The sequence below is a fragment of the Sphingobacterium corticibacter genome, from assembly GCF_003076635.1.
GTDB classification, from domain to species: Bacteria; Bacteroidota; Bacteroidia; order Sphingobacteriales; family Sphingobacteriaceae; genus Sphingobacterium; species Sphingobacterium corticibacter.
This window is the reverse complement of sequence record NZ_QDKG01000001.1, coordinates 865074-922744: the sequence shown is the minus strand read 5'-3', so window position 1 is coordinate 922744 and position 57671 is coordinate 865074. Positions and strand designations below refer to the sequence as shown.

The following is a 57671-nucleotide window of genomic DNA, read 5'->3' as shown; positions in this document are numbered from 1 at the left end:
CTCAACCTCGATTACGGTATCGGGATGGGTACGCTGATCAATGGCCAAATTTATTATGGTCAATCCGGCTTTGCCGGTGAATTTGGTCATATTCCATTATTCGACAATGAAATCATTTGCCATTGTGGTAAGAAAGGTTGTTTAGAGACGGAAGCTTCCGGACGCGCTTTGACGGATTTATTTATTCAAAAAGTACGGGAAGGATACGCCACAACCTTAACGCAGACGGTCGAAGTCGATGATATCAACCTCAGTCATATCATTTCCGCCATTCATGCAGATGATGTGCTAGCGATCGAATTGCTAGCTACCATTGCTGAAAAGCTGGGTCGTGCCATTGCAATCCTCATCAATCTCTACAATCCTGAATTAATTATACTGGGTGGATCATTAGCACAGACTAACGATTACATCCTACTTCCTATCAAGAGCGCCATCAATAAGTTTTCGCTAAATCTCGTTAGTACAGACACGAAGATTAAGCTGTCGCAACTGCAAGAAAAGGCGGGCGTGATTGGGGCTTGCTTGTTGGTACGGGATCGGTTGTTGGATATTAATCAGTAAGGTTATAGGATGTTGAAAGAGGGGCGGGATTGGTTCAGCCCCACATTCCCCAAAACACAACCCTGAACCTGCTACGGATCGAACCCTGCGGGTACTCATCCCGAACTCCTCAAAAACACAAAGCCCATCTTTGCAGATGGGCTTTTGTTGTTTTTCGCGGAGAGGGCGGGATTCGAACCCGCGGTACCGTTTCCAGTACGACAGTTTAGCAAACTGTTCCTTTCGGCCACTCAGGCACCTCTCCGTTATTGACAGTGCAAACATAACGCAAAAATTTCATTCTGCAAAGCAATTTTTCACTTGCAGATGCAATGGTTTGACAGTCAAAAAGTTTTTTTAATCTTCCGCTGGTTTCTTCTTCAACAAATCGTAATCAATACGCACATGATGAATACTTTTTAGCATGGATTTAAAGATAGCGGCCACCTGCGAAATCTCCTTCATCGTGATATTTGCGTTCATAAATTGCTTTTGCATCAACTTATGATCCACAATTTTGTCTACCAAATTGTGGATCGATTGTTCGGTATATTCTTTCATGGCGCGCGATGCAGCTTCGACCGAATCGGCAATCATCAGCACCGCTGACTCTTTCGAAAATGGAATTGGCCCTGGATAACGGAACAATTCTTCATCTACTAATTTATCCGGATTGTTCTTCACCGAAAGATTATAGAAATAATCCACCTTCGTGGTACCGTGGTGCGTACGAATGAAATCGACAACCACTTCTGGCAATTGATTTTTACGGGCAATCTCCACTCCTTTCAGCACGTGCGAGATAATGATTTGCGCGCTTTGCTCCGGCGTAAGCTCTTCATGCGGATTATTACCCGTCTTTTGGTTTTCAATAAAATACAAAGGATTGGACATTTTACCGATATCGTGATAGAGCGCACCAGCACGAATCAGCAAGGGATTCCCCCCTATTCGATACACCGCAGCTTCCGCCAAGTTAGCTACCTGCAACGAGTGCTGGAATGTTCCTGGCGCTCTGATTGACAATTCGCGAAGTAGTTTGGAATTACTATTCGTCAATTCCATCAAGGTCAGATCAGAGACAATACCAAAAAGCTTTTCAAACGCATAGATTAATGGATACGCCAACAAGGTAAGTCCGACACTGATGACAAATGGCAGGATATCATTCCAATAAATACTATCGAACGTACCGTTCCGTGTAAGCACCAAACCGGTATACGAAATAATATACGAAGCCAAAATCAACAAACTTGACAGCAAAAATTGCTCGCGCTTCACCATGGTACGTATACTGTAGATCGCCACAATACCGGTCACCAGCTGTAAGAATACAAAATCGAAACTATTCGGCACAAACAAGGCCGCCATCAATACCATTAAGAGATGGATATTGAGTGCTACGCGCGTATCAAATAGAATTCGGAAGATAATGGGTACAATACAATACGGAATGTAGTACAAGCTCGGAATCTTGATATTGATCGCCCAACTCAGCACACCCAACATCGTGATGATGACCGCGAAAATGATCATCAACAAGCGGTTGTTATTGTAAATATCTAACCGGAAGAAAAACAAAAACATCATCAACAAGACCATGATGAGCAATACCATCAAGAAATTGCCAAACAGCACCAACCCCTGCTTTCCGCCCATCTGCGCCTCATTCTCATAGACTCGACGCAAAGATTCAAGTTTTTGCAGGATCTCATTATTGATCACCTTCCCTTGCTCCACGATCAGTTCATCCCGTTGCACAATACCGCGCGTGGTCGATATATTCGCTAAAGCCGTCTGCTCGGCTTTTTCGGTCTGTCCTTCATTGAACACCAAATTCACCGCAACATAATTCTTCAACAAGTCAGCAAGCCATTTTTTCTGCTGTACAAAACGATTGCGATCTACGATGCGTTCAATATACGTATACGCACTTTCAATAGTAAAACTATTTGCCGTATTGCGCTGCTGCGCCACATTATCCTGCACCAATATAAAATTATACTCCGCTTCCGATCCCGTTGCCGAAGTGCTGCCTTTCAATTGATATCGGCTATTGAGCGAGATGACGCCGCGATCGTACACATATTCTAGAATAGCAGCTCCTACCCCACGATAGCGCTCAATATCCTGTGAAGGCAGGGTGTCCAGTTGCGCAGCTTGCCATTTTTCGCCCAAATCGATATTAAATTGATCGAGCTGCTCTTTGCTAACGACTTCGCTGACATTATAAATCGGATGAACCGTCTTTAGAATCTGCTGCCGATCGCGATCCAGCTCCTCTTGTGTTTTGAGGATGGCAAAATCATGCGGTGAAACTAAGTTTTCGTGATTCCAAGGCTTTCCCTTTTGGTAATCATAGCGAAAACGGGGTTGCTTCGGCATAAATAAGCACACCAAAAAAATGGTGACCACGACCATGATATATTTCAATATGGGCGAATTATACTGAAGCTTCTCTTTGTTATAGTTGATTTTTAGTTTTGCCACGTGCTGTTTCGTTCTAATGCGTAGTAACCTCAGGTTTTGTGAATTATCCCGTAAGGCCTTCTCACAAAAATAGGAAAAGAATCGTGGTCTTTCATTTTATTGTCGTAGATTAGCCAAGTACTTTAGGGGTGTCTGCGTAGTTTGCAGGCTGAGATTTTACCCTTTGAACCTGATCTGGATCATACCAGCGTAGGGAAAAGTGAATCGTCATCTTTCGGTGCCTTCGCACTATAGCTGTCATTCCCTAAAGTGTATATATGTACATAAATGAATAGGAATGACACTCAACATCAATCAACAGACACGTTTTTTTGAAGATCCACCACAGGATGTGGCCGCGTTGGTCGCGCTCGAGATGCAAGGCAAAACAAAAGGCATTGCGGTAGCGATCAATCAACAAGTGATTCCCAAAGATCGCTGGGCCGATACCCCTTTGCACGAGCAAGATCAAATCCTCATCATCTCCGCCACGCAAGGAGGTTAAATTCCCATTTCATATCCAGAAAAAGCCAACACTATGATAAAGCACACGATTTCCAACTCCCCTTTCCCCAATTCCCAAAAGGTATACATGAAAGGTTCGCTATTCCCGATCAAGGTAGCGATGCGCGAGATTACACTCAGCCCAACCAAAATGAGCAATGGTAGAGTCGAACACAATCCGCCGGTCACCATTTACGATACCTCTGGACCGTACACCGATGAAAATGCCAACATTGACATCCGAAAAGGTCTTCCGCGCTTGCGCGAATCATGGATTATGGATCGGAATGATGTGGATATGCTCGACGAGATCAGTTCGGATTATGGCAAAACAAGATTAGCCGACACCAAGTTGGATGATCTTCGCTTCGAATATAGTCACCGACCGCTCGCTGCTAAACCGGGTCATAATGTATCACAGTTATATTATGCGAAGCAAGGCATCATCACGCCCGAAATGGAGTATGTAGCCATTCGCGAAAATCAACGCATCGAACAGTTGCAGGGCGCGACCAACCGTATGGATCACCAGCATGCTGGCAATAGCTTTGGCGCTAATACACCACAGCAACGCATTACGCCAGAATTTGTAAGAAATGAAATTGCGTGCGGACGCGCTATCATTCCCAACAATATCAACCATCCGGAAAGTGAGCCCATGATTATTGGCCGGAACTTTCTGGTAAAAATCAATGCCAATATTGGTAATAGCGCCGTCACATCGAGTATAGAAGAAGAAGTAGAAAAAGCCGTGTGGGCATGCCGCTGGGGAGCGGATACGATCATGGATCTGTCGACTGGAAAGAATATTCATGAAACCCGCGAATGGATTATTCGCAATTCGCCCGTGCCCATTGGCACCGTGCCGATTTATCAAGCCCTAGAAAAGGTGAATGGCGTGGCAGAAGATTTGACTTGGGAAATCTTTCGGGATACCTTGATCGAGCAAGCCGAGCAAGGCGTTTCCTACTTCACGATCCACGCTGGTGTACTCTTGAGATACATCCATCTCACGGCACAACGCGTAACTGGAATTGTATCTCGGGGTGGTTCGATCATGGCCAAATGGTGCTTGTTTCATCATCAAGAAAACTTCTTGTACACGCACTTTGAGGACATCTGCGAAATTATGAAACGCTACGATGTCGCTTTTTCACTAGGCGATGGATTGCGCCCTGGCGCAATCGCTGACGCAAATGATGCCGCGCAGTTTGCGGAACTAGAAACCTTAGGTGAATTGACTAAAGTGGCGTGGAAACATGATGTACAAGTGATGATCGAAGGGCCTGGACACGTGCCAATGCACTTGATCAAAGAAAACATGGAAAAACAATTGGCCGAATGCGACGAAGCGCCATTCTACACGCTTGGGCCACTCACCACCGATATTGCGCCCGGCTATGATCATATCACTTCGGCGATTGGCGCAGCGATGATTGGCTGGTACGGCTGTGCGATGCTTTGCTACGTGACGCCGAAAGAACATTTGGGCTTGCCTAATAAAAAGGATGTGAAAGATGGTGTGATCACCTACAAGCTCGCAGCGCATGCGGCGGATTTGGCCAAAGGCCACCCCGGAGCACAATACCGAGATAATGCCTTGAGCAAAGCACGTTTTGAATTCCGCTGGGAAGATCAATTTAACCTTTCGCTGGATCCAGATACGGCGCGTGAATTTCACGACGAAACCCTACCTGCTGATGGCGCTAAGGTGGCACATTTCTGTTCGATGTGCGGACCGAAATTCTGCTCGATGAAGATCACGCAGGAGATCAGAGATAGCGCCGAACAAGGCATGTTCGAAAAGTCACAGGAATTCATCGATCAAGGAAAACAGTTGTATTTATGATCATCTTACTCACACCGGAATATGCTGCCGATCAGGAATTAAAAACCGTTATCCAATTGTTGGATGCTGGTCTTGATCGCTTGCATATTCGCAAATATGAGTATACAGCAAAGGAAACTGCGGCATATATACGTAGCATACCAGCACATCATCACGCAAAATTGGTCTTGCATACGCATCATGAGCTTGCCGAAGAATTTGATATTAAACGCATCCATTATAGCGAAAGAGATCGACTGGAATTACAACACATGCCTGTATTGCAAGGTGTACAATTGTCGACTTCAGTGCATAATATAGATACGTTCAATGAATTGGAAGAATGTTGGGATTATGCTTTTTTGAGTCCGTTCTATCCAAGCATATCGAAACCCGGCTATGGTGCGACATCTACGATACATGAGCAATTGGCAGCAAGGAACAATCAGGCCGTTAAACTTATCGCTTTAGGCGGAATAGCTGCTACCAACATAGCAAAAACTTTATCGCTTAAAGTAGATGGCGTAGCGCTGCTCGGCGCCATCTGGGAAAGCACGAATCCGATCAAAGCATTCGATGATTGTCGCGATGCCCTTGCCAATACAAACAACATAAAACAATGATAAAAGCATCAACCTACCCAAAAATACAATACATCTCGCAAGGAGATACTCTCGCAGAACAATTGCAAAATATTCGACAAGCGCTTGATGCGGGTGCTGACTGGATTCAGATTCGTTGGAAACAACCTAAAGATGTTGCTTTCCTAAAGTTTTGCACTGCCGTAAAAAATCACTGCGCATCTTACCAAGCGATCTGTCTGCTCAACGATCACGTGGATACTGCACGCGCTACGGATGTAGATGGTGTACATCTTGGACTGACCGATATGCCTGTGGACGATGCGCGTGCGCTGCTTGGCGCGGATAAAATAATTGGCGGAACGGCCAATACTGTCGCCGATATACTGCAGCGAATAGAGGAGCGTTGCGACTACATTGGCTTAGGGCCGTGGCGCTTTACCAGCACCAAACAGAAGCTCAGTCCGATTTTGGGACTGGAAGGTTTCACGCAGATTATGCAATACTTGCAACAGTTAGCCAAAGACGTCCCACCGATTTATGCGATTGGCGGCATTCAATTGGAAGACATTCCGACTTTACACGGTCTGGGCATACACGGCGTAGCCGTTTCGACCCTCATTACCGAACAACCGCAACACATCACATCCATTAAATCCATATTACAATGAACGATTTAAAGATTGCAGATAGAACTTTTACTTCCCGTCTATTTTTAGGAACGGGCAAATTTGGCGATTTACAACGCATGCGCGAAGCCATGATCGCCGCCTCCACCGAATTGGTGACGATGGCGCTAAAACGCGTAGATCACGAATCGGCATCCGATCAACTATTACATGCCTTGGATATTCCGCAGCTGCATCTCTTGCCCAATACATCGGGCGCGAGAAACGCGAAAGAAGCGGTTTTGGCCGCGATGCTGGCGCGAGAAGCGCTAGAAACGAATTGGGTGAAACTGGAAATACATCCCGATCCGCGCTACCTCCTGCCCGATCCGATCGAAACGTTGGCCGCTACCGAGGAATTGGCCAAAGCGGGCTTCGTGGTCATGCCATACATCCACGCGGATCCGGTTTTATGCAAACGGTTGGAAGAAGTCGGCACCGCGGTAGTCATGCCTTTAGGTGCGCCCATTGGTACAAACAAAGGATTACGCACGATTGATTTTCTAGAAATCATCATCGAGCAAAGTCAAGTTCCGGTCGTAGTAGATGCAGGAATCGGCAGTCCGTCGGATGCCGCCAAAGCCATGGAAATTGGTGCCGATGCTGTTTTAGTCAATACAGCCATTGCGGCAGCAAAAGATCCAGTACGCATGGCCGAAGCATTCAAAGAAGCGGTAATCGCAGGTCGCAAAGCATATGAAGCAGGTTTGGGCGCGCAAAGCACGAGCAGCATCGCTTCCAGTCCGCTCACTTCCTTTCTCACCGATTAAAACGCGTAATATGTCCACATTCAAAGAAACATTCGCTGCTCACGATTGGAATAGCATCCAAGAAAAGATTTATGCCAGCACGAAGGAAGATGTGAAACGTGTATTGCAAAAAGATCGGCATCAGTTAGAGGATTTTCTCGTATTGCTTTCGCCCGCGGCGGAAGCTTCGCTAGAGCAGATGGCACAGCTAGCACGGTCGATCACGCAGCGTCGCTTCGGCAAAACCATACAGTTGTACGCGCCGCTATATCTGAGTAACGAATGTCAGAATATCTGTACCTACTGTGGCTTTAGCATGGACAATAAGCTCAAACGCAAGACGCTCTCAGATAGTGAATTGATGATGGAAGCTATGGCGCTCAAAGCGATGGGATTACAGCACGTATTGCTGGTGAGCGGCGAAGCTAATAAAATAGTGGGTGTCGACTATTTTCAAAATGCCATTCGCCTGCTGAAACCTCATTTTTCGCAAATATCCATCGAGGTACAACCATTAGAACAAGATGAGTATGAGCTAATGCAACAAGCAGGTGTGCATACGGTATTGGTCTATCAGGAAACGTACCATCAGGAAGTATACAAAGCGTATCATCCCAAAGGGAAGAAATCGAATTTCGAGTATCGACTGGACACGCCCGATCGTATTGGCAAAGCCGGAATACATAAAATTGGCTTGGGCGTTTTGTTGGGCTTGGAAGATTGGCGTACAGATAGTTTTTTCAATGCATCGCACATCAATTATCTACAAAAAAAGTATTGGCGCACAAAATACAGCGTATCATTTCCACGCCTGCGCCCTGCCGAAGGGATCATCGAGCCCAACTTTGTGATGGAAGATCGGCATCTGCTGCAATTGATCTGTGCGTATCGTATTTGGAATCCCGATCTGGAGATATCAATTTCTACACGAGAAAGCGAACATTTCCGGAATAATATTATTCCGATCGGCGTGACGACGATGAGTGCGGCTTCCAAAACAAATCCTGGCGGTTATGTAGTAGATCCGCAATCGCTTGAGCAATTTGAGATCAGTGATGAGCGCAGCATGGAAACGATCATTGATCTGATCAGAAGCTCGGGATACGATCCGATTATGAAAGATTGGGATGGCGCGTATAGTGGCCTTCAGAATAGTTAAGTCATGGAAAAAAAAACAACCGCATTCTCCCGGTATAGCCGACAGATATTTATAGAAGAAATCGGCGTAGCGGGCCAGCGCAAAATCATGCAAAGTAAAATTTTGGTGGTTGGTGCTGGCGGCTTAGGCAGTCCGGTTATACAGTATCTTGCCGCTGCCGGAGTAGGCACATTAGGCATTGTAGATTTTGATGTACTCGAAGAGCATAATCTCAATCGGCAAATCATACACCGCACCAGCGATATTGGTGGTCGCAAAATAGACAGTGCAGCGCGATTTGTAAAAGCACTTAATCCATTGATTCAAGTCGTCATACACGATTTCAAACTAGAGCAGAGCAATGCCACACATTTGATCCAAGAATATGATCTGATTATCGACGGATCGGATAATTTTACCACGCGCTATCTAGTCAATGATGTGTGCGTAGCAAGGCAAAAAACGTTGGTATATGGCAGTATCTTTGGTTTCGAAGGGCAACTAGCGGTGTTCAATCATCTCGGCAGCAAAAACTTGCGTGATCTATTTCCTGAGCCGCCAACAGCGAATGATATTCCAGATTGCGATAGCAATGGCGTTCTAGGGGCATTGCCTGGCATTATCGGCAGCATGATGGCGATGCAGGCTCTCAAGATCCTGACGGGATTACCTGTAGATAGCAATCAATTAACGATTGTGGATACAAAGCATTGGAATTTTACCAAGATCAACTTTTAAAAACACCACCATAGAAAGAGAAAAGCCTGTTGAACACACGTCCAACAGGCCTATCTTATGATTTAACTTAGCGTGTTTAAATAAACGAAGCCCAGTCTGATTTCTCTTGGTATTCTACGATTGGAGCCGCATCGTTGAAGTCGATGAAGTCCGACAATAAAGCTTTCACATCCATTTCTACATGTTTGGCCGCCTGTTCGAATAGATCAGTGCGGAATCCTTTAGAAACCATGTGATCTACATACTGCAAACATACCAAACGAGCAATCGCTTTACCAAAAACCACCAATTGACGTTGCACTAAATTGGTTGCGGATAGAGAAATGTCAAAGTGCTTTTTGAATCTGTCTAGCACACGTTTTGTTTGCTCAAATCCAGCCAAGAAAGTACCAATATGTGATTCTTTGGCTTTCTTCATCTGCTTCACCACGATCTCCGCGATCTGTGTGTACAACATTTCATTCGATCCTTCAAAAATCTGGAACGGACGGCTATCTACAATACCACGACCTGCGACATGGTCCAATTTATAACCACTGGAGCCCGATAACTGCACCGCGATCTGCGCAGATTCTTGCATCAGGTCAGTAACTAAAGCTTTCATCGCATTGGCTTCTAAACCTTCGGTCGCTAGATCAAATTCTATTCCGCTTACGCTAGAACTCCAAGCGCACATACCCGAACATAAGGTATAAGCCGTTTGAATACGAGATAATTGATATTGCACAGAATCTATATGATATAAAGATTGCGCTCCAACCTTGCGCTTTAAACAATGCGCCAAGGAATCATCCAGCATACGCTGAATAAAGCCCATGCCCATTCCTGGGAATTGCATGCGACTACGGTGCAAGATATCCAACATCATTTTGATACCGGTACTATATTGCTGCAGCTTGTGAGTATGCGGAACGTTTAAGTCAATTTTATTCAAACCATAAGGGATCATATATAATCCCAAGTTATTGAAGTACTCTTCAACTGGAATATGCTGTTCTGCTTTGCTATTATCGGTCACGAAAAATTCGACATCGCGAGCAAGGTCACCAGCTTGATTTTTCTTACGAGCAGCTACGATCCAAAAATCGGCCATGCCTGTCAGACCTTGCCAATGCTTCTGTCCTTCCAATTTAAAACCAGCTTCCGACTCCACATAGCTTGTACGCATATTCAAGGCATCACTACCAAAGTCTGGCTCTGTGATCATCAATCCGCCCATAGCACGCTCCTTCAAAAAACGATCAAATATGCCCTGCTGAATGTCAGCATGACCATATTTTGCCAAAGGCTCCAAAAACAAAGCGATATTAATACCGAAAGTCAATGACAATGACAATGACTCATAAGAAGCTGCCGAAAGGATTCCCAAACATTCACGGACATTGGCACCACGGCCACCAAATTGATCTGGAATAGCTACTGAGAGTGGATTTTGTTCCATAATTCCGCGCCACACTTCATCTGGCAAACCTCTTTCAAGGCTCAAATTATTAATATTGTGTTCGCTATGAAAAATCTCATGTAGACGTTTCTGGAATCTCTCTATAAATACAGCGTATTGTTCTTTCATCCTTTTCTTTACGTACTTTTAAGTAGCAGCGTTTATCTCGTTTTTTTTATTATGACGGTGCAAACCCCTATTATTTAGAATGCACAAATATAATCGTTTGTGTACGATAAAGAGAATGACGGAGATCATTCGAAAAAATAATTACCGTTTTATTTTGATATTTTCCTACTTATTAAGATTTTCTAACTGATCAAATTGTTCTTTACCGCAATTTTGATCAGTGCTGCGGAGTTCTTTACGCCCATCTTATCAATTAGGTTTTGGCGATGTCCCTCGACAGTACGTTTGCTGATGAATAGTTTGTCAGCGATTTCCATATTAGTGTAGCCTTCGCCAATAAGTTGTAATATCTCACTTTCGCGTTCGCTAATATCGACTTGAATACGTGCCTCTGCATTAGTTTCTTCGATCGCTGTAGCCGAACGGATTTTATCTAATAATGTCATTGTGAGTTCTGCACAAATGAAGGTTCCGCCTTTCGAAACTTGTTGAATAGCAAATAATACTTCATCGTACGCTGAGTTTTTGACTAAATAACCGTCTACTCCTAAATCAAAGGCTTCGATGACATAAGGTATGTCTGCTAACATGGATAGAATGATGATCTTTACCGTTGGATGCGCTTTTTTGAGACGTCTGATCAGTTCCATACCACCAATACCTTCCATCGTCAGATCTGTTATCACAAGATTCACTTCTCCACCATCGTCCACAAGTCGAATTACTTCTTCGCCACTATTAGCCTCGCCAACTACCTGTAAACCCTCTTGAGAATCCAAAAGTAATTTGATCCCATTTCGAACAACCAAATGATCCTCGGCAAGAATTATTTTAATCATAAATGTTTTTCTAAAGTATGTTTTATATGCTTGAGGCCATGTCGTCTTGTATAATCACGCTCATCCAAGGGACAGCCTAAGTTTAAACAGCAAGACGAATTTTTTGTTTGTAGCTAAACAACTACGCGATGTTTTTTTCTCACGCTTATCGCATAAGGAATATTCGACAAAAGAAATCACAACCTTTTAACCCGAGCATTGCTTTATTATTACAAATCAACCCCTTGTACAAATTTAAAATTTTCTTTACATTAGGATACTACATAAGCAAGATTCATGTTAGAATTCACAAACGATCGCCAAACTCTAATACAATCTTACGGTGCACTAATCTGTACAGATAGATTCGACCACATTGTGGGCATTAGCGGTGCTATTGACGAAATCACTGATCGCCCTGCAACTGATTACCTCGGCCGAGATATTCGTGATTTTCTAGCCGACCGCTTTTATTCTCAATCAAAAAAAATCCTCAATACCGTACGAGGAATCAAACAGCAGGAGATTGCCAATAAAGTACTAGAATTAAATAATGGTGAAAAAGCTTACATGCTATATCTTTCACAGGTGAACAATCACATCCACTGGGAATGGGAACTGAACACCGTTAGCAAACCCGCAGCATTTCATATGCACGACATTGCCCACGTATTAGAATCTAGCCAATTAACACTTTGGCATAAGCTTTCTGAAAAAATAGCTCAAATAGTAGGATTCGATCGAGTATATGTATACCAAATTCACGAGAATAATTCTAGTGAAGTTATCGCGGAGCATACTAAAGACCCTACTCAGTCTTTATTATATAGCAGGTTCTCTGCTGATTTTTTCCAACCGGAAGATTTGGAGAACTATATGGCTACAACTTATCGTTATGTACCAGATTTATTTGCTCCTCTAGCTTCTTTTCACGAATTGAAAGAAGAGCTAGTAAATGCAAAAAAATCACATCTGTATCCGCTCCCCCTACTCCATGCAGACTTTGCAAGGAGCTTGGGCACAAAAAGCGTTATTGCGTATCCACTAGTTGCCAATGGCCGACTGTGGGGCATATTAATGGCACACAGTGTGACAGCAAGCACCATCGATTTATCCAAAAGGCAACTTTGCCAGCTACTCTGTATTTACGCAGCTAAGAAACAAGAATCTAACATAAAAAATAACTTACTTGAATTTCAAGAGAATATTCATGATACTTTGTTGAGACTTCGGACAGACCTCATGAGCGAACCAGACCTATTCACGACAATGGTCAGCCATTTAGAAAAAATTCAACAGATTGTACCAGCAGAAGGTCTTGCTATTTGCATAGGAGATCAAGTACATGTTTCAGGTGTAGCGCCCTCAAACAAGCAAATTCAGCAAATCGAGAATCTCATACAAACGATAAAAGACAAGCCAATTTTTCTGGACAGTAACTTTCGACTTCGGCATGCCGACAAGATTGAAGGTGCCTTAAATTTTGCGGGGATCATGGCGCTGCGATTAGGTAAAGGTTCTGAAATTAAAATCATGTGGTTTAGGCAGGAAGAAATTGATACGGTATACCATACAACTCCATTACGACAGCACCTTCATATGGACGAACATGGTGTAGAAGACACCATCTATACTCATGAAACCTGGCAGCGGGCTATGTTAGACACTGCAAAATCATGGGATACTAATGATTTGTATTTCGCACAACATTTGCGAAATCTTTTACACGATATCATGCTAGCTAAATCAGAAGAAAAGGATCGCATCAACCAGAAATTAATATCGCTCAACAATGAATTGGAGATGCTCACATTTACACTTTCGCACGACCTCAAAAACCCACTCTCTGTCGTAAAAATGAGTTCACAGATGCTATCTCGCAAATTGACAGATGCCAATGATAGACGATGGATAGATATGCTGCTGGATGGTGTTGAAGACATAGAAATTATGGTTGACAGCGTGCTATCTGTGGGGAAAAGTAAAGTTTATCTATTTGAACTCGTAGAAATACCGATGATACAGATGATCAGAAAAATTGTATCGCATAGTAAACTGGTTTTAAATAGTTTTAATTCCGAAATCACCTTTGGAGAATTATTACCAATATGGGGCGAAAGAAACCTACTGCATCAAGTATTTCAAAATATAATCGGAAACGCTATAAAATATAGTAAAGATCATATCGCACCAAAAATACACATCCACAGTTACATACTGGATTCAAAAACGATCTATGAAATCCAGGATAATGGCATCGGAATCCCCAAAGGCGAATTAGAAAGCATATTTCACGTCTTTAAACGCTCTTCAAACGTCGGAAAAATTTCGGGCACAGGGGTCGGGCTGGCACTTGTCAGGAGAATACTTGATCGATTGGAAGCAACGATACTACTACAAAGTTCTGAACAAGAAGGCACAAATGTTAAAATAAGCTTTAAGACAAAACCACTTACGAAATGACGCGCAAGTGGTTTTAATCTTCATATAGCTATCTCAGCACTTTGAATTACCAATTGGAATCAGCAGGGTGAAAGAAAAATGCATAAATTAGAATCAACAAAATCACTGCGATCGCAATTACCCATTTTATCATTTTTCCTGCAGGCTTATCATTCGCTTCCTCTTTGACCACATCAGGAACCTTTTTTTCATTCTTGTAAGGCCGCTCATCACCTGAGTTCAAATTTTCTGTATTGTCCATAGTAGTTGCCTCCCTTATTTTAAGTAAATTAATTGATGTTTTTCCAAACGACAGCTATTTTGCTATCAAACTTTAGATAACAACCGCAACTCTGACCAATTAGTTTCTCCGGAAAGTTTAAATAGGTATTTACCGCAACCAACCTTCCTCCACTAAAGCCTATTTGGAGCAGCTTTACCGACTATCGAATTGGGCAACTTTGTTAATACTTTGTTTTTCTTAGTCGATGCCATTCATCTTGCTGCTTATACAAGTCTGGTTAAGACTTAAAAGCATAGTACATATAAGAATTTTGATAAAGCAAGTGGAAATACTTGTTTATGCGAAAACTAGAAACAAGGAAATAGGTAAAGCGTTCTTAGTATAATGTTCCATTCAAAAGATCATCGCCATGCAATACAATAATGAAGAATGTATCGAAATTTTAAAACGATTAATAGAAGCCAATAAAGAGCGTATTAAGCATTATTCAGAATCTATTAAGTCTATGGATAACGATATAGATCGCGAAGTTATCCTGAAATTTGAAGAACTGGCTCAGCAATCGCAACAATTTAAGGCACAACTAACACCATTGATATATCGAGAAGGCGATGTAGAACATGATAACAGTAGTATTAATACGCAAGTATTACACACGAATAATCATGAACCAAAAACTAGGAGACGAAACGAATTGCTCCAAACCAGCGTAGCATTCGAAGCTGAGCTGCTTACTATATATAAGGAAGTGAACCGCTGTAATGGAATGATAGATGAACAAATTAAAGAATTAATCTTCAGTCAGGCCACACTTGTAAGCGAATCACAGAATGAAATAGCACAACTCATACAAGACTAAATAAACGAAATTAATACACGCTAAAAAGTATATTATGCAGACAATTGATTTAGAATTATTGAAAGATTTGACTAGCGTTCAAGATGAACCTTGTATATCACTGTACATGACTACGCACAAAGTCCACCCCGATAGCGCAGCAGATTCAATTTCATTTAAAAATTTGTATAAGAAGACCCTACTTTACATCCAAGATCAAAAGTTGCCTAAACACGAAGCTTTACTAAAACCGTTAGAAAAACTTATTGCTGACAAGAATTTCTGGGATAATGGCACACATGGCCTGGCAATATTTGCTTCCGCAAAAGAGACCAAGATCATTCGTCTGCCAGAAACGGTACAAGAAATTTCATGTGTAGCGAATGCATTCTGCATCAAACCGCTATTCAAAATGTATAATGAGAACCAAAGCTATTACTTGTTGGCATTAGGACTAGACACTGTCAAACTATATGCTGGTGATAGGCACCACATTACAGAATTGGATATTGACGGTAAGTTACCTCAGAGTATGAAGGAGGCACTTGGTGATCAGCTGACAGATAATCATTTTCACGCGTCTGTAGTAGAGGGCGCGGGACTGCACGGCTACATGGAAAAGAGTCAGGAGGAAGACATAGACATGGATCGGTTTTTTCGGCAAATTGACAGAGTCATTTTAGAACATTTTGATATTCCCGCTAAAACACCTCTTTTGCTAGCTGCATTACCTGAACATCACACCCATTTTGCGAGAATTAGTAAGAATATAAATTTGGGCCCTGTGCACATTCCAGTCAACCCACATTCTTTAAGCCGAACCGAAATACTCAGAAAAGTGCAAGAAGTCATGGATTCAGCATTAGCAAAACGTAAAGAAGAACTTTTGGATAAGCAGCAACTGGCCGCACAAGAAAATTTGAGCAGTACAGAAATAACTGATATCGTTCGAGATGCCATTGATGGCAAAGTAGATGTATTATGTATAGAAAATGGCAAAGGTATCAAAGGATCAATTGATCTAGAACAACGTGCTATTGATGAGAATCAGACCAATAATACAGACGTGATCAACGAATTAGTACGTACTGTGTTTAATTTTGGTGGAGATGTAGTGGTATTGGAAGAAGCAGATATGCCAACCAATGATGGCGTCTTCACGATCAATCGCTATTAATCACTTACAAGATATTGTTCTTAAAAAAAAATCCGCAACAAGCAAATTGAATGCATGCTGCGGATTTTTATGCTATCATAAGACAATTAATTATTTGAATAAGACAATATCGTTTTAGTTATCGCGAATTTGAAAACCTTTTGCAGAATAGTCGTACATTTGAGGCATCATAATTTAGGTTTATAATTGGTTAGTAAAGGTTTTCATTCTCCCCGTTTGAAAACCTTTTTTTGTTAAAAGAACAATTGCCTAAAAAGCTCCAAAACACAAAAATCCTCATCATATTTATTAAATATTAAAACGACAGTAGAATTATAAGGATTTTTAATATATAAATAACACCAAAAAAACATAAAAGACATAAAAAAATAATTAAAACATCACTTAAATAGACAAAACCAATCAACAACCCCAAAAAAAACAAAGTAAAATTTTAAAAATCAGATAAAAACAAACCAATTTGATTTTTTTGCATTAAAAAATGATAACAAAACTTGAAATATTAAAAAATATAATTACATTTGTGTCATCATCATAACAAAAATTTAGGTTTATAATTGGTTAGCAAAGGTTTTCATCCTCCCCGTTTGAAAACCTTTCTTTTTTCACTCCTGATTATATTTAGAAATTACTTGCAAATTGTCTAACTATATTTTTTTGGCCGATTGTTTGTTAATTGTTGTTTTAATTCAGCATGAATAGTTCGATCAAGCATAATTTTCAAGTATATTTCTTCACGATCTTCTGTGGATTGTGCTGCAATAGTTATGCACAGCATCCTGTGCACGAGATTGAGGTCACTAAACACGTTGCGGACACCGCCAAACAGCGGGATTTAATTGATATTGGAAAAAAAATCCTAAAACTCGAAACTACAAATACCGTAGATAGTACGGGAAAAAAGGTATACTTTTCCTTTCTACCTTTCTCACAGAATGTACCTGGCGGAGGCCAAGCTCTCATTACAACTACTACAGCCGGATTTTACCTGGGAGATCGCAAAACTACCAACATGTCACGAATGACATTTACGCCTTACACAAATTTTGGACGCCGCTTTGGCTTACCTATTCGTTCGTACGTGTGGCTAGAAGACAATACTTGGGTAATTGACGGAGATATCCGCCTGTTAAAGTATCCGATCGAAACTTGGGGAGTAGGACGCGAATACCGCAATGACGATCATATCATGATGGACTACACTTATCTCCGAGTTTATCAACACGCATTGAAACGTATTTGCGACGGACTGTTCCTCGGCGGTGGTTACAATTTGGATTACTGGATGAACATTCGAGGTCAAGAAAACATGCCTTTAAGTGATTTCACAAGTTACCCTCACGGAACAGGCGAACAGGATTACATCATATCATCAGGCTTCAGTGTCAATATGATCTATGATACACGTGGGAACTCTATTAATCCATGGGCAGGTAACTACGCCAACATTCGCATTCGAACAAACCCTAAATTCATGGGTAGCGATCAGAACTGGAGCTCGCTGTTCGTAGAAACGCGACGTTACCATCGCTTTACGCGAGATCACAATAAGCAAAACATGCTAGCCATTCGTAATTTTCTGTGGACAGTTTTTAATTCTCCAGCTCCATTTTTAGACCTGCCAACATTGGGAGGAGACACATACAATAGTTCAGGTCGAGGCTTTCCCCTCAATAGATTTAGGGGAAAATCATTGTACTATGCAGAAGCCGAATATCGACGCGATTTAACAAGTAATGGTCTTTTTGGATTTGTTGCCTTTGTGAACGCCAATACGGTAAGCGGGCCTCAAAGCTCCTTTTTTCGTACCTGGAATGTCGGCACGGGAGCTGGAGCCCGCATCAAATTCAATAAAAATTCTGGAACCAACATTGCTATTGATTATGGGATTAGTCGAGATTTCCGCGGATTACACCTCTCACTAGGAGAAGTCTTCTAAACTACTTCGACAGAAAGTGATTACGTATATTGCTAAGACACTAAAACACGCTCTACATGCGGCTGCAGCATTAGCAAAAAAGGTAGCAGCTTACGCTACTACCTTTTAAAAATACGATATTTAAAATCGCTATAGCGACTACAATTTACCTAACTCTTGAGCCAAGTCAATGATTTTGTTAGAATAACCCCACTCGTTGTCATACCATGAAACCACTTTCACAAAGTTATCATTCAATGAAATACCTGCTTTTGCATCGAAGATAGACGTACGAGCATCACCTAAGAAATCTGTAGAAACAACTTCATCTTCAGTATATCCTAAGATACCTTTCAACTCACCAGCAGCAGCTTCTTTCATGGCAGTTTTGATATCTTCGTATGAAGCACCTTTCTCCAGGCGAACAGTTAAATCTACTACAGAAACGTCAGCCGTAGGAACACGGAATGACATACCAGTCAATTTCCCTTTCAATTCAGGCAACACCAAACCTACTGCTTTCGCAGCTCCTGTAGAAGAAGGAATGATGTTTTGGTAAGCACCACGTCCACCTCTCCAATCTTTTGCAGAAGGACCATCTACTGTTTTTTGAGTTGCTGTAACGGCATGCACTGTAGTCATCAATCCTTCAGCAATACCAAACTTGTCATTCAAAACTTTAGCTACTGGAGCCAAACAGTTAGTAGTACAAGATGCATTAGAAACGATCGTGTGCTCAGCAGTCAATGATTTATGGTTAACGCCCATTACAAATGTAGGAGTATCATCTTTCGCTGGCGCAGACATTACTACTTTTTTAGCACCGGCATCAATATGTTTTTGCGCAGTTTCTTGAGTCAAGAACAAACCCGTAGATTCAATAATAATTTCCGCACCTACTTCATTCCATTTCAAGTTTGCAGGATCACGCTCTGCAGTTACGCGGATAGTTTTACCATTTACGACGAGATTACCATCTTTCACTTCTACCGTACCATCAAACTGACCGTGTGTAGAATCGTATTTCAACATGTATGCCATGTAATCTGGTTCTACCAAGTCGTTGATACCAACCACTTCAATATCTTCACGTTTTACAGCAGCTCTGAAAGCCAATCGGCCAATGCGACCGAATCCGTTAATTCCAATTTTCATATCTATATAATTTGTTATTTACGATTTATATGTATTATTGATGCGAATTTCAACACATCAATGAACCTATTGAGATTAATTTTTTGTTGTATAATACTTTATTAAATTTTGCACCGGCTCATGGACAATCGTCCCGACAGGCAAATGATATTCAGCAGCTAATTCGATCAGCCAAGGCGCGTATTTACTCGCCACAGACCCTGTAAAGTTCACAACAGAATCCGGATATGCTTCCGAAAGCGGCACAAGGTAAGTTTTGATATACGTTTCTAACCCTCGCTTTATAATAGCAGACATATAAGGATCTTCTTTGTTTTCCAAAATAAAATCAGAAAAAGAATTGAGGAATATATTCGGGTTCGGCAAATTATAGATTTTATCCATAATCGTCTTCCGATCCAATGGATGGCTTTGTAAGAATTTCTCCCGAAAACCTCGCGGCATTAAATCGCTCAGAAAATCACGCAATAATTGCCGAGCCATCCAGTTGGACGAGCCTTCATCCGCCATAATGTATCCTAAACCGTAGTTGTTATTAACGATTTTCTTTCCTGTATAGTAAGCCGCATTGGAACCACTACCAATGATACCTATGATGCCTTTTTCATTACCAAATGTAGCAATAGCAGATGCCAAGATATCGTGATGAACCTTCACCTTAGCATTCTTAAAGAATTCATGAAATACACGATCAACCTTTTCCTGACGATCACTAGAAGATGCTCCAGCGCCAAAAAAATAGATTCTGCGAATTTTTTCGGCGTTATTGATTAAGTGCGTATTACGATTAAATATTTGGTAAATAGCGCGCTCGTCTTGAACATACGGATTGATCCCAGTAGTTTTAAAACCATACAGCACCCTTCCTTTCTCGGCTATTCGCCAGTCTGCAAATTTGGAACCACTGTAAACTACTACAATCATATATATAACGTTCTGTCTGTTGGTTTATCGGATATATATTTAGATAGACATTACTTTAGAAATCTCTAACAATTCCTCGTCTAGTTTAAACACATCACTATGCAAAGCTACGTGTAGCGGCGTTGTAACGATCTGATTCCCTTTAAATCCAATAGTCGATTTAGAATTCCCTTTAAGCAACTCTTTGACAGCATGATACCCCATCCGTGTAGCTAAAATACGATCAAAACTGCTAGGAGAACCACCCCGTTGCAAATGCCCTAAGATACTAACTTTTGTGTCAAAGAAATCAAATTTTTCTTTGACGCGTTTTGCCACATGGTACGCTCCGCCATTTTTTTCCCCTTCCGCAACAATCACAATCATAGAAGATTTATTTTTGTCCATCCCCTCTTCTAACATCTGGATCAATTCATCAATAGCCGTATCTTTTTCAGGCATCAATATAGCTTCTGCACCAGCAGCTACGCCAGCATTCAGCGCGATACAACCAGAATCGCGGCCCATCACTTCCACAAAGAATAACCGACTATGCGATGCCGCTGTATCACGGATTTTGTCAATAGCTTCAATCACGGTATTATTTGCCGTGTCATAGCCAATCGTATAGTCTGTACCAAATAGATCATTGTCTATAGTGCCGGGAATACACATTACCGGAATATCATATTCATCTGAAAATACTTCAGCCCCAGTAAATGTACCATCACCACCTATGGTGACTAAGGCGTCAATATTCGCATCTTTTAAATTTTTATAAGCTGTAGCCCGCCCCTCTTTCGTACGAAATTCTGGACAGCGAGCCGATTTCAAAATCGTACCACCTTGCGTCAAAATTGAACTTACAGAACGGCTGTCCATTACAAACAAATCGTTCTCAATCAGCCCTTCATAACCACGATATATACCGGTAACTTCAATATGATGATATATAGCTGTACGAACAACAGCACGGATCGCTGCATTCATGCCTGGTGCATCTCCGCCTGATGTTAATACCCCTATTCTTTTTATACTTGTCATGGATAAAACCCCTATATGTTAAATATACGAATATAATGTGTATTTATTACACTATTAAATTTTTTTTCAGTTTTGTTGTGTTTTCAGGATATTTTGCAGATAATTGTTACTTTGATATTAACCACTATACTATATATTTAAAGGAGAGGTCTGTGCATTCTCAATTCACCATCGATTGTGTTATTTTAAGTTTTGACAACGGAAAATTGCAGGTATTACTCACCGAGCGGAATGAATATCCTTATAAAGATTGGTGGTCTATACCTGGCTATTTCGTAGATAAGTATGAAGAGATGGAAGATGCTGTATATCGGATCTGCCATGAAATGACAGGGCTTAAGAACATTTATATGGATCAGCTTGCTGCTTTTGCTGGTGTAAAACGTCATCCCGAAGGCAGAATTCTGACGGTCGCCTATTTAGCATTTGTACAGTTTGACAGCATCAAAAACAAGATAAAGCCTGTATCCACGTACATGAAACAAGCAAAGTGGTTCGCCGCAGATGAGCTTCCAGATCTTGCTTTTGACCATTTAGAAATTGTGACTAAAAGCCTTGATCGTTTAAAGAATACCATCTCTTATTCAGCCTCCTTATACGAGTTGCTTCCAGAGAAATTTACCCTCACTCAACTGCAACAATTACACGAAGCCATACTGGGTAAAACGCTCGACAAGAGAAACTTCCGAAAAAAAATAAATACACTTGGTTACCTAAAACCATTGGACGAATACCAAAAAGGTGTCTCTTACCGCGCAGCAAAGCTTTACAAGCTCGACAAGCGCAAATTCCAAAAAGTGATTGGTTAGGGATAATCGTCCTGTATTCGTTTGTTAAATAACTATTAACAAATTATATACTTACAAATTCAATTGTCTCATTATTGTCTTTTTTATCTTTTTTTATACGAGCTATTTCTACTTTTTATATTTTTGAACAATTTTTAATAAAAGTCAAATAGTATAAATGTTCAAAAATGTCAGAAACTAGGAAAGAAGAGATTGTAGAAGCGGCGCTGAAGAGGTTCTCTCATTTTGGTATACAGAAAACCACAATGAACGAAATTGCAGATGACCTACGAATCACTAAAGCGAATCTTTACTATTATTATGCAGATAAGTCCACCCTTTTGGGTGACTGTGTAAAATCGGTCATGGACGAAATGTCTACACGCGAATACGAGATTATACAAGCGAACGAAGGTGGTTTATTAGGCACGCTATTTTCTTTATTCGAGTTGCACAACAACTATTCTAAAGACTACTACATGCTATCTCTATATGAGAAGGTCGAAATTATTAGAGAACTCAGTATGCAGTGCATGGTGCAGGAATTTGACCAACGGAATATTAAAAATCTACGCATTCTTTTCGAGCGCGCAATTGAAACAAAAGAATTGGTATTGATTGACTTAGAAATGGCAACTTACGCATTTCATGAGATCATAAAAGGTCTTTCTATGTTTCACAGAATCTCCGACATCATCACCGGTATACCCAACATTGATAATACAGAAAAGATATTGGTTAGCCAAAAGCGCGCTGCGAGATTTATTTTAGAAGGTAAATTAATAAGTAAACAATCATAATGAAAAGTATAAAACTGATCGCAATCATGGTGTCAGGTTTTTTGACCACACCCTCCTTATTTGCACAGGAAAAGCTCACCTTACAACAAGCTATTCGCTATGCGCTAGAACATAAAGTTGATGCGCAAAAGTCAAAATTGGACATAGCCAATGCCGAAAACAAAATAGCGGAGACTAGATCTGGAGCACTTCCACAAATTAGTGCGGAGGGTGGTTTTACCTACAATCCTATTATTCAACAGAATGCGATAGATATCAGTGCAATTGGAGGTGCGTTGCCTGGTGTAGAACCTGGAACACCTCCAGTTGAGAGCGGAAACGAAGGCGGATCACTTGCTTTGGTCGCCTTTGGTACACCTTGGACCTCGGCCAACACTGTATCTTTGAATCAGCAAATTTTTAATCAAGCGTTATTCACAGGGCTGAAAGCGGCCAAGTCTAGTCGCGAATTCTACCAAATCAACCACGCGCTTACAGAGGAACAATTGATCGAAAAAATTGCCAATGCTTACTACGAAGTATTCCAAACGCAACAAACCTTGAAAACAGTTCAAACCAACCTAGATAATACGCGCAAAAGTATGGGTATTATAAAAGGTCTATATGAGTCTGGTTTGCAGAAGAAAATCGATCTGGATCGTATTCAAGTTGCAGTCACCAATTTGGAATCTCAGAAGCAACAAACTCTCAATGGCTTAGAATTACAAAAAAATGCCTTAAAATTTGCTATGGGAATGAACATTTCCAACAGTATCCAATTGCCTGAAGAAACTTTTCAAGTTGATATCTCGAAAATATTCGAAGAGGCAAATGCGGAAAACCGTACCGAAATTAGACTTTTGGACAAACAAGAGGAACTCCTAGAATTGAATAAAAAGGCATTTATCGCCGAGTATTATCCAACCGTGTCAGTGAATGCTAATTATGGTGTATTAGGGTTTTCTCGAGATTTTTTCCTCACCAAGCCATCCACTTCACGTTGGGCAGATTTTTCAGCCATTGGCCTGAGCATTAAAATCCCAATTTTTAATGGTTTTGCGACGCGAAGCAAAGTGCGCCAAGCAGACATTGATTTGCAAGCATTGCGATACGACCGTGAGGATACCAGATTGGCTCTAGCGCTCGACAATGAGAACGCAAAATCGCAAATGAAAAATAGCATTTTAGTGATCAAGTCAAACGAAGACAATGTTAAACTAGCGAAAGAGGTGCTTTCCGACACAGAAAACAACTACAAAAATGGCTTAGCTACATTGACTGAACTTCTAGATGCGGAAAAGGCGTATGCCGACGCCCAAAACAACTATACCACATCGCTATTAGATTATAAAATAGCCGAAGTGCAACTCATAAAATCAAAAGGAGAATTAAAATCACTAATTAACGAATAATTATAAGTAAGTATTACAAATGAAACGTACAATCATCACCATTATAATCATTGCTGCAGCCCTAGGAGGTATCGTCTACCTACTACAAAAAAATAAGGCTCATAATGAAGCAGAAACAAAAGAAGCTGCCGCCACTAATCCAAAGGTTGCTGTACGTACAGATACGGCTACCAATCGGATGATGAATTTAGCTTATATAGCTAACGGAACTTTTGAACCTAAGCAAATGGTTACAGTTTCTGCTGAAACACAAGGCCGTGTCGTTCGTATATCGGTAAATGAAGGCGATCATGTAAAAGCTGGACAAACATTGGCTGTGGTCGAGTCAGACCGTCTCAATGTCAATGTTTCTAATGCAGAAGTAAACCTTAGCCAAGCAAAAAGCGATCTTGATCGATACGAAAGCGCTTTCAAATCAGGAGGCGTAACTGAACAACAATTAGAACAAGCCAAATCTAAATACGAAACAGAAAAAAACAACGTTCGTACTGCACAGTTAAATGCTAAAGATATCACCATAAAAACTTCGGTGAGCGGCATCGTCAATAGTCGCAAAATTGAACCAGGCACGTATGTAAGTCCAGGTACAGCTGCTTTTGAAATTGTAAATGTAAGCACGTTGAAACTTCGTGTCAATGTAGATGAAAAAAATGTAGCAACCCTACGTGTAGGCCAAGAGGTTGAGGTAGCAGCTAGTGTGTATCCAGAAGATAAATACACAGGAAAAATCACCTTTATTGCACCTGTTGCGGACGGTAGCCTGAACTTTCCTGTCGAAATTGAAGTGCAGAACGCCTCAAACCAACCATTGCGCGCCGGTATGTACGGCACAGCTACATTTGGAGTCAACAAACAAGCTGATGTATTGATCATTCCTCGCACTGCATTTGTAGGGTCGGTGAGTGACAACCGAGTATTCGTAGCTCGTGATGGTAAAGCAATCGACACAAAGGTTGTGTCGGGTCGTAGTTTTGGCAACTACATCGAGGTACTTTCAGGTTTGCAAGCAGGTGATGTGGTCGTGACTACAGGTCAGATCAATTTATTGGACGGCACCGAGATCGAAATTATTAAGTAAGCAATCTCACAACATATCAGGCATGAAAATAAGTGAAATTTCTATAAAACGACCGAGCATCATCATAGTACTCTTTATACTATTGACGTTGGGAGGTCTATTCTCGTACTCACAATTAGGGTACGAACTTATTCCAAAATTTGAAACAAACGTTGTTTCGGTACAAACAGTCTACCCAGGAGCTTCTCCTACAGAGGTAGAAAATACCGTAACGCGTGTTATTGAAGACGCGGTATCGTCTTTAGAAAGCATTAAAAAAATTGAGGCCACCTCGATGGAAAATCTATCGATTGTGATGATCACGCTCAACACGGGTGCCGATGTCAATTTCTTATTGACCGACGCTCAGCGTAAAATCAATGCAGTGCTTAATGACCTTCCGGATGATGTGGACCCGCCTTCATTAAATAAATTCTCATTAGACGATGTTGCTATCATGAGTTTGGCGGTTACCTCAAACTTATCCGAGAAAGATTTGTATGACTTATTGGATCAAAAAATCCAACCTGTTTTCGCACGCATCAACGGTGTCGCAAAAGTTGACATGGTCGGTGGTGAAGAGCGTCAGATTCAGGTGCGTATAGACCCAGATAAATTGCGTGGATACCGCATCCCATTGACTCAAGTGCAACAAATGATCGCTTCCTCTAACTTAGATTTCCCAACAGGAAGTGTGAGTACAGATGAAAAGCGTACGACCATCCGTCTGGCTGGTAAAGTAAATACGATTGACGAGTTAAGAGAATTACCAATCTCTACTTCCGCAGGATCAATCATATACTTGCGGGATATTGCCGACGTACAAGATGGTATTGCTGAGATTGAAAAAATTGCTCGTTTAGACCGTCAAAATACGATTTTGCTACAAGTATTTAAACAATCTGATGCCAATGCTGTAGAAGTTTCAGAGCTGGTGCAGAGCACCATGGCTCAAATCGAAACTGATTATGCGGAGAACAACATTAATATTTTTCTAGCTTCTGACTCATCCGAATTCACGTTGAGTTCAGCGGACAATGTTGTACATGACTTAGTGATTGCGATTGTGCTCGTCGGTCTTATCATGCTGTTCTTCCTACATAGCTTGCGAAACGCTGCAATTACCATGGTAGCCATTCCACTTTCTTTGATTGCTACATTCATAGGACTTTTCATCATGGGCTATACCCTAAACTTGATGTCCTTATTAGCATTATCGCTAGTGGTAGGTATCTTAGTGGATGATGCGATTGTAGTACTCGAAAATATTCACCGTCACATGGAGATGGGAAAAAACAAAGTTCGGGCAGCTTATGATGGGGCGACCGAGATTGGATTTACTGTATCTGCCATTACGTTGGTAATTGTCGTTGTATTCTTGCCGATCGCATTGTCATCAGGTTTAGTCGCCGACATCTTGAAGCAATTCTGTGTAACTGTTATTATCGCGACCTCGCTTTCATTCTTAGTTTCCTTTACCGTAGTACCATGGTTGTACTCTCGTTTCGGAAAATTAGAGCACATCAGTACAACCTCTTTCTTTGGTCGTATCATCACTGGTTTCGAAAATGGACTAACAAGTTTCACTCACTGGATTTCTGATCTATTGAAATGGTCTATCAAAACTCGGTTGAATAAGGTACTAACCTTGCTTCTAGCTATCGTATTATTTGTCGCATCCATTGCCTTATTACCGCTAGGTTTCATTGGATCTGACTTTTTCCCAAGCAGTGATCGCGGCGAGTTTTTGGTGCAATTAGAATTAGAAAAAGATGCGTCACTACAAGTAACGAATCAGTTTACACAACGTGCGGAAGCTTTCATCGCTTCCAAACCAGAAATCGAACGAATGATCACGACAGTTGGTCAGTCAAGTGATGGAGTAATGTCTACCGGAGGTTCTCGCTACAAATCCGAGATTCAGGTATTCATTAAAGATGAGTACAAAACAGAAATCAACTCACGAGTATATTCTGCACAGCTAAAACGCGATTTGGAAAATAAATTGATCGGACCAAAGATCAAAATGGTTGCCATGGGATTAATTGGTGCTGAACAAGCTCCATTAAAACTGACAATCATCGGATCCTCAATGGAAGACGCATTAGCATTTGCAGAAAAAGCGGCAGATCAGTTACGTGAAGTTCCTGGAGCAGTAGGTGTTAAATTGACCTCGGAAACAGGTAATCCCGAAATCAATGTGGAAGTAGATCGGGAGAAGATGACATCCTTAGGACTGAGTATCTCTACGGTCGGTATGAGCATGCAAACTGCCTTCGCTGGAAATACGGATAATAAGTTTCGTGCTGGTGATAATGAATATGAAATCAATATTCAGTTTGATGACAAAGGTCGCTACGACATTAGTAATGTACAAGATCTTGAGTTTATTAATGACAAAGGAGACGCGGTTAAGTTAGAACAATTTGCTAATGTCAAATATAGCTCAGGCCCAACCTTATTAGAGCGTCGTGATAAATCTCCAGCAGTTTCAGTAGAAGGCCAAGTGATTGGTAGATCTGGCGGTGCTGTCGCTGCAGATTGGGAAGCTCAGTTTGAGCAACTTGAACGCGCTCCTGGAGTTCAATATCTTTGGGGTGGTAACATGGAGAATCAATCCGAAGGTTTTGGCACATTAGGGATCGCTTTAGTAGCTTCTATTCTCTTGGTTTATCTCGTAATGGTTGCACTTTATGATTCATTCGCTACACCATTCATCGTATTATTCTCGATTCCACTATCCTTTATCGGTGCATTGTTAGCATTAGCATTGACCAACGAATCACTAAACATCTTTACCATCTTGGGAATTATCATGTTGATTGGTCTAGTTGCCAAGAATGCGATCCTTCTAGTGGATTTTGCAAACCACAAGAAAGAGGCCGGTGCCAATACCTTTGATGCGCTGGTTGCTGCAAACCATGCACGTCTGCGCCCGATCTTGATGACCACAATCGCGATGGTATTTGGTATGATTCCGATTGCGATGGCCACCGGTGATGGTGCTGATACAAACCGAGGTTTGGCGATTGTCATCATCGGAGGATTGATCTCCTCTCTATTCCTCACATTGGTCATTGTACCTGTGGTATATTCCATTTTCGATGGTTTCCAACGTCGTTTCGGCAGCAAAGAAAAAGCTAACTACGCTGATCTAATCGTAGAAGACTTTGAAATGCGCGAAGACTATGTCGATGAGATGGACGTAAAGCATACTTAGGTAAATTTGTACCTTTTGTATAAGTAGATGTCAAATGCCTTGATGTACGTAAAACATACATCAAGGCATTTTTCTTGATAGAACTACGGTTATTTCAGCGTGATAAAAAAAATAATAACCTTGAAATCATACTGTTATTACTTTACCAGCTTTTTTTAGTGAAGAATGCTTGCGACAATAGCAATATTATACTACTTTTGTAACACCAAAACACGGTAGATGTAGCTCAGTTGGTTAGAGCATCGGTTTGTGGTACCGAGGGTCGTGGGTTCGAGCCCCATCATTTACCCAAAAAAGCGAAGAGTAAATCTTCGCTTTTTTATTTTACATGAAGTTGAATTCAGTTCTAAAATTCAAACGCTTTATAGTAATCCTAATCAGTATTTTTAAGATATTTTATACAGATCTACCAAAATGCTTTTGAACCAGTATCGCTAATTCTTCTGCTGATATTTTGGGCTCAGCCTCTGCTTCTATACTCCATGTTCGTGTACCCATATCGAATTTTAACAAATAGGGCTCTGGTAAACCAGATTCTATTACGGTAAAGAAGTGGCTTTCTGTGTTGTACGTTACATCGAAATCAACTGAGGTTCCATCAATGTCATGACTAAATGTTCTTGTGTAACTCATAAATCTAAAGTTGTTTAATTAAGTTGGGCCCTTAATACTATTTGTTGTATTCTAGTCTTCCAGTTTAATCTCGCGCAGATAATCTCGTAAACGCTCTGGAACTAAATGACTTTTATCGGGATGATAATATAGCTTCTCTCCTACACGCAGGTGCTCGCCAGATTGCGGATTAAAACCAACAGTAGGCACTTCGTCGCTTTCTTCATAAAAATATTCATCAAAAATATCCGCCGCAGATGAGCGAGCGATAAGTGGATTGAGATCGGCAAAATCTGCCCTGTATTCTTCTATTTTCTGCAAAAGTTTTTCTTTAGTAAACATAGTTCTAGGTATTTGTATGCTATGCTGCTATGAGCAGTAACTTAAAAAAAAACATCCCGACCCCAGAATTGTTTGGGGCTCGGGATGTTTCTTTTGCGCATATATGCGAACAATCTCAGGCGATAAGATGTAAGCATATTAACAAACACTTTTAACTTTCAGAGGATTTGGTCCTATTAGGCGACGATCCTCCTGACATAGGCCTTCCATTTTTAGCGTTATTTTTCTTCTTTCGGAAGTTGTTTCTTTTTTTTGGCGCACCGGTTTTTGGATTGTAAGTCGGGCCGGCACCTAATCCTTCTGGTAAAGGCATCTTTTTGATCTCATACTCAATCAAGCTTTCGATTCGCGCAAAGCGAGATTGATCTTTCTCATTGATAAACGTGATCGCCGTACCGGTAGTAGAGGCCCGAGCCGTACGTCCGACGCGATGCACATAATCTTCTGGATCTGGCGGCACATCGTAGTTAACGACCAAACTAATACCTACAATATCAATACCTCTACTAATCACATCCGTTCCGATCAAGACGCGTAAGCGCTTAGAGCGAAATTTATTGATAATAGATTCACGCTGCGCTTGTTCCAAGTCAGAGTGAAACCCTTCCGCCTCAATACCACTTTTAGAAAGATCTCGCGCCAATGTTTTAACAATCTCCTTTTTCGAAGCAAACACAATAATGCTAGTATAATCTTCATTAGAGAGAATGTGTCGAATCAATTTACCTTTCTGATCGTCGTAGGCCATGTAGGCATGTTGATCGATACCAGCAGAAGGTTTAGAGATCGCAATGTTAATTTCCTGCGGTTCTTCTAAGATTTTCTTTGCTAGTGTACGAATCTTACCAGGCATGGTAGCCGAAAACAACAAACTTTGGCGCTTTACTGGTAAATAACTAATGATACGGAGAATATCATCATGAAATCCCATATCCAACATCGTATCTGCCTCATCCAACACGAGGTGCTCTAACTGGGAAAAGTCAAACTTTCCAGAAGACATATGACTGATCAAACGACCTGGTGTAGCTACAATAATGTTTACGCCTTCGCGTATAGCACGCTTCTGCTGTTCATACCCCATACCATCACCACCGCCGTACACCGAAATAGATGTAGCACCCGTAAAATACGCTAAACCCATGATCTGTTGATCAATTTGCAAGGCCAATTCTCGGGTAGGCACTAAGATAATCGTATTGACGGCTTCCTTTGGATTTGTGCAGATCTTATTAAGAATAGGCAACAGATATGCAGCTGTTTTACCCGTTCCTGTTTGAGCACAGGCAATAAGGTCTTTATTTGCTAATATAACAGGTACAGTTTGTTCTTGTATCGGCGTTGCCACCTCGAATCCCATACTTTCTAGTCCCTCTTCCAATGTAGAAACGAAACCAAATTCCGTAAATTTCAATATGTAATGTTTGGTATAAATAAAAAACTGTCGTAATGTACTAATTTTTTATCGCATATCACGACAAACGCCGCCCTGCAAGAGGCGGCGTTTGTTTATTATATCAACGGATTAAGATACTAGTCTTGCTCGTATCTTCCACTTTCTATCTCTCTGCGTAATACGCTACGTTTCTTTCCATATACGAAGTAAATCACTACTCCTAATAACATCCAGATCCCTAGACGCTCCCAACTTTCGATCGGTAAAGAAGCCATCATTGCCACACAAACCAATACACCCAAAATAGGAATCAATGGCACCAATGGGGTTTTGAATGGGCGCTCTGCCGTTGGGTTTTTGTATCGTAGCACAATCACGCCTATACATACCAAACTAAAAGCGAACAACGTACCGATACTCACCATGTGTCCCAAATCAGATACTGGAACAAATCCCGCAAAAATACTTACGAATATCATAAACACGGCATTGGTCTTCCATGGTGTCTGACGTTTCGAAAGATCTGAGAATATTTTTGGCAACAAACCGTCCTTACTCATGCTATAGAAGACACGACTTTGCCCCAACAACATCACTAAGATTACAGAAGTATATCCTGCAATAATAGTAATAGTCATCGCTGTATTTAAGAAGGTATAACCTGTAGCTGCAAATGCAGTTGCTACTGGACTCGCATCACCTTGAAAATCTCTATAATTCGCTAAACCCGTAAGCACATAGGAGAAGGCTACATAAAAAACAGTACAAATTACTAACGAGCCGATAATACCAATTGGCATCCCTTTTTTAGGATTAATGGCCTCTTGAGCAGCTGTACTCACCGCATCGAAACCGATAAAAGCGAAGAAAACGACACCAGCAGCTCTTAATATTCCACTAATCCCGTAGTGACCAAAGTACCCTTCACTAAAGAAGTCGAACATACCAATCTTTCCGGCTTTAAGCAACTCCTCGCCTTCATTAATAGGAATAAATGGATCATGATTAACTGGGTTAATGAAAGACCAACCCAATACAATAAAGATCAGTACCACGGCAATTTTTAGAATCACTAATACATTATTGACCAACGCGGACTCTTGTGTACCACGCATGAGCAACAAGGAAATCAATACGACAATAATAATTGCAGGAAGATTCACAAGACCACCTTCCCATGGACCATGCAGAATGGCTTCAGGCAGTCCTTGACCAAATATGTTAATCACCAATTGATTGACGTACTGTGACCAACTGGCTGACACGGTAGCGGCTGCTAAAGCATATTCTAATACTAAATCCCAACCAATGATCCACGCCATAAACTCACCCATCGTAGCGTAAGAATACGTATACGCACTACCAGCTACTGGAATCATGGAAGCGAATTCTGCATAACACAATCCGGCAAATGCGCAACCAATCGCTGCAATAACAAAAGCAATTGTTACCGCTGGACCAGCATGATCAGCCGCCGCTATACCAGTTAACGAAAATAAGCCGGCTCCAATAATAGCTCCTACGCCAAGCGCAATAAGCCCCGTACTTGTTAAGGTTCTTTTCAGCGTTCCTTCCCCACTTTGCTGCGCTTCTGCAACCAATTTTGATATGGATTTCTTATACCACATGATTTAGATTAATTTTTAGATACCGTAAACGTACAAAAAAATACAAAAAAGAGACGGCCTGAAGTCGTAAAATGTATCGATTAGGAAAAATAACTGGTTAAATCGCGTATTATTCGGTCAAAATTTCAACTTTAGCTGCCATTGTTAGAAATTACTTTAGTAGAACAAGCACTTTTTCTCACAAAAAGGTCTATGTTCCGACCCTAAATAGTTGACTAAAAATTTACAAAAGTCAACCATTCTTTAGAAACAAGTACCGTATTTTTACGTACTCACGATCACACATGCATGATATCACAAATAAAATATACTGTTAAGAAATATAGCAGCAAGTTCCTCCTTTCATCTGTTATTTATTTGACCTCTATTGTAATCGCACAAGCCCAAATTGGTATTGGAGTGTTGGGTGGAGGTAATTTTAGTAAGGGAATCGGCTCTGAATTTAGGTCCTCCAACCGAATTGGACTACAATTCGGTGTATTCCTTAGTTATGAATTGAATAGGTACTTCACCTTGCAGGCAGAACCTGGTTATAATATTTCAAGAATAAGAACAAATGAGTCGACACAAATTTTACCTAATGGAATAGGCAAAGGTACACGCTCGATTGACTATTTTAACGTTCCACTACTTGCTAAACTTACTATCACGCCACGATTTGCTTTACTTGCCGGTATAGATTTCAGTAAATTACTAAACGAAGACAAACACTTATTAAACAATGGCCTTCCTGCATTCAACACTAGCCTAAACACGGGCTATGCATTGGGTGTAGAGTTTGGAAAGCTATATGTGCGGTATCGTCGTCAAAATGGCTTTAGCCGAATCAATGATCAGAATGATTCCTATATTCAGCAATTACAAGTGGGGCTTCGATTTCGTCTGCTATAATTATTATTGGAACTTCGAACCTAAAAGTTAGAATGCGTACATTCAAATACGTATTTGCAAAATATACAACTGCTTACACAAAATTGATTTTACACCAGCTAATTGTTGAGCTGCGAACCTAATATCAATCATCCGATTATCCCGCTAGCTCAGCATACAACTTTTCTACTATATCCACCATTATCGGACTCCCGATGACCAATGGCGTACGCTGATGTAACTCCTCTGGCTGTATTTCTAAAATGCGATCTTTCCCTGTAGAAGCTTTGCCTCCCGCTTGTTCCAAAATAAACGCCATGGGATTGCACTCGTACATAAGGCGCAGTTTACCTTTTCGGTGTCGCACACTTTCTGGGTACATAAATATGCCACCTTTGAGCATAGTACGATGCAAATCAGCAACCAATGATCCGATATAACGTAATGAATATGGTCGACCGTAAGATAGATTCTCCTCCTGACACAATTTTACATACTCTTTTATAGCGGGCGGGAAGTTGACAAAATTTCCCTGATTGATGGAATATGTGTTTCCATTTTCAGGAATTCGCATCGCAGGATGCGAAAGACAAAATTCACCGATACTGGGATCAAGCGTAAAACCGTTAACACCATGTCCAGTTGTGTACACCAGCATCGTAGAAGAACCATACAAAATGTATCCCGCGGCCACCTGATTTAGACCTTGTTGCAAGATATCTTCCTCCATTATCTTTCCAGATGCTGACTTACGTCTGTATATTGAAAATATTGTTCCAATAGATATGTTGACGTCAATATTGGATGAGCCGTCCAAAGGATCTATACATACAATATACTTTCCATCAGAAGATCCTTCAGATGACGAAAAATCTAAACCTTCTTCATGTTCTTCGGAGGCAATGTAGCAACACTCTCCGCCTCTCCTCAGTGCAGATATAAATTCTTGATCGGCCAACACATCTAATTTTTGCTGTTCTTCGCCTTGCACATTGGTTTGTCCGAAAGAGCCTAAAATTTCTGCCAATCCAGCTTTATTGACTTCGCGATTTACCACTTTAGCAGCGATGCCAATATCACGCAGCAACCGTGACAACTCCCCTTTAGCAAAGGGGAATTCGGCTTGTTTTTCGATAATGAACTGGCCTAGGGTTTTGTATTCCATAATCTATGATCCCTAAACTTAATGCACATATTTTTGATAATTCTGCTCAAAAAGATCTTTCAGTTCCTGTGCCTTATGGGTATAACTATCCGGATCTTGCCACAGCGACTGCGGATCCAAAATAGTATCTGGCACCTGCGGACAAGCAATTGGCATAGCTAGATCGAAAACTGGGTGTTGCACAAAATGTTCGTCATCCAAAGCTCCCTGCATCACCGCGCGGATCATGGCGCGCGTATGATAAAGTGGTATACGACGACCAACGCCATAAGGTCCACCGATCCATCCCGTATTGACCAACCAAACTTGTGTAGTTGTATCTTGCTGCAAACGATCGCGAAGCATTTCGGCGTAGCGCATCGCGTGCAGCGGTAAGAATGCCTGACCGAAACAGGCTGAAAAAGTAGCAACGGGCTCTGCAACTCCGACCTCTGTACCAGCCACTTTCGCCGTATAGCCATTTAAAAAGTAATACATGGCTTGTTCAACTGTTAATTTCGACAATGGTGGCAATACTCCAAACGCATCTGCTGTCAAGAAAAAAATATGTTTCGGCGCAGCCGAACGATTGATCTTGACCACATTGGGAATGTAATTGATCGGATAGGAAACACGAATATTTTCGGTAACCGAACTATTGCTATAATCCAAATGACGACTATTTGGCAAAAAAACCATGTTTTCTGTCAAAGCTCCGAATCGTATGGCACCAAAGATATCCGGTTCACTTTCTACCTTCAGATTAATGCATTTGGCATAACAACCTCCTTCCAAATTAAAAATTCCGTCGTCGGACCAACCATGCTCGTCGTCACCGATGAGATAGCGATCATGATCTGCTGATAAAGTCGTTTTCCCCGTACCTGACAATCCAAAAAATAAAGCTGTGTCACCATGTTTTCCCATGTTCGCAGAGCAATGCATCGAGAGCACATTGTGCTCTTGTGGCAGCACGAAGTTCATCACAGAAAACATACTTTTCTTAATCTCCCCAGTATATGCTGTACCAATGATCAGCACCTTTCGTTTCGTAAAATCTAACACTACCGCATTCGAAGCTCGAAGACCTAAATCTTCAAATTTTTCCGTTTTTAATAAGGAAGCAACCCAAACGGTCCAATCGCGATGATTCTCTACCTCTTCCTCCGGAAGAAACATGTTGCTGATAAACAAATCTTGCGCAGCAAGTTCTGTCACAAAATGGATTTTTCTACCATATTTTACGTACGTAGCAATGTTTGCTGTACGTGTATACAACGCTTTGCTGGCATCTAAGTATTTCTTCACTTGTCGTTCCAACGCCTCAAAGACGTCAGTGGATACACCTTGATTAACATCATTCCAATGTATCACATCTTCAGTAATCTCATCGCGCACTATATAACGATCGCGGGGAGAACGCCCAGTAAATGTGCCTGTCATAATATTTAGTGCCCCAGAAGACGAAAGTGTCGCTTCCCTTTTCTCAACAGCATGCTCAATCAATTCTGAAGGAGCCAATTCGCTGTACAACTCACCTTTAGGCTCCAGAACTAGTCCAGATAAAGATTCTTGAAGAATTTTTTGCATTACAGTTTATTCATTTTTATATACGAAACAAAATTAACCAAAACATCTTCACTTAACACTAAAATTAAGCTTATTGTACCATTAACACTAAATTAAATACTTGATTTACAGTGTTTTAAATTATAGATTAAATAATGATAAATGCTAAAACATTTTAGCTATTGTATCGAAAAAAAACAACTCCTCTTAGCAGCAGTATTTCTGATCACAAAGTTTAAAATTCTTTGTACTAAGGCTATGATACAGCATCAATTAAGATTTATAGAAAAATCTGAAATTTTATTTTTTTAGCTCAGACTCTTGTTACGCACAGCAAAAAACCTATATTTGCTATGTATATCATTCGATAATACAAATCAATACCTTCTTCTATCGATTCAGGTCTTGATTTATACAGAAGTGGCGAGAGACTGGCTCTATGACCCACTGGCAACCAACAACACGAAGTTGAAAAGGTGCCAATTCCTGTCCAAAACGTTGTTTTGGAGTATATAAATAATAGAACAGATGAACGAAAAAACGCACTTTATACCTTTATTGGCACTCACGATACACCGTGATCTTGCCACGCCATTCATTTCTTTACTAAGAGTAATCGTAGTCTGTCAGCCTCGAATGCGGTAGTCGTTGTTGAGATAAGCTCGTAAGCTGTGATCTGTACATAGCATACCTTCATCTCGACCAAATAGACGACACCCATCTTCATTGCAGACTATTCTTTATTCACGCACATAATAATTTCACTATTATGACTTATAAAAAAACGTTACAATACGAAACCCTACAAATACATGCTGGACAAGAAGCAGATCCCACCACAGGGGCGCGCGCTCTTCCTATATATCAGACGTCATCTTATATTTTTGACAATGCAGAACACGGCGCAAACCTATTTGCGTTAAAGGAATTTGGCAATATCTACACTCGGATAATGAACCCTACAACGGATGTTTTCGAGAAACGTATAGCCGCATTGGAAGGCGGCGTAGCTGCCGTAGCTGTGGCCTCAGGGCAAGCGGCTCAATTTATAGCCTTAAATAACATCTTGGAAAGTGGTGATAACTTTATCTCCAGTTCACATCTATATGGCGGTACATTTAATCAATTCAAAGTTGCTTTTAAAAGACTAGGTATTGAAGTGCGATTTGCAGATCAAGGTGATCCGGACGAATTTGAAAAATTGATTGATGACCGCACAAAAGCACTGTATGTGGAGACGATCGGCAATCCAGCCTACAGCATACCAGACTTTGAGCGCCTGTCTGCTATTGCCAAAAAACACGATTTGCCTATTGTGGTCGACAACACCTTTGGCGCATGCGGTTACTTGTTCAAACCATTAGAACATGGTGCTAACATCGTAGTAGAATCTGCCACAAAATGGATCGGCGGACATGGCACTAGCATTGGCGGTGTCATTGTTGATGGTGGAAACTATAACTGGGGTAATGGAAAATTCAAGCAATTTTCAGAACCTTCTGAAGGATATCATGGATTGGTCTTCTCCGATGTATTTGGAGAAAACAGCTCATTTGGCAACATACAATTTGCCATACGCGCTCGCGTAGAAGGCTTGCGTGATTTTGGACCGGCACTCTCGCCTTTCAATTCATTTTTACTAACGCAAGGATTGGAAACCCTTTCGCTTCGCGTGCAACGGCATGTAGACAACGCTTTAGAGATCGCGCAATGGTTGGAAAACCATGCGCAGGTCGAATCGGTGAGCTATCCAGGACTGAAGAGCCATCCCTATCACGACGCCGCTCAAAAATATCTGAAAAATGGTTACGGTGCGGTGTTATCTTTTGCCATTCGCGGCGGCAGCGAGAAAGCGAATGAATTTATTGATGCACTCGAGCTGATTAGCCACGTCGCTAATGTTGGCGATGCCAAGACGTTGATTATTCATCCAGCAGCTACGACACACCAACAATTAAGTACTGATGAGCAGCAACGCTCTGGCGTATATCCGAGCGTATTACGCTTATCTGTGGGAATCGAACATATTGACGACATTAAAGCTGATTTGGAACAAGCTTTTGAATCGCTTTAATTTTATATAACTAAAAAACAATTTGAGATAAAATGAGTGAAAAATTAACGATTGGGATGTTTGGTTTTGGTGTAGTTGGCCAAGGACTGTACGACATTATCAAAACCAAAGATCTAAATCTGGAGATAAAGAAATTTGTGATCAAAAACCCGAATAAGCAACGCTCGCTTCCCGACCATCTATTCACAACAGATGCGGACGCGGTTTTGAATGATCCAGAAATCAACACCATACTAGAACTTATCGATGATGCCGATGCCGCGTTTGAAATAACTAAAAGAGCCCTTTATGCGGGCAAGAATGTCGTATCAGCGAACAAAAAAATGATTGCTACACATTTGGAAGAATTGGCTACGATACAACAAGAAACTGGCAAATCATTATTGTATGAAGGCGCTGTATGTGGATCTATTCCGATCATTCGCAACTTAGAAGAATACTATGACAATGAGCTTTTGCACAGTGTTAGCGGCATTTTCAATGGTTCATCCAACTACATTTTATCTAAAATTTTCAACGAAAATCAAGATTATCATACCGCACTAAAGAAAGCGCAGGATTTGGGTTTTGCAGAGACGGATCCAACACTGGATGTGGGCGGCTTTGATCCGAAATACAAACTAGCGATCGTGGCAAATCATGCTTACGGTATCTATGTAAAGCCAGAAGACATCCTTAATCTTGGAATCGACAAACTAGGACAGGCAGATATCACCTATGCTCGTGAGAAGAATTACAAAATCAAGTTGATTCCCCTCGCTAAAGAAGTCGATGGAAAAATCATCTTGTATGTATTGCCAAAATTTGTAACCAAAGACAACCTGTTGTACGGCGTAGAAAATGAAAATAATGGTGTGGTGGTCAAAGCAGCCTTTGCCGACGAACAGTTTTTCTTTGGAAAAGGTGCAGGCGGCCATCCGACTGGATCTGCCGTATTATCTGATATTACAGCACTTCGATACGGTTATCGCTACGAATTTAAAAAACACGCAAAATCACAGGAAGTAACTTACTCCACCGATTATGAATTGACAGTCTACTTACGTTATGAAGATGAGCAAATCTTAGATACGTTAAGTTTCAATAGTATTTCAGAACGTTTTTACGGACAAGAATATAAATACGTTATCGGAAAAATTAATCTGCAACAAATCATCAAGCACCGTGATTTGATACATCGTGATGGTTATTTCTTCGCAGAAATAGCTTAAGGTTTCCAAACCATTGTCTCGCTCCAAGAATACAGAGCAAGACAATGGTTTATTATTTTATTGTAACCATGAAAAATACAGGGCTATTAATTTTTTTTCGTAAATTAGATTGGAATGATTTAGGAATAGTAAAAAAGTGCGCTCAAAGGGAGTCGAACCCCTAACCTCCTGATCCGTAGTCAGGTGCTCTATCCAATTAAGCTATGAGCGCAGTTTTTAACCGACCGGTGTGTTACCGTTTTGGTGAGGCAAATATCGTGACTTTTTCGATTATTCCAAACTTTTTCTTCACTTTAGCGTCGTAAGGATGGGATATAAAACATATCCAGTTGAAAACAAAAGATTTATATTAAATAAGATTAAATGGCAGAGCGGATCAAAAGAAATAAAATCAGAATAAACGACATTAGCATCTCCTTTCTCATTAGAAAAGCCACGCAAAAGGAACAACGAACCGTCATCTTTATTCATGGATTCCCATTCAATAAAAAGATGTGGACTCCGCAACTGGAGGCATTAGACGAATCCACCACCGGCATCGCTATTGATGTACGTGGACATGGCAATACCACATCAGGACATGGTTTTCTATCCATCGACTTATTTGCAAAAGATCTCATTGCCTTTATCAAAAAGATGGAGTTGCATCAAGTAGTCGTTTGCGGTATTTCTATGGGCGGCTATATTGCGCTGCGCGCGTATGAAATAGCTCCCACGCTCTTTGCAGGATTGATCCTCAGCGACACACATAGCAAAGCGGATGATAATGTCGCTAAGCAAAAGAGATTTGACTCGATTCAAGCGGTGCTCACGCATGGTCGTCGTCCGTTTGCGATCGGATTTATCGAGAATGTTTTTGCCAATCCTCGTGCAGACGACAATGCAGAAGCAGTGGATGTTATTAAAAGTAGTATTCGTCGGAATAGTTTGAACAGTATTTGCGCTACCCTCCTCGCTCTAGCTGCGCGAACGGACACTTCGGATGTGCTACCAAACATTTCTGTACCGACATTATTGATTCGCGGCCAACAGGACAAGATAACAGCAGATGAGCTGATGCAAGAAATGCAGGAAAAAATTCCACAATCGAAATTTGTGACAATAGCAGAAAGTGGACACCTGCCAAATCTGGAACAACCTACCCTCTTCAATGAAGCATTAAACAGTTATTTGAACAACTTTTCAAAAAGCGCTACGAATTAGCGGGTGCTTTTTTCCGTTTAAGATTTGCATCTGGCATGAGGAGATCCGTCCACTTCATGCCTTTTTCGACCAGATCTAGTGTACGATGATAATCCCAAATACCAGCCGTATTATGAGGTACTGTAATGACGTAATCTGGCTTGTGCATATCGATCGATAATTGGCTCAATCGTCGCCGCATCGCGAAATAAGCCTCTTGCAATACCGTCAGTGAAGTATACTTGCCGCCAGCTACCACTTCGCCCACTTCTGGATCGGGACGTCCGTCGAGATTGACGACAACGACTAGATTACGCTTTGACTTTTTGACGTAATTGATAGGAAGCGGATTGAGCACGCCGCCATCCACCAGATAACGCCCTTCGGAATCTACACCGGTAAATACGGCAGGAATCGCAATGGAAGCGCGAATAGCATCATATACACTTCCCGTATCAAATACCACTTCGCATTCATTCCGTAGATCGGTCGCTACCGCGACATAGCGAATGGGTAACTTTTCGATCGCCATATCTGGAAAAACCAATTTTAGAGAATCTAAGGCTTTCGTACCCTTCAAAATACCAAACCACGGATTAGAGAAGTCCATCAATTGAAATACTTTCATTTTTGTCACGCCCTTCAACCATTCTTCCAACTCATCCAACTTGCCTTGGGCATAAGCTGCACCAATAAGAGAGCCAATGGAGCATCCTACAATTTCATCGATGATATAGCCTTTCTGAAGCAACATTTTGATTACACCAATCTGCACCAATCCTCTTGCCCCACCGCTACCAAGCACCAGAGAAACCTTTCGTTTGCTTTTAAAAAAGTTCATATCCTAAAGTACATGATTTTCATCAAATTATATATTGTCATTTTTTTGTACGAAAAAAAAATAAATGTTTAAACACCATTATTTGGTCTTAGATTTGTTTTGCAAAATAAAAAACAAAGAATATGAATCTTCACGAGCAATTAAACTGGCGATATGCCACCAAAAAAATGAATGGTGAGATAGTACCACAAGATAAAGTAGACTATATCACGGAAGCGGCTCGCCTTGCCCCCACCTCATCCGGCTTACAACCTTTCCGCATTATAGAAATCTCTAATGCTGAATTGAAACAGAAAATCCAACCGATTGCCATGTCTCAATCACAGATTGTTGACGCTTCACATTTATTGGTATTTGCAGCATTTGATGAGTATAGCGCTGAGCGAGTAGATCAAGTTTTTGCACAGCATGAAAGTGAAAGAGGACAGCCTCAAGGTTTCACTAATGATTACAAAGCAATGTTGATGCAAGGCTTTTCTGCGCAGAGCAAAGAACAGCAATTTAACCATGCAGCCAGACAGTCCTATATTGGATTTGGCATGGCTATCGCTGCAGCAGCTGAGCTTCAGGTTGATGCTACACCGATGGAAGGATTTATAAATTCGGAGTTAGATGAGATTTTGGGACTTCCAGAGAAAGGTTTGAAATCTGTGTCTATTTTAGCATTAGGTTATCGCGATGAGGCCAATGATTGGTTACTAAATCTGAAGAAAGTACGCGTTAAGAAAGACGAATTCGTAATTCAGTACAAATAGGATCGTTATTCTATTATATAAAAGCCGGCAAACCTAGAATTTGCCGGCTTTTTATTTTTCAATTATTTAGAAATTTAAGGTGTATTTTTCAATAATTCCAAAAGGAATTTCCAAAACTTAGCCGTCGAAGAAATTGATGCCCGCTCATCGGGTGAGTGTGCACCGTGAATCGTAGGACCGATGGATACCATTTTGAGGTCTGGATATACTTCACCAATCAAGCCACATTCTAAACCGCCATGCCCAGCACAGACCTGTGGATCTTCTTGAAACAAACGCTTGTAAGTATCCGCAGTCAAGCGTACCAACTCTCCATCTGGTTCAGGTTCCCAACCCGGATATTCTCCAGAAAAAGCCACTTCTGCATCTATCAATTCGAAAGTAGATCGTAAGATCATAGCCAAATAATCTTTTGATGATTGTATGGCAGATCGAGTGAGACAAAGGATGGTATACTTTCCATCTTTTAACACTATTCGTGCTACGTTATTCGATGTTTCTACCAAATCAGGAAATACTGGACTCATGCGAAATACGCCATGATGTGCGGCATTACATGCTGCGACAAACTTTTGCTGGGTATCTCGCGTTAGCACCGTTAATTTACCTTGTGCCTCTTCTCCCGCCGAGCTAATCTTCAAGTTCGGTTCTGTATGTGCGTATTCTTTCGCGATGATTTGGTCCAAGCTCTTTACATGATCTTGAATTGCCGCAGCATCCGCTGCGCGACAAGCTACCGTAGCGCTTGCTTCACGCGGAATCGCATTGCGCAATCCTCCGCCATCCACGGCGTACAAACGGACATCCGCTTCGCTGATCACCGCATCTAACACGCGCATCAACAACTTATTGGCATTACCCAAACCTTTGTTGATATCCATACCGGAATGACCACCTTGCAAGCCATTTACGGAAATATGCACAAGTGCGTTATATTCATCGTTGGATTCTACACTTAATGCACCAGTCGCTGTCACATCGACGCCTCCAGCGCAGCCAATGGTAATTTCGTCATCTTCTTCGGTATCCAGATTAAGCAAATATTGACCGGTTAACCAATTTGGTTTTAATGACTTTGCTCCGGTCATACCGGTTTCTTCATCTATGGTAAAGAGCGCTTCGATCGCTGGATGCGCGATATCTTTAGAAGCAAGTACGCCCATAATTGCAGCAACACCAAGGCCATTGTCGGCGCCTAATGTGGTGCCATCTGCGCGAACCCAGTCGCCATCTACTCCCATTTGAATACCTTGGGTAGCAAAATCAAAATCCTTATCCGCATTTTTCTGGTGTACCATATCCAAGTGTGCTTGCAGTACAAGTCTGCTTTTGGATTCGTAACCAGCTGTAGCGGGCTTACGTATCAATACATTTCCTATTTCATCGCGCTCGGTGTCAAGCCCCAACGATTCGCCAAAAGAAAGCATGTAAGCAATGATAGCTTCTTCTTTTTTAGACGCACGTGGAATCGCGTTGATCGCGGCAAAATGAGACCAGATCGCGGTAGGTTCAAGCGTATGTATACTCATAAATACTGTTTTATTTTTGTTGTATCATCAAATGTACCAGTTCGGGCAGCAAATGGCAACTTTCGCACGAAATACTGCATAAAACTGTATATTCGGATTTATAATCGGGCACAACGTATATGAAGACTGCGAAAGAAAAAATGATTGCTGGCGAACCTTACCGCGCAGATGGCCGCGAGCTATTCGACGAACGTCAAAAGGCGAAGGAGGTATTGATGGAATACAACAACCTAGCTCCTGCTTGCATAAAGGATCGTGCACGTATCATCAAAAATCTGTTTGGTAAGACTGGAAAAGCTTTTTGGATCGAGCCACCCTTCCGCTGTGATTATGGTTATAATATTGAGATTGGTGAAAATTTCTATGCAAACTTCAACTTGACGATTCTTGATTGCGCTTTGGTTGCCATTGGCGATAACGTGATGTTTGGCCCCAATGTTTCTTTATTCACCGCAGGTCATCCAATTCATGCCGAGCCGCGCGTTGCTGGTTGGGAATATGCTTTGCCAATTCACATTGGCGACAACTGCTGGATTGGTGGCAATACGGTGATCAATGCGGGCATCACAATTGGGGAGAATACGGTGATCGGTTCTGGATCGGTGGTCACCAAATCGATTCCTGCCAATGTGGTCGCAGTAGGCAATCCTTGCCGAGTAATCAAAACCATTACCGAAGAAGACAAAGCGTACTATTATAAAGACCGAAAATTCTAGGATTGCTGACGATACACTTCTTGCATCGCGACAATATCTTGTTGCGTATAGTCTGGGCAAGCTCCTGATTTTGACGTAACGAATCCACTTAAGCAAATGGCCTGCTCCAATGCTTCTTCTGGATTCATACCGGAAAGACGACCGGAAACAAATCCAGCCAGAAAGGAGTCACCGCTTCCTACGGTGTCTTCTACCACGACTTTTGCGGCAGGTAATGCGTATACGTTTTTACCATGAAAATAAGTTGCGCCAGATGCGCCCCGAGATAAGATGATTTCGGGAATCTCAAAATGATCTTGCAAGAAAAATATGCCATCTTTCACATCTTTATATTGCTTACCCAAATAAGATAGCACCAACTGTAGTTCAGCGGCATTGAATTTTGCTAAATCAGATTTTTGCAACAATTGCAACAGCAATTCTTGGTCGATATACGGTGGTCGTAGGTTGACATCAAATATGCGATAAGAGCTGCTTTCAACAAGAGAAAAAAGAGTTTCGCGCGACACCGAATTTCGTGCTGCCAATGAGCCAAACACCAAAGCTTTTGCTTCTTTGATCTGTTGCATATCTGTGTCCATTAATTGGATGTGATCCCAAGCGACACCTTCTTTAATTTCATAATGGGCTTCATTATCTTCATCGATCGTGGCCACTACGGTACTGGTTGGATAATCGCTGTTTCGTTGTATTCCTTTGGACGAAATATTCCAGCGATCGAGCTTTTTCAATAATTCATCGCCCAATGCATCTTGGCCAACGGCAGAGATCATGTGTACTTCAATGCCCATTTGGTGCAGATGATAGCCTACATTAAATGGTGCGCCACCAGCCGTTTTATCTTTCCCAGGAAAGAGATCCCATAGAATCTCTCCAAAACAGGTTGCTTTCAAATTGTGTTCTTGATGCATTTTTAATATTTATGTACGCCGTTGACTAAACGTATTTATTGTCTGAGTTAGGAAATGACAAAATACAAATTTTAGCCGAATCGCGGCTCGCTCAAACGGAAATCTGCACGGTATTGCTGCTAAAAATATCGGAACACATTCCTATTTCGATCCTGGTAGTTTTGGATTTACGAACGGTAAATCCTATATTTACCAGTGAATTAATACACATGATTTTATTCATCACATATCACGTACCTGTCCATCATCGCCATTGTGGCGATAGATAAATGTATGTGTTTCTACGTGAAGCATTCCATCCCATGGATGTTCGAATAATAATTAGTATCCTTCAACAAATAATTTAAAGATATTTTGAAAAATCTAAAGATTGCTATCCAGAAATCGGGTAGACTAAATGAGAAATCTGTACAGTTACTTAAAAATTGTGGCCTTGATTTCGAAAATTATAAAAGTTCCCTCATCACCATTGTGTCCAATTTCAATCTAGAAATTCTCTTTCTGCGGGATGATGATATTCCTGATTACGTAGAGCAAGGAATAGCCGATTTGGGAATCGTAGGCGAGAATGTCATTGATGAATCACTTGCGAAAGTCGATTACTTGCAGCGTTTGGGTTTTGGTAAATGTACCTTAAAGTTGGCTGTACCCAAAGACTCGAACTTTAATGACATCAAAGACCTTGACGGCAAATCCATCGCGACCTCCTACCCTAATATTCTCGGCAAATTTTTAAAAGACAAACAAATTTCAGCAGAAATACACCCTATCTCTGGATCGGTGGAAATTGCTCCTGGCTTGGGATTAAGCGAAGCGATTTGCGATATCGTATCTACAGGTGGCACATTGAAGAATAATGGTCTGAAGCCCTTTGCAGATGTGAGCACATCGGAAGCAATTTTGATTGGCCGCGCCGGGTTAGCAGAGAATCCAATTTTGTGCGAATTGCTACAACGTATCCAATCCGTATTGCGCGCCAAGGAAACGAAGTACGTGGTATTGAATGTAGAAAAAACAAACCTCCCACAAATCACAGAGTTGCTTCAAGGTGTGAAATCCCCTACAATTGTGCCTTTGGCAGAAGAAGGTTGGGTAGCCGTGCACACGGTAATTCCGGAAGAAGATTTTTGGGGTAAAATTAACACCTTGAAATCGGCGGGAGCGCAAGGAATTGTCGTGATGCCAATTGAAAAAATCATTTTATAAATATGTTGAAGACGTATCAATACGAACAGCTTTCTGCCCAAGATATTGACCGCCTTACCTTGCGGAATACGGATCCAAACAACGCCATTCAGGATACGGTAGAGCAAATCATTGCACAAGTTGAGCAAAATGGCGACGATGCGTTGCGGCAACTGGCATTGAAATACGATCAAATCTCGCTGGATGCGCTGTATTTGGATGAGGCAGAGATCGAAGCTTTGGCAGCAACCATTTCTCGACAGCAACAACGAGCATTGGAGATTGCCTTTCAAAATATTCATAAATTCCACGCGACGCAACTCAAGAAAGAACGCACGATTGAAACCATGCCGGGTGTTACCTGCTGGCGTGAAGTGCGACCAATTGAGAAAGTCGGCTTGTACATTCCCGGCGGATCTGCGGTATTGCCTTCGACCTTATTAATGTTGGGCGTGCCAGCGCGTATTGCGGGTTGCAAGGAAATTGTGGTGTGTTCGCCGCCTCAGAAAGATGGCAAGGTGAATGGCTTTATCGCCTATTGCTTAAAGCTGTTGCAAATCAAAAAAATCTACTTAACGGGTGGCGCACAAGCGGTGGCCGCGATGGCTTACGGGACGGAAAGCGTTCCACGTGTGGATAAGATTTTTGGGCCGGGCAATCAATTTGTCACCAAGGCGAAATCGCTCATTCAAAGCCGCACGCAGGTCAGCATTGATATGCCGGCCGGACCTTCGGAAGTGTTGGTAATTGCAGACGAATCGGCCAATGCCGATTACATTGCGGCAGATTTGCTGGCACAAGCAGAGCATGGCGCCGATAGTCAGGCGGTACTTGTGTCAACCAGCTCTTCGTTGATCGAAGCGGTGAATCAAGCGTTGCTGCTACAATTAGGAGAACTTCCACGCGCTGCCATTGCACAAAAAGCCATAGAAAACTCTTACGCTATTTGCACCACAGATATTACTACTGCTTTAGCATTTTCCAACAAGTATGCACCAGAACATCTCATTATCCAATCAGATGATTGGAAACGCTTGGTATACGGCGTGCAAAATGCGGGATCAGTCTTTTTAGGACATCTCACACCGGAAAGTGTGGGCGACTACGCTTCTGGAACGAACCACACGCTGCCAACATCGGGCTACGCCCGATCTTATTCCGGTGTTTCGGTAGATTCCTTTGTAAAGAAGATTACGTTTCAGCAATTGTCCCAAGATGGCTTACGCCAAATTGGCTCCACAGTGGAAATCCTAGCTGAGCTGGAAGGCTTGCAAGCACATAAAAATGCGGTGAGCATTCGATTAAAAGATCTGGAATCTTAACGGATCGACCGCAGCAAAATAAAAACGCCCGTTGCTATTCGTAGCAACGGGCGTTTTTATTAAAGGTAAGCCGCTAAAGCTCTTTATTTATCATTATTTCATCAAGAAACCACCACCTAACAAATCATCCCCTTCATAGAACACGGCTGACTGTCCAGGCGCGATGCCCTTCACATGATGCGTAAAATCTACTTGCATCATACTTCCTTGCTGTGTGATGGTGGATAACATACCCGAATCTTTGTAGCGGATCTTAGTCACCGCCTCCATAGGCTGATCTAAAGAAGCATATTTCACCAAATTCACGTCGCGCACGAAAGCTTGTGATTTTTCCAGCTCATGCTCTTCGCCCAAGACGACAGAATTACTTTCTGGCAAGATCTCTAACACAAACATCGGTTTACCCAAAGCAATTCCCAATCCTTTGCGCTGTCCGATCGTAAAGTACGGATAGCCAATGTGCTGACCAACTACGGTACCATCGGATAACAGAAAGTTTCCAGGACCAATTTCTTGATCCAAGGTTGGTTTTTTGTGACGCAAAAATGCACGATAATCGTTCTCTGGTACAAAGCAGATCTCATAGCTTTCTGATTTGGCAGCCAACTCTTTTTGACCCATTTCCAAAGCCATCTGGCGAATCTCTGCCTTCGTGAAGCTTCCTAACGGAAATTGCGTACGCGCTAAATTCTCTTGGGTAACACCCCAAAGTACATACGACTGGTCTTTATTCTCGTCGCGACCTTTGGAGATCACGTAGCGATTGTTGTCGTGTAATCTGATATTGGCATAATGGCCGGTAGCAATAAACTCACAATCCAACATATTGGCGCGTTTCATCAAAGCCTCCCACTTGATGTGTGTATTACACAACACGCAGGGATTAGGCGTACGGCCAGCAATGTATTCATCCACAAAATTGTCGATCACAAAGTCGCCAAACTCGCCTCTAATGTCCAATATATAATGTGGAAAACCATAACTTACTGCCAATGAACGCGCATCATTGATACTATCTAAACTACAGCACCCTGTTTCCTTCGACGAACCGCCCGAAGCCGCGTAATCCCAGGTTTTCATCGTAATTCCGATGACCTCATATCCTTGTTCATGGAGCATTACCGCAGCGACGGAACTATCCACTCCGCCACTCATAGCTACCAATACTCTTCCTCTTTTACTCATAGCATTTCAATGGAGGGACAAAGATACCCTTAATAATCTTTGTAGTTGTTTATTTGTTGTCAAAAATTATCTCCATACAAATCAGGCATTTGCTTGTTAGCGCGAAATTATTTACTCGAAATGTTTCGATTTCAGAAAAAAGACGCTACATTTGCATCGCAACAAACAACAAAAGTACCGTTGCAAAAGGTGCCATAGCTCAGTTGGTAGAGCAAAGGACTGAAAATCCTTGTGTCGCTGGTTCGAATCCAGCTGGCACCACAAAAATTTTCCAAAACAAACACTTCCCTTTTTTTCACGAATGTAAATTGATTGGCTTAGGGCATGGTAGTCTTTTGTAACATCAAAGCTAACACGAGATGGCACAACAACGCGATCTTATTTAATTAACTTTACTTTCTTGGGTTTCTTAGATTACTTCAATCATCATACCTCGAATTCGCAATGACGACAACTCGGCATATAGGAATTGGCGCTAAAGACTCTATAAATATAATTATCACCATAATAAGGCACTATAATCACAGCGGCATTGGAAATCTCTTTAGCAGAATTACTTAACTTCTCCGAAGAATAATCATACAACCTATCCTACTGCGTTTTAGAAACCGCTATTCTATAATCATAGAATTCAGAGTCATTGCCCTTTCTTGTAAAACCGATCTGTTCATACAGACTTTGCGCAGTAAGATTATCCACCGCTGTAGAAAGATCTACGAAGGTAGCACCGTCCAATCTGGCAAATTCTATAGCTTCCTGGATCAGCTTTTCGCCGATTCCTTTTTTACGAAATTTTGGATCAACAAAAAGATCATTGAGCACCCAATTTCTCGTCGCTCGCATAGAAGAAAACTTGGGATACAATTGCGTAAACCCAACAGCCGCAGTAGAATCCATTGCCACAAATATTATCGACTCATTATTTTCCAAACGCTGTAGCAAAAACGCACGCGCTAAATCCATGTCGGATGGCTGCTTGTAGAAAATACGGTAGTCATTAAACAACGCTACCACCAATTCATAATCTGCCTTATCTATTCTTATTATTTTCATGTATCTAAAATCTCGTATTAGCATTAAAGTATAAAACAGTTTCTCTTTAGAACTGCTTTTTAGGGTTAGTCAGCATGCTTATATTATAATCGGCTGATTTTCCTTTGGGAATCGATAGTGATTCCCATTGATTACCAAGAAGCATCTTTCCTATAAATACGATTTGCCCGACGTGATACGGATAATGGGCTAATTGCCTATTGATGCCTTCCACAACAGAATGTGCTTCATTTCTAATATAAATCACTTTCGCAAAGTCCGATTCCCGCAAGGAGTTTAGCGCTTGAAATAAGCAAGCCCAACCTTCCTCCCATCGCTGCAGCAATGCTGCTTTATTCACCAAAGGATCTTCAAATTCTCTATCCCGATGGCGCCAAGGCTTTTCACCGTCTGTGGTTAGAAAATCTGTCCAACGCGACAGCATATTTCCATGCATGTGCATCACTATATTGGCGATGCTATTGCTTGGTGCATCGTATTTGTGAAAAAGCTGATCTTCTGAAAGCTGATTAAAAGTTGCATCACCCAACTTTTTATAATACGCAAATTGACTTTTCGCACTACTTAAAAAATCTGACACCATCTCTTTGATAATAATTTGAATTTAGACCCCGAAATAATTGCTTTTATACCATATAAAACGATCACAGCTCTTCTAGCAATTTAATCAAATTCTAAAAAAAAATCTATTTACAGCGAGATAGGTGCTATTTTACTATTACCAAGATATGTAAGCACAATTTTATTATGGTGATTAGATGCCTATTACGAATTATTATGTAGTAAGCATTTGCAATTAAACAACACTTTTATACCTTTGTAACGTTATCAGCAGCAAATGCCGGTAGCAACCTAAATCTGAAAGTAACAGATACAAAATAAAAACTTAAGGTGCCATAGCTCAGTTGGTAGAGCAAAGGACTGAAAATCCTTGTGTCGCTGGTTCGAATCCAGCTGGCACCACCTCTAAAAAGTGATGAAAAATCACCTCAAGTATTTTTTTTGGGAAATTAGCTCAGCTGGTTTAGAGCACTACCTCGACAAGGTAGGGGTCACTGGTTCGAACCCAGTATTTCCCACCAAGTAACACTTTAAAACGCATTAGTCAAAACTAATGCGTTTTTTTATTGCTATTAATTACGTTCCCAGAAAATGTGGCTTTCAAATAGTGTACCAACAGCGTACCTATGAGAATCTATAGGAGAATAAAAAAACCTCCCGTATCTACCAGAATTCAGGAGGTCAGTACCTAACTACTATTTATTACCCGGGGGCTGGGCTTACATATTATTATGACACAATGATAATGAAAATTTTTATATAAATTCAATAAATAGGGAAATTTAACAATTTCTTATTATACACGTACTAAAAAAATGCTTTCAATTCTCTCTATTTTGATAAAAAAATATTTCAGTTTGTCATCAGAAATATATTTCATCCTCTATTAGGACCTACAATTCTTGCCCTCATTATACCTGATGTATAGTATGATAAGAAGTAATGTACCTCCTACATTACATAAGAATTTTACGTACTCACGAAGTTTTAGATCTGTAGGGACATTAGAAAGCGCGAAAGTGTATATGCTAAATATAGCTATCGCAATACCAGCAATCAGGAGCGCTTGACGGAAAAGGGGATGTTTAGTCATAAATTCTCACTAATATCCATATATTTATTTAGTTTCATCTCCCCTATAGATATTCCTTTACTATGAATCCTAACCAAAATGCATCGATAGACTCAAACTCCCTACCGTCCTTCGGAATAAAATGTATATAACTATTTGTTTTATTGAGATCGTAGGACACGTGATTCAACAATTTGATTCCTTTTCCTTGAATGGTATCTTCAAGACATTCTAGTATTGCCTGAATGATATAATCTTGGGCCGTTATTTTCATTTCACTAAACTGCGCTTTATTGCGTATTTTTTTCTACGGTAAACCCTTAAAAACTTAAACTAAAGATTTAACATTCTCGAATACTTTCGAACAGACGATGTTTAGATCTCTGAATTTCACGTATGGAGATACATAATGGTTTATAATTTCTTAAATAATAGATAACAATCCAATTAGTACCTTTATATCGCAGAACATAATCTGACGAACATTATTTCAGAAGCTATCTAACCCGAAATTAAGCGCCATATTTTATAAACTTTTTTATAAGTCTACTGTTCAATTAATAGCGCTGCATTTCTAAAACTAGTACTGACATGACGACAACACAACAAAAAACAGACGAACAAACTCAAAACTCTCGCATCATTATTGGAGCTATTCTTTGCTATACGAATCCATTGCATCATCCTACACCCGGCATTCAGGCTTGGGCCATGACAAACAATCGTCCTATCAATTATCGCTCGGAGATTGAGCCGACTGAAGATCAACGAATTCGCGATGATAAAGGTGGTGAAAAACAACGTAGTGAAGATACGAAAGAGGTGGATAACCCAGATAAGACAGACGAAAATATTCCTGTTCCCGATACAGAAGAAGGCGAACCAGAAGATTTGCCTGACACGGAGGACCCTAATGTAGCCAAAGACGACGTCAGCGACATTTAATCTATCACAGCAATGATGATAGACGTAACGTAAAAAGGGAACCAAATGGCTCCCTTTTCTTATGATAAGTTCGCGCATAACTGCGCCATCTTGTTTATCTAAAACTCTTCTGTCTGGTTAATCACCTCTTTATGATTACTGGCATTGGTACGCGTTTTAGTCTTATGTTTATTAATCTGTCGTCGGATAGATTCCAATGCAATATCAACTGCTTCCTCAAAACTTTTAGCTTGTGCCTTGGCGAATAATTGATTTCCAGGGATATTAAACTTGAACTCTACAAACTTGTCGGCCTCACCTCCGACACTTTCCACACGTAAGTTACAAAGTCCGTCAATAATGTTGTCTAGGAACTGCTCCAGCTTTTCTGCTTTCTTATTAATGAACTCAACTAACTTAGGGTTTGCATCAAATTTAATGCATTGTACAGTAATATTCATTTTTCCTCCTTTTTTTAAGCCTTTGGATGGGCTTGTTTATAAATTGACTTTAATCGCTCCGCCGAATTGTGTGTGTACACCTGTGTAGCCACCAATCCAGCATGACCTAATATTTCTTTTATCGCATTCAAATCAGCTCCATTGTCTAACAGCGATGTGGCGAAGCTATGCCGCAGCACGTGCGGACTGCGTTTGCTCTGTGAAGTGACGAGTGTCAGATTTTTTTTTACTATCTGATAAATCATCGATGCATAAGCAGGCTTCCCTCTATTGGTAACGATCAAATGGTTCGACATGTTTTGTAAAAACGCAGATTTCTTTTCCATTTGATAGCTAATTATCTGATCATAAAGCAGATCGTGAACTGGCACCAATCTTTGCTTATTCCGCTTTCCTAAAATCCGAATCTGTCGACCGTATCCGTCTATATCTTCATCGGCAATAGCCAAGAGTTCGGAAAGGCGAATACCCGTACCAAACAGCAATTCCATCACCAGCAAATCCCGTCTTTCCGCAAAAGTTTGGGTTTCGCTTGTTTTCTGATCGAGCAGTGCCACCAATTTTTCTTTCTCTACCGTGACTGGAAGTTTTTTAGGTGTGCGCAATGACTTCAAGGCTGTGGCCGGATTTTGTCGCACGACTCCTTCTCTGAGCAAGTACTTAAAGAAAGACTTCAATACAGAGATCGTTCGATTGACAGAAGTAGATGCTCTACCCGACTCCTTCTGTGCGCTGATATAAAAACGCAACACACGATAACCAACCTGATCCAGCACCATCTGCTCGGCTCCTAGAAAGCTTTCGAATCGCTCTAACTCCAGCGCATACGCGATCACGGTGTGGTTCGAAAACCTCCTTTCGTGGGTTAGATAATTCAAAAATCGCTCGTATTGCATAGGTTCGAATCTGTTTGCTGTAATTTAACAAAGAAAGAATGGATTTACAACAGGCTATTGGCAAGAATATCAAATTTCAATGAAAATAGGTAGATTTGTCACATTAAATATTGAAATATGAATGCGCTATATTTTATTGCCTTTTGGGCTTGTCAGTTGATATCGAGCGTCTTGTTCAAGTATGGCGGCATCTACCCGAAATACCACTGGCATGCATTTATAGCGGGAAATGCCATATTATTAACTGCAAGCTGGTTTTTGATCCAATTGTTTCGTTATTTCCCACAACCGATCGTTATTGCATTATGCTCTGGAGGTACTTTTGTAACTGTTCAGTTCGGCATGGCACTGTACTTCAAGCAATCGTTATCTTGGGTACAGATTGTCGGATTGTTTTTTATCGTAACAGGTATTGTGATTACTGCTTACGGCACGACAGGCTCTTTATCTTTGAGCAAAGATTAAGCTACAAAAAAACGATCTCGCCAAAGTATTCCACTTTATGAAAAGTCGGTTGTGGTGTATCAATCGGCTTCCAAGATAGATAGTGTGGTACGGGCAATTGATCACCACACTTATAGAAATTAGCATGTGCCGATTTGCCTGAAAGTGTAGTACCATCTTGTCCTAATATTTCGAAGGGTATAGCCATTATCATTTGCCAATTCTTCTTTCCTGCGATCTGTTGCACATTGGTGAATGTACTTACACGATTCACTAGATCTACATCTAATCGCTTTTTTTCTTTGTAGATAGTGCTTCTGTGGCCGATCAGCCCCGTACCTAACAGATTAAATTCTATGTTGAAATAAGTCTTTTTTTCATCAAACGAAATGAAGCATTCCACACAGCTATCTTCGTATACCGCTTCATTATGTCGTACAGCACAGGCACGAACAAACTCCTCTTCCACAGCATAATGTAATAGCAGAAACTCTGCGCTATACATAGCTTGGAACCGTACTGTTGGTGCATAAGAAAACTGAGCTGGCCAATTGACAGAATCAATTACTTGCCATTCGCTTTCTGAAAATACGCTAACGGCGTCATGATAGCTTTGCCAATCCTGGACACGAGCAGATATAAAGTTTATGAGAAGCATAGAAACTAAGAAGCAGCAAATTGATGTAAGATATATTGCAATCTAGTCCGGTGCGCTTCCAATTCGGTAAGCAACTTAAATTGTGCTTGCGCACGGACTAGATTATGGCTTGGGTATTCGGTTTTATAATAAGGATCGTACTCTATATAGTCAGTCAGGAATCGTAGAATTTGCATATATGGCAGCAAATATACACCATAAAGTAATGAATCCATCTCCGGTTCGGTGAGGAAAGAGCCAGCTTCCTGTAAGTAACCATTTGTGTACGCTTCAAATAACGGTATATTTAAGGTAATATTTTCCAAGGCAGGATCGTCTTCCTGTCCGCTATTAATAATGGTACGAATAGCATCACCAAAATCAAAAGCGACATAACCCGGCATCACGGTATCCAGATCGATCACACACTGAGGCCGATCATCTTGATCTAGTAGGAGATTATTAAATTTTGTATCATTATGAATGATCCTTAAGGGTGAAACTGTTACAATACGTTCAATAAAATCTCGCCGCATATCAGTTTCTCTAATTTCCATTGCTTGCAACAGTTTTTGCACCTCAGGCTCTACCGTTCTACCCATAGGATGTGTAATCAATGCGTTTCTTAAGTTCTCCAAACGATAGTCGACATCATGAAATCGTGGCAAAAGCACATGTAACTTTTTTGCCTCGAGATCGGCCAGCTGGCGCTGGAATGCTCCAAAAGCAGCGCCACCAGCATATGCCTGTGCAGGTGACCTTACCAAATCAACACTATGTGTATTTTCGATTAATAAAAGCATCCGCCAGCTGTCACCTTGGGCATCTTCGTGATACAGTTTAGAATGCTTTGTTGGGATAATGGTAAGTGTTCTACGTTGCACCTGTTCTTTTCCCAAGTGCGCAAACTTGGTCTGCAAATGACCACACACCAAATCCATATTATCCATCAAATGTTGAGGTTCTGGGAAAATGAATCGATTTATGCGCTGCAGTAAATATGATGGATCACCCACTTTTTCAGTATCTAATCGAAACGTATCATTGATGTGACCCGATCCAAAACGTTTCACTTGCGAGATCACCCCTTCTGTTTGGAAGTGTGCTGCTATCGACAATATCAGATCGTTTTCATTTTCCATGATTGTGTTTGATGTTTTACGTAAGTAGTTGCGCTGAAAATTGGTTCGCTAAAAGCGTACTGCAATATGGCAAAATCCAGACACTTTCGAAAAAGTTAGAACCATGCAATCGTTTGCGTAATTTCTCAGAATTGGCGCACTAAAGTTAAGTAAGGAAAGACAGGTATTTAACACATAGATAAAACCCACGATAACGGTAGGTAAGTGACAATCTTTGAAATATTGTCCTTATACTAATTTGAGGGCGACTTTAACCTTTCTATGCAGCGGTTTTCCATCGCATCATACGATACGACCCTTAGCGCTATTTACATTTTCGTCACACTATCCTAACATGGACGATACATAGCGACTATACCTTTGCCCACGAAAAACTACCACACTACCGTGTGAAAAACTATTAGGGAACAAACTAAAAGACATGAATTTCTACCAGACAGTCTTTTTTCGAAAAATCGGAAAAATCAAGTACGTATTACTCTTGCTAGCGATATCGCTCAGTGAATCAAACGTTGCTAAAGCATCGGATTCCGCGGTCGCGACATGGCAAGAAAACATCCGGATCCGAGGTACGGTGCGGAGCACGAGCGATCAAATGCCTATTGCGGGAGCCACGATAATGGTAAACAATCAAGTACTAGGAAAAACAGACGAAAATGGAAAATTCGACTTGCAGGTACCAGCCGGAAGCGAATTAACCGTCGTAAACATCGGTTTTGACAAAGCCACTGTCCGCGTTGATCAGGCTCAAAGCAATTTGTTGATTGATCTATCAACCGGTTCGGCCAACATCGATGCCGTAGTCGTGACCGCATTGGGAATCAAGCGCGAAGCACGTGAACTGGGGTATGCAGTAAGTACAATCAAAGGTGACGAATTAACCAACGCCATGCCAACCAACTGGTCGGACGGATTGAAAGGAAAAGTAGCCGGTTTGAATCTAACGCAAGCAGGCTCCGGTCCATTGAACAGCGCTAGAATCAACTTGCGTGGCGATCGCTCCTTAGATCCGTCCAAAAACGAAGCGCTAATCGTTATCGATGGTATTCCAATGATTAACAGTACGGGCCGAGCCACATCTGGTGTAAACGATGCCTACGGTGCTGGTGTATCTTCGGGCGACAAAGATATTCCAATCGACTTTGGTAATGGCCTTGGTGATATTAACCCAGATGATATCGAATCCGTCACGGTATTAAAAGGCCCCGCAGCAGCTGCTTTATATGGTAGCCGTGCGAGTAATGGTGCCTTAATCATCACTACCAAGCGCGGCATGAATCGCGATGGAAAAGTGGGTATTACATTAAATTCCAACACCGCGATGAACGACATTTTGCGTTGGCCAGATATGCAGTATGAATATGGCCAAGGAAATAATAACCGCAACGCCGCTGGTGAATTGTATTATTCGTATGGCCTCTCAGAA

General features: G+C 41.2%; 52 protein-coding genes, 6 tRNA genes and 2 riboswitches (2 of these 60 cut by a window edge). Of the genes, 32 read left to right on the top strand and 26 right to left on the bottom strand.

Annotated features, from left to right (window positions below; all coding sequences use genetic code 11):
* Positions 1 to 564: the 3' end of an ROK family transcriptional regulator gene (locus tag DC487_RS03950; RefSeq protein WP_116774624.1), read on the top strand. Its footprint begins 657 nt before the window's first position; the window shows 564 of its 1221 coding nt (coding positions 658–1221); its start codon lies off the left edge, out of view; it ends in the stop codon at positions 562 to 564.
* Positions 565 to 721: 157 nt separating this feature from the next.
* Here the strand turns inward: DC487_RS03950 and DC487_RS03945 are convergent.
* Together DC487_RS03945 and DC487_RS03940 are read right to left on the bottom strand one after the other, a co-directional pair.
* A tRNA-Ser gene (locus DC487_RS03945) sits at positions 722 to 808 on the bottom strand.
* Positions 809 to 900: 92 nt separating this feature from the next.
* Positions 901 to 3033 (bottom strand): HD family phosphohydrolase, encoded by a 2133-nt coding sequence (locus tag DC487_RS03940; RefSeq protein ID WP_116774623.1) that lies wholly within the window; start codon positions 3031 to 3033, stop codon positions 901 to 903.
* A gap of 114 nt (positions 3034 to 3147) precedes the next feature.
* A riboswitch (TPP riboswitch) is annotated at positions 3148 to 3246 on the top strand.
* A 64-nt stretch (positions 3247 to 3310) separates the two neighbouring features.
* On the opposite strand from DC487_RS03940, the gene thiS reads away from it, so the two are divergent.
* From thiS to DC487_RS03905, 7 genes are read left to right on the top strand one after another with little or no spacing between them, the layout of a single operon-like run.
* Positions 3311 to 3517 (top strand): sulfur carrier protein ThiS, encoded by a 207-nt coding sequence (thiS, locus tag DC487_RS03935; protein WP_116774622.1) that lies wholly within the window; start codon positions 3311 to 3313, stop codon positions 3515 to 3517.
* A gap of 33 nt (positions 3518 to 3550) precedes the next feature.
* On the top strand, positions 3551 to 5365 hold the full coding sequence (thiC, locus tag DC487_RS03930; RefSeq protein WP_116774621.1) for a phosphomethylpyrimidine synthase ThiC: 1815 nt from the start codon (positions 3551 to 3553) through the stop codon (positions 5363 to 5365).
* Positions 5362 to 5967, top strand: a complete 606-nt coding sequence (locus DC487_RS03925) for a thiamine phosphate synthase (protein ID WP_116774620.1) — start codon at positions 5362 to 5364, stop codon at positions 5965 to 5967. Before thiC ends, DC487_RS03925 begins: the two co-directional genes overlap by 4 nt.
* On the top strand, positions 5964 to 6596 hold the full coding sequence (thiE, locus tag DC487_RS03920) for a thiamine phosphate synthase (RefSeq protein WP_116774619.1): 633 nt from the start codon (positions 5964 to 5966) through the stop codon (positions 6594 to 6596). The genes DC487_RS03925 and thiE overlap by 4 nt, the downstream gene beginning before the upstream one ends.
* Positions 6593 to 7363 carry a thiazole synthase gene (locus DC487_RS03915; protein WP_116774618.1) on the top strand — a complete coding sequence of 257 codons (771 nt, stop codon included), beginning with the start codon at positions 6593 to 6595 and terminating at the stop codon, positions 7361 to 7363. The genes thiE and DC487_RS03915 overlap by 4 nt, the downstream gene beginning before the upstream one ends.
* Before the next feature lie 10 nt (positions 7364 to 7373).
* A complete protein-coding gene (gene thiH, locus DC487_RS03910; protein ID WP_116774617.1) occupies positions 7374 to 8501 on the top strand; it encodes a 2-iminoacetate synthase ThiH in 1128 nt (375 codons plus the stop codon).
* A 3-nt stretch (positions 8502 to 8504) separates the two neighbouring features.
* Positions 8505 to 9218 carry a HesA/MoeB/ThiF family protein gene (locus tag DC487_RS03905; protein WP_116774616.1) on the top strand — a complete coding sequence of 238 codons (714 nt, stop codon included), beginning with the start codon at positions 8505 to 8507 and terminating at the stop codon, positions 9216 to 9218.
* A 76-nt stretch (positions 9219 to 9294) separates the two neighbouring features.
* On the opposite strand, the gene DC487_RS03900 is transcribed toward DC487_RS03905, so the two are convergent.
* Together DC487_RS03900 and DC487_RS03895 are read right to left on the bottom strand one after the other, a co-directional pair.
* Positions 9295 to 10788, bottom strand: a complete 1494-nt coding sequence (locus tag DC487_RS03900) for an acyl-CoA dehydrogenase family protein (RefSeq protein WP_116774615.1) — start codon at positions 10786 to 10788, stop codon at positions 9295 to 9297.
* A gap of 182 nt (positions 10789 to 10970) precedes the next feature.
* A complete protein-coding gene (locus DC487_RS03895) occupies positions 10971 to 11627 on the bottom strand; it encodes a response regulator (RefSeq protein WP_116774614.1) in 657 nt (218 codons plus the stop codon).
* Positions 11628 to 11903: 276 nt separating this feature from the next.
* On the opposite strand from DC487_RS03895, the gene DC487_RS03890 reads away from it, so the two are divergent.
* Positions 11904 to 14069 (top strand): ATP-binding protein, encoded by a 2166-nt coding sequence (locus DC487_RS03890; protein ID WP_116774613.1) that lies wholly within the window; start codon positions 11904 to 11906, stop codon positions 14067 to 14069.
* 46 nt (positions 14070 to 14115) lie between these two features.
* On the opposite strand, the gene DC487_RS03885 is transcribed toward DC487_RS03890, so the two are convergent.
* Entirely contained in the window at positions 14116 to 14310 is a 195-nt protein-coding gene (locus DC487_RS03885; protein ID WP_116774612.1) for a hypothetical protein, read from the bottom strand.
* A gap of 391 nt (positions 14311 to 14701) precedes the next feature.
* On the opposite strand from DC487_RS03885, the gene DC487_RS03880 reads away from it, so the two are divergent.
* The 3 genes from DC487_RS03880 to DC487_RS03870 all read left to right on the top strand — a co-directional run bounded on the left by DC487_RS03880 (position 14702) and on the right by DC487_RS03870 (position 18246).
* Positions 14702 to 15151 carry a hypothetical protein gene (locus tag DC487_RS03880; protein ID WP_116774611.1) on the top strand — a complete coding sequence of 150 codons (450 nt, stop codon included), beginning with the start codon at positions 14702 to 14704 and terminating at the stop codon, positions 15149 to 15151.
* Between the two features lie 34 nt (positions 15152 to 15185).
* Positions 15186 to 16307 (top strand): baeRF3 domain-containing protein, encoded by a 1122-nt coding sequence (locus DC487_RS03875; protein WP_116774610.1) that lies wholly within the window; start codon positions 15186 to 15188, stop codon positions 16305 to 16307.
* 694 nt (positions 16308 to 17001) lie between these two features.
* Positions 17002 to 18246 carry a BamA/TamA family outer membrane protein gene (locus DC487_RS03870; protein ID WP_116774609.1) on the top strand — a complete coding sequence of 415 codons (1245 nt, stop codon included), beginning with the start codon at positions 17002 to 17004 and terminating at the stop codon, positions 18244 to 18246.
* Positions 18247 to 18384: 138 nt separating this feature from the next.
* Here the strand turns inward: DC487_RS03870 and gap are convergent, their stop codons facing one another.
* The 3 genes from gap to pfkA form a co-directional block, all read right to left on the bottom strand.
* Entirely contained in the window at positions 18385 to 19380 is a 996-nt protein-coding gene (gap, locus tag DC487_RS03865) for a type I glyceraldehyde-3-phosphate dehydrogenase (RefSeq protein ID WP_116774608.1), read from the bottom strand.
* 75 nt (positions 19381 to 19455) lie between these two features.
* Positions 19456 to 20304: a hypothetical protein gene (locus tag DC487_RS03860; RefSeq protein ID WP_116774607.1), complete on the bottom strand. Its 849-nt coding sequence runs from the start codon at positions 20302 to 20304 to the stop codon at positions 19456 to 19458.
* Positions 20305 to 20343: 39 nt separating this feature from the next.
* The gene (gene pfkA / locus DC487_RS03855; RefSeq protein ID WP_116774606.1) at positions 20344 to 21327 is read right to left on the bottom strand and encodes a 6-phosphofructokinase; all 984 of its coding nucleotides are present in this window, start codon (positions 21325 to 21327) and stop codon (positions 20344 to 20346) included.
* A 152-nt stretch (positions 21328 to 21479) separates the two neighbouring features.
* Here pfkA and DC487_RS03850 point away from each other — a divergent pair, with 152 nt between their 5' ends.
* The 6 genes from DC487_RS03850 (at position 21480) to DC487_RS03825 (ending at position 28872) form a co-directional block, all read left to right on the top strand.
* Complete coding sequence (locus DC487_RS03850; RefSeq protein WP_239016312.1) at positions 21480 to 22136, top strand: NUDIX hydrolase; 657 nt, start codon at positions 21480 to 21482, stop codon at positions 22134 to 22136.
* A gap of 167 nt (positions 22137 to 22303) precedes the next feature.
* Entirely contained in the window at positions 22304 to 22915 is a 612-nt protein-coding gene (locus tag DC487_RS03845) for a TetR/AcrR family transcriptional regulator (protein WP_116774605.1), read from the top strand.
* On the top strand, positions 22915 to 24306 hold the full coding sequence (locus tag DC487_RS03840; protein ID WP_116774604.1) for a TolC family protein: 1392 nt from the start codon (positions 22915 to 22917) through the stop codon (positions 24304 to 24306). Before DC487_RS03845 ends, DC487_RS03840 begins: the two co-directional genes overlap by 1 nt.
* Positions 24307 to 24325: 19 nt before the next feature.
* Positions 24326 to 25384, top strand: coding sequence for an efflux RND transporter periplasmic adaptor subunit (locus DC487_RS03835; protein ID WP_116774603.1), 1059 nt, complete (start codon positions 24326 to 24328; stop codon positions 25382 to 25384).
* Positions 25385 to 25406: 22 nt separating this feature from the next.
* Positions 25407 to 28583 (top strand): efflux RND transporter permease subunit, encoded by a 3177-nt coding sequence (locus DC487_RS03830; RefSeq protein ID WP_116774602.1) that lies wholly within the window; start codon positions 25407 to 25409, stop codon positions 28581 to 28583.
* Positions 28584 to 28798: 215 nt separating this feature from the next.
* Positions 28799 to 28872, top strand: a tRNA-His gene (locus tag DC487_RS03825).
* Positions 28873 to 28979: 107 nt separating this feature from the next.
* On the opposite strand, the gene DC487_RS03820 is transcribed toward DC487_RS03825, so the two are convergent.
* The 4 genes from DC487_RS03820 to DC487_RS03805 all read right to left on the bottom strand — a co-directional run bounded on the left by DC487_RS03820 (position 28980) and on the right by DC487_RS03805 (position 32561).
* Positions 28980 to 29216, bottom strand: a complete 237-nt coding sequence (locus DC487_RS03820) for a hypothetical protein (RefSeq protein WP_116774601.1) — start codon at positions 29214 to 29216, stop codon at positions 28980 to 28982.
* Positions 29217 to 29267: 51 nt separating this feature from the next.
* Positions 29268 to 29537, bottom strand: a complete 270-nt coding sequence (locus tag DC487_RS03815) for a hypothetical protein (RefSeq protein WP_116774600.1) — start codon at positions 29535 to 29537, stop codon at positions 29268 to 29270.
* A 151-nt stretch (positions 29538 to 29688) separates the two neighbouring features.
* The gene (locus tag DC487_RS03810) at positions 29689 to 30951 is read right to left on the bottom strand and encodes a DEAD/DEAH box helicase (RefSeq protein ID WP_116774599.1); all 1263 of its coding nucleotides are present in this window, start codon (positions 30949 to 30951) and stop codon (positions 29689 to 29691) included.
* 119 nt (positions 30952 to 31070) lie between these two features.
* Positions 31071 to 32561, bottom strand: a complete 1491-nt coding sequence (locus DC487_RS03805) for an amino acid permease (RefSeq protein ID WP_116774598.1) — start codon at positions 32559 to 32561, stop codon at positions 31071 to 31073.
* Positions 32562 to 32918: 357 nt separating this feature from the next.
* On the opposite strand from DC487_RS03805, the gene DC487_RS03800 reads away from it, so the two are divergent.
* Positions 32919 to 33452, top strand: coding sequence for an outer membrane beta-barrel protein (locus DC487_RS03800; RefSeq protein ID WP_165799010.1), 534 nt, complete (start codon positions 32919 to 32921; stop codon positions 33450 to 33452).
* 136 nt (positions 33453 to 33588) lie between these two features.
* On the opposite strand, the gene fbp is transcribed toward DC487_RS03800, so the two are convergent.
* Together fbp and pckA are read right to left on the bottom strand one after the other, a co-directional pair.
* Positions 33589 to 34599 carry a class 1 fructose-bisphosphatase gene (fbp, locus tag DC487_RS03795; protein ID WP_116774596.1) on the bottom strand — a complete coding sequence of 337 codons (1011 nt, stop codon included), beginning with the start codon at positions 34597 to 34599 and terminating at the stop codon, positions 33589 to 33591.
* 15 nt (positions 34600 to 34614) lie between these two features.
* Complete coding sequence (gene pckA / locus DC487_RS03790) at positions 34615 to 36165, bottom strand: phosphoenolpyruvate carboxykinase (ATP) (protein WP_116774595.1); 1551 nt, start codon at positions 36163 to 36165, stop codon at positions 34615 to 34617.
* A gap of 386 nt (positions 36166 to 36551) precedes the next feature.
* Positions 36552 to 36663: riboswitch (SAM riboswitch) on the top strand.
* A gap of 250 nt (positions 36664 to 36913) precedes the next feature.
* Here pckA and DC487_RS03785 point away from each other — a divergent pair.
* Positions 36914 to 38218, top strand: a complete 1305-nt coding sequence (locus DC487_RS03785) for an O-acetylhomoserine aminocarboxypropyltransferase/cysteine synthase family protein (protein ID WP_116774594.1) — start codon at positions 36914 to 36916, stop codon at positions 38216 to 38218.
* A 32-nt stretch (positions 38219 to 38250) separates the two neighbouring features.
* Positions 38251 to 39429 (top strand): homoserine dehydrogenase, encoded by a 1179-nt coding sequence (locus DC487_RS03780; protein WP_116774593.1) that lies wholly within the window; start codon positions 38251 to 38253, stop codon positions 39427 to 39429.
* 137 nt (positions 39430 to 39566) lie between these two features.
* Here DC487_RS03780 and DC487_RS03775 read toward each other — a convergent pair.
* Positions 39567 to 39640, bottom strand: a tRNA-Arg gene (locus tag DC487_RS03775).
* A gap of 152 nt (positions 39641 to 39792) precedes the next feature.
* Between DC487_RS03775 and DC487_RS03770 the strand changes: the two genes are divergently transcribed.
* On the top strand, positions 39793 to 40632 hold the full coding sequence (locus DC487_RS03770) for an alpha/beta fold hydrolase (protein WP_116774592.1): 840 nt from the start codon (positions 39793 to 39795) through the stop codon (positions 40630 to 40632).
* Here the strand turns inward: DC487_RS03770 and DC487_RS03765 are convergent.
* Positions 40622 to 41452 (bottom strand): patatin-like phospholipase family protein, encoded by an 831-nt coding sequence (locus DC487_RS03765; RefSeq protein WP_116774591.1) that lies wholly within the window; start codon positions 41450 to 41452, stop codon positions 40622 to 40624. The two genes, DC487_RS03770 and DC487_RS03765, sit on opposite strands and share 11 nt — an antisense overlap.
* Positions 41453 to 41574: 122 nt before the next feature.
* Between DC487_RS03765 and DC487_RS03760 the strand changes: the two genes are divergently transcribed.
* On the top strand, positions 41575 to 42207 hold the full coding sequence (locus DC487_RS03760) for a nitroreductase family protein (RefSeq protein WP_116774590.1): 633 nt from the start codon (positions 41575 to 41577) through the stop codon (positions 42205 to 42207).
* Positions 42208 to 42281: 74 nt separating this feature from the next.
* Here the strand turns inward: DC487_RS03760 and DC487_RS03755 are convergent, their stop codons facing one another.
* On the bottom strand, positions 42282 to 43736 hold the full coding sequence (locus DC487_RS03755; protein ID WP_116774589.1) for an aminoacyl-histidine dipeptidase: 1455 nt from the start codon (positions 43734 to 43736) through the stop codon (positions 42282 to 42284).
* Between the two features lie 119 nt (positions 43737 to 43855).
* Between DC487_RS03755 and DC487_RS03750 the strand changes: the two genes are divergently transcribed.
* Positions 43856 to 44452 (top strand): sugar O-acetyltransferase, encoded by a 597-nt coding sequence (locus tag DC487_RS03750; protein ID WP_116774588.1) that lies wholly within the window; start codon positions 43856 to 43858, stop codon positions 44450 to 44452.
* Here DC487_RS03750 and DC487_RS03745 read toward each other — a convergent pair.
* The gene (locus DC487_RS03745) at positions 44449 to 45363 is read right to left on the bottom strand and encodes a carbohydrate kinase family protein (protein ID WP_116774587.1); all 915 of its coding nucleotides are present in this window, start codon (positions 45361 to 45363) and stop codon (positions 44449 to 44451) included. The genes DC487_RS03750 and DC487_RS03745 overlap by 4 nt on opposite strands.
* Before the next feature lie 354 nt (positions 45364 to 45717).
* On the opposite strand from DC487_RS03745, the gene hisG reads away from it, so the two are divergent.
* Positions 45718 to 46569, top strand: coding sequence for an ATP phosphoribosyltransferase (gene hisG, locus DC487_RS03740; RefSeq protein WP_116774586.1), 852 nt, complete (start codon positions 45718 to 45720; stop codon positions 46567 to 46569).
* 2 nt (positions 46570 to 46571) lie between these two features.
* The gene (hisD, locus tag DC487_RS03735; RefSeq protein WP_116774585.1) at positions 46572 to 47870 is read left to right on the top strand and encodes a histidinol dehydrogenase; all 1299 of its coding nucleotides are present in this window, start codon (positions 46572 to 46574) and stop codon (positions 47868 to 47870) included.
* A 93-nt stretch (positions 47871 to 47963) separates the two neighbouring features.
* On the opposite strand, the gene mnmA is transcribed toward hisD, so the two are convergent.
* Positions 47964 to 49055, bottom strand: coding sequence for a tRNA 2-thiouridine(34) synthase MnmA (gene mnmA, locus DC487_RS03730; protein WP_116774584.1), 1092 nt, complete (start codon positions 49053 to 49055; stop codon positions 47964 to 47966).
* Positions 49056 to 49243: 188 nt separating this feature from the next.
* On the opposite strand from mnmA, the gene DC487_RS03725 reads away from it, so the two are divergent.
* A tRNA-Phe gene (locus DC487_RS03725) sits at positions 49244 to 49316 on the top strand.
* A gap of 330 nt (positions 49317 to 49646) precedes the next feature.
* On the opposite strand, the gene DC487_RS03720 is transcribed toward DC487_RS03725, so the two are convergent.
* Both DC487_RS03720 and DC487_RS03715 read right to left on the bottom strand, forming a co-directional pair.
* Positions 49647 to 50108 carry a GNAT family N-acetyltransferase gene (locus tag DC487_RS03720; protein WP_116774583.1) on the bottom strand — a complete coding sequence of 154 codons (462 nt, stop codon included), beginning with the start codon at positions 50106 to 50108 and terminating at the stop codon, positions 49647 to 49649.
* Between the two features lie 46 nt (positions 50109 to 50154).
* Positions 50155 to 50691 carry a DUF1572 domain-containing protein gene (locus DC487_RS03715; RefSeq protein ID WP_116774582.1) on the bottom strand — a complete coding sequence of 179 codons (537 nt, stop codon included), beginning with the start codon at positions 50689 to 50691 and terminating at the stop codon, positions 50155 to 50157.
* A 307-nt stretch (positions 50692 to 50998) separates the two neighbouring features.
* Between DC487_RS03715 and DC487_RS03710 the strand changes: the two genes are divergently transcribed.
* Positions 50999 to 51071 (top strand) — tRNA-Phe (locus DC487_RS03710).
* A gap of 41 nt (positions 51072 to 51112) precedes the next feature.
* A tRNA-Val gene (locus tag DC487_RS03705) sits at positions 51113 to 51190 on the top strand.
* Positions 51191 to 51805: 615 nt separating this feature from the next.
* Here the strand turns inward: DC487_RS03705 and DC487_RS03700 are convergent.
* On the bottom strand, positions 51806 to 52015 hold the full coding sequence (locus tag DC487_RS03700; protein ID WP_116774581.1) for a hypothetical protein: 210 nt from the start codon (positions 52013 to 52015) through the stop codon (positions 51806 to 51808).
* 317 nt (positions 52016 to 52332) lie between these two features.
* On the opposite strand from DC487_RS03700, the gene DC487_RS03695 reads away from it, so the two are divergent.
* Positions 52333 to 52686, top strand: coding sequence for a hypothetical protein (locus DC487_RS03695; RefSeq protein ID WP_116774580.1), 354 nt, complete (start codon positions 52333 to 52335; stop codon positions 52684 to 52686).
* Between the two features lie 98 nt (positions 52687 to 52784).
* Here the strand turns inward: DC487_RS03695 and hpf are convergent, their stop codons facing one another.
* Entirely contained in the window at positions 52785 to 53126 is a 342-nt protein-coding gene (gene hpf, locus DC487_RS03690) for a ribosome hibernation-promoting factor, HPF/YfiA family (protein WP_116774579.1), read from the bottom strand.
* Positions 53127 to 53140: 14 nt separating this feature from the next.
* Positions 53141 to 54022 (bottom strand): tyrosine-type recombinase/integrase, encoded by an 882-nt coding sequence (locus DC487_RS03685; RefSeq protein ID WP_116774578.1) that lies wholly within the window; start codon positions 54020 to 54022, stop codon positions 53141 to 53143.
* Positions 54023 to 54139: 117 nt separating this feature from the next.
* Here DC487_RS03685 and DC487_RS03680 point away from each other — a divergent pair, with 117 nt between their 5' ends.
* Positions 54140 to 54487, top strand: coding sequence for a hypothetical protein (locus DC487_RS03680; RefSeq protein WP_116774577.1), 348 nt, complete (start codon positions 54140 to 54142; stop codon positions 54485 to 54487).
* Between the two features lies 1 nt (position 54488).
* Here the strand turns inward: DC487_RS03680 and DC487_RS03675 are convergent, their stop codons facing one another.
* Both DC487_RS03675 and DC487_RS03670 read right to left on the bottom strand, forming a co-directional pair.
* On the bottom strand, positions 54489 to 55124 hold the full coding sequence (locus DC487_RS03675; RefSeq protein ID WP_116774576.1) for a carbohydrate-binding family 9-like protein: 636 nt from the start codon (positions 55122 to 55124) through the stop codon (positions 54489 to 54491).
* 5 nt (positions 55125 to 55129) lie between these two features.
* Complete coding sequence (locus tag DC487_RS03670; RefSeq protein ID WP_116774575.1) at positions 55130 to 56245, bottom strand: phosphotransferase enzyme family protein; 1116 nt, start codon at positions 56243 to 56245, stop codon at positions 55130 to 55132.
* A gap of 421 nt (positions 56246 to 56666) precedes the next feature.
* On the opposite strand from DC487_RS03670, the gene DC487_RS03665 reads away from it, so the two are divergent.
* A protein-coding gene (locus DC487_RS03665; protein WP_116774574.1) for a SusC/RagA family TonB-linked outer membrane protein crosses the window boundary here: on the top strand, positions 56667 to 57671 show its start. 2253 nt of this gene lie beyond the right edge of the window; the window shows 1005 of its 3258 coding nt (coding positions 1–1005); the start codon lies at positions 56667 to 56669; its stop codon lies beyond the right edge, outside the window.

What these genes read in the sequence shown, in the direction of transcription:
- DC487_RS03835 (WP_116774603.1), top strand. Translation starts at nt 24,326, where the DNA reads ATGAAACGTACAATCATCACCATTATAATCATTGCTGCAGCCCTAGGA.
- DC487_RS03745 (WP_116774587.1), bottom strand. Translation starts at nt 45,363, where the DNA reads ATGCATCAAGAACACAATTTGAAAGCAACCTGTTTTGGAGAGATTCTA.
- DC487_RS03830 (WP_116774602.1), top strand. Translation starts at nt 25,407, where the DNA reads ATGAAAATAAGTGAAATTTCTATAAAACGACCGAGCATCATCATAGTA.
- DC487_RS03900 (WP_116774615.1), bottom strand. Translation starts at nt 10,788, where the DNA reads ATGAAAGAACAATACGCTGTATTTATAGAGAGATTCCAGAAACGTCTA.
- DC487_RS03700 (WP_116774581.1), bottom strand. Translation starts at nt 52,015, where the DNA reads ATGAAAATAACGGCCCAAGATTATATCATTCAGGCAATACTAGAATGT.
- DC487_RS03815 (WP_116774600.1), bottom strand. Translation starts at nt 29,537, where the DNA reads ATGTTTACTAAAGAAAAACTTTTGCAGAAAATAGAAGAATACAGGGCA.
- DC487_RS03870 (WP_116774609.1), top strand. Translation starts at nt 17,002, where the DNA reads ATGAATAGTTCGATCAAGCATAATTTTCAAGTATATTTCTTCACGATC.
- DC487_RS03875 (WP_116774610.1), top strand. Translation starts at nt 15,186, where the DNA reads ATGCAGACAATTGATTTAGAATTATTGAAAGATTTGACTAGCGTTCAA.
- thiC (WP_116774621.1), top strand. Translation starts at nt 3,551, where the DNA reads ATGATAAAGCACACGATTTCCAACTCCCCTTTCCCCAATTCCCAAAAG.
- pfkA (WP_116774606.1), bottom strand. Translation starts at nt 21,327, where the DNA reads ATGACAAGTATAAAAAGAATAGGGGTATTAACATCAGGCGGAGATGCA.
- DC487_RS03925 (WP_116774620.1), top strand. Translation starts at nt 5,362, where the DNA reads ATGATCATCTTACTCACACCGGAATATGCTGCCGATCAGGAATTAAAA.
- DC487_RS03780 (WP_116774593.1), top strand. Translation starts at nt 38,251, where the DNA reads ATGAGTGAAAAATTAACGATTGGGATGTTTGGTTTTGGTGTAGTTGGC.
- DC487_RS03685 (WP_116774578.1), bottom strand. Translation starts at nt 54,022, where the DNA reads ATGCAATACGAGCGATTTTTGAATTATCTAACCCACGAAAGGAGGTTT.
- DC487_RS03845 (WP_116774605.1), top strand. Translation starts at nt 22,304, where the DNA reads ATGTCAGAAACTAGGAAAGAAGAGATTGTAGAAGCGGCGCTGAAGAGG.
- DC487_RS03860 (WP_116774607.1), bottom strand. Translation starts at nt 20,304, where the DNA reads ATGATTGTAGTAGTTTACAGTGGTTCCAAATTTGCAGACTGGCGAATA.
- DC487_RS03885 (WP_116774612.1), bottom strand. Translation starts at nt 14,310, where the DNA reads ATGGACAATACAGAAAATTTGAACTCAGGTGATGAGCGGCCTTACAAG.
- hisD (WP_116774585.1), top strand. Translation starts at nt 46,572, where the DNA reads ATGTTGAAGACGTATCAATACGAACAGCTTTCTGCCCAAGATATTGAC.
- DC487_RS03890 (WP_116774613.1), top strand. Translation starts at nt 11,904, where the DNA reads ATGTTAGAATTCACAAACGATCGCCAAACTCTAATACAATCTTACGGT.
- DC487_RS03820 (WP_116774601.1), bottom strand. Translation starts at nt 29,216, where the DNA reads ATGAGTTACACAAGAACATTTAGTCATGACATTGATGGAACCTCAGTT.
- gap (WP_116774608.1), bottom strand. Translation starts at nt 19,380, where the DNA reads ATGAAAATTGGAATTAACGGATTCGGTCGCATTGGCCGATTGGCTTTC.
- DC487_RS03720 (WP_116774583.1), bottom strand. Translation starts at nt 50,108, where the DNA reads ATGAAAATAATAAGAATAGATAAGGCAGATTATGAATTGGTGGTAGCG.
- DC487_RS03765 (WP_116774591.1), bottom strand. Translation starts at nt 41,452, where the DNA reads ATGAACTTTTTTAAAAGCAAACGAAAGGTTTCTCTGGTGCTTGGTAGC.
- DC487_RS03905 (WP_116774616.1), top strand. Translation starts at nt 8,505, where the DNA reads ATGGAAAAAAAAACAACCGCATTCTCCCGGTATAGCCGACAGATATTT.
- DC487_RS03760 (WP_116774590.1), top strand. Translation starts at nt 41,575, where the DNA reads ATGAATCTTCACGAGCAATTAAACTGGCGATATGCCACCAAAAAAATG.
- DC487_RS03785 (WP_116774594.1), top strand. Translation starts at nt 36,914, where the DNA reads ATGACTTATAAAAAAACGTTACAATACGAAACCCTACAAATACATGCT.
- DC487_RS03750 (WP_116774588.1), top strand. Translation starts at nt 43,856, where the DNA reads ATGAAGACTGCGAAAGAAAAAATGATTGCTGGCGAACCTTACCGCGCA.
- DC487_RS03670 (WP_116774575.1), bottom strand. Translation starts at nt 56,245, where the DNA reads ATGGAAAATGAAAACGATCTGATATTGTCGATAGCAGCACACTTCCAA.
- DC487_RS03755 (WP_116774589.1), bottom strand. Translation starts at nt 43,736, where the DNA reads ATGAGTATACATACGCTTGAACCTACCGCGATCTGGTCTCATTTTGCC.
- mnmA (WP_116774584.1), bottom strand. Translation starts at nt 49,055, where the DNA reads ATGAGTAAAAGAGGAAGAGTATTGGTAGCTATGAGTGGCGGAGTGGAT.
- DC487_RS03840 (WP_116774604.1), top strand. Translation starts at nt 22,915, where the DNA reads ATGAAAAGTATAAAACTGATCGCAATCATGGTGTCAGGTTTTTTGACC.
- DC487_RS03915 (WP_116774618.1), top strand. Translation starts at nt 6,593, where the DNA reads ATGAACGATTTAAAGATTGCAGATAGAACTTTTACTTCCCGTCTATTT.
- pckA (WP_116774595.1), bottom strand. Translation starts at nt 36,165, where the DNA reads ATGCAAAAAATTCTTCAAGAATCTTTATCTGGACTAGTTCTGGAGCCT.
- DC487_RS03770 (WP_116774592.1), top strand. Translation starts at nt 39,793, where the DNA reads ATGGCAGAGCGGATCAAAAGAAATAAAATCAGAATAAACGACATTAGC.
- DC487_RS03880 (WP_116774611.1), top strand. Translation starts at nt 14,702, where the DNA reads ATGCAATACAATAATGAAGAATGTATCGAAATTTTAAAACGATTAATA.
- DC487_RS03805 (WP_116774598.1), bottom strand. Translation starts at nt 32,561, where the DNA reads ATGTGGTATAAGAAATCCATATCAAAATTGGTTGCAGAAGCGCAGCAA.
- DC487_RS03695 (WP_116774580.1), top strand. Translation starts at nt 52,333, where the DNA reads ATGACGACAACACAACAAAAAACAGACGAACAAACTCAAAACTCTCGC.
- DC487_RS03675 (WP_116774576.1), bottom strand. Translation starts at nt 55,124, where the DNA reads ATGCTTCTCATAAACTTTATATCTGCTCGTGTCCAGGATTGGCAAAGC.
- DC487_RS03680 (WP_116774577.1), top strand. Translation starts at nt 54,140, where the DNA reads ATGAATGCGCTATATTTTATTGCCTTTTGGGCTTGTCAGTTGATATCG.
- hpf (WP_116774579.1), bottom strand. Translation starts at nt 53,126, where the DNA reads ATGAATATTACTGTACAATGCATTAAATTTGATGCAAACCCTAAGTTA.
- DC487_RS03895 (WP_116774614.1), bottom strand. Translation starts at nt 11,627, where the DNA reads ATGATTAAAATAATTCTTGCCGAGGATCATTTGGTTGTTCGAAATGGG.
- thiS (WP_116774622.1), top strand. Translation starts at nt 3,311, where the DNA reads ATGACACTCAACATCAATCAACAGACACGTTTTTTTGAAGATCCACCA.
- thiH (WP_116774617.1), top strand. Translation starts at nt 7,374, where the DNA reads ATGTCCACATTCAAAGAAACATTCGCTGCTCACGATTGGAATAGCATC.
- DC487_RS03715 (WP_116774582.1), bottom strand. Translation starts at nt 50,691, where the DNA reads ATGGTGTCAGATTTTTTAAGTAGTGCGAAAAGTCAATTTGCGTATTAT.
- thiE (WP_116774619.1), top strand. Translation starts at nt 5,964, where the DNA reads ATGATAAAAGCATCAACCTACCCAAAAATACAATACATCTCGCAAGGA.